Source organism: Enterobacter cloacae complex sp. S3 (assembly GCF_014930495.1).
In the GTDB taxonomy this organism is placed as follows: domain Bacteria; phylum Pseudomonadota; class Gammaproteobacteria; order Enterobacterales; family Enterobacteriaceae; genus Enterobacter; species Enterobacter asburiae_B.
Map to the genome: position 1 here is coordinate 1 of NZ_JADBRD010000010.1, position 57,671 is coordinate 57,671.

At 55.3% G+C, this 57,671-nt stretch carries 48 protein-coding genes, 5 tRNA genes and 3 pseudogenes (1 of these 56 running past the window's edge); 23 read left to right on the top strand and 33 right to left on the bottom strand.

Annotated elements, in window-relative coordinates; all coding sequences use genetic code 11:
* From IM317_RS05235 to IM317_RS05255, 5 genes are all read right to left on the bottom strand, one after another.
* A partial coding sequence (locus IM317_RS05235) for a GTP-binding protein (protein ID WP_171048787.1) occupies positions 1-351 on the bottom strand: 351 nt, incomplete at its 3' end.
* A gap of 118 nt (positions 352-469) precedes the next feature.
* A tRNA-Thr gene (locus tag IM317_RS05240) sits at positions 470-545 on the bottom strand.
* 6 nt (positions 546-551) lie between these two features.
* A tRNA-Gly gene (locus IM317_RS05245) sits at positions 552-626 on the bottom strand.
* 117 nt (positions 627-743) lie between these two features.
* Positions 744-828, bottom strand: a tRNA-Tyr gene (locus tag IM317_RS05250).
* An 8-nt stretch (positions 829-836) separates the two neighbouring features.
* Positions 837-912: transfer RNA gene (locus tag IM317_RS05255), tRNA-Thr, on the bottom strand.
* Between the two features lie 317 nt (positions 913-1,229).
* Here IM317_RS05255 and coaA point away from each other — a divergent pair.
* Entirely contained in the window at positions 1,230-2,180 is a 951-nt protein-coding gene (gene coaA / locus IM317_RS05260) for a type I pantothenate kinase (RefSeq protein WP_032668002.1), read from the top strand.
* 43 nt (positions 2,181-2,223) lie between these two features.
* Here the strand turns inward: coaA and dppF are convergent, their stop codons facing one another.
* The 9 genes from dppF to IM317_RS05305 form a co-directional block, all read right to left on the bottom strand.
* Positions 2,224-3,237: a dipeptide ABC transporter ATP-binding subunit DppF gene (gene dppF, locus IM317_RS05265; RefSeq protein ID WP_023309965.1), complete on the bottom strand. Its 1,014-nt coding sequence runs from the start codon at positions 3,235-3,237 to the stop codon at positions 2,224-2,226.
* Positions 3,234-4,217 carry a dipeptide ABC transporter ATP-binding protein gene (dppD, locus tag IM317_RS05270; RefSeq protein WP_008502772.1) on the bottom strand — a complete coding sequence of 328 codons (984 nt, stop codon included), beginning with the start codon at positions 4,215-4,217 and terminating at the stop codon, positions 3,234-3,236. Before dppD ends, dppF begins: the two co-directional genes overlap by 4 nt.
* A gap of 10 nt (positions 4,218-4,227) precedes the next feature.
* Complete coding sequence (dppC, locus tag IM317_RS05275; protein ID WP_029742039.1) at positions 4,228-5,130, bottom strand: dipeptide ABC transporter permease DppC; 903 nt, start codon at positions 5,128-5,130, stop codon at positions 4,228-4,230.
* A gap of 9 nt (positions 5,131-5,139) precedes the next feature.
* The gene (gene dppB, locus IM317_RS05280) at positions 5,140-6,159 is read right to left on the bottom strand and encodes a dipeptide ABC transporter permease DppB (RefSeq protein WP_023334097.1); all 1,020 of its coding nucleotides are present in this window, start codon (positions 6,157-6,159) and stop codon (positions 5,140-5,142) included.
* Between the two features lie 161 nt (positions 6,160-6,320).
* Positions 6,321-7,928, bottom strand: coding sequence for a dipeptide ABC transporter periplasmic-binding protein DppA (gene dppA, locus IM317_RS05285; protein WP_033146993.1), 1,608 nt, complete (start codon positions 7,926-7,928; stop codon positions 6,321-6,323).
* A gap of 620 nt (positions 7,929-8,548) precedes the next feature.
* A tRNA-Pro gene (locus IM317_RS05290) sits at positions 8,549-8,625 on the bottom strand.
* A 91-nt stretch (positions 8,626-8,716) separates the two neighbouring features.
* Entirely contained in the window at positions 8,717-10,411 is a 1,695-nt protein-coding gene (gene eptB / locus IM317_RS05295) for a kdo(2)-lipid A phosphoethanolamine 7''-transferase (RefSeq protein ID WP_033146994.1), read from the bottom strand.
* A 239-nt stretch (positions 10,412-10,650) separates the two neighbouring features.
* A complete protein-coding gene (locus IM317_RS05300) occupies positions 10,651-11,853 on the bottom strand; it encodes an MFS transporter (RefSeq protein WP_033146995.1) in 1,203 nt (400 codons plus the stop codon).
* A 238-nt stretch (positions 11,854-12,091) separates the two neighbouring features.
* On the bottom strand, positions 12,092-12,790 hold the full coding sequence (locus tag IM317_RS05305) for an autotransporter domain-containing protein (RefSeq protein ID WP_033146996.1): 699 nt from the start codon (positions 12,788-12,790) through the stop codon (positions 12,092-12,094).
* Positions 12,791-12,944: 154 nt separating this feature from the next.
* Here IM317_RS05305 and tag point away from each other — a divergent pair, with 154 nt between their 5' ends.
* Both tag and IM317_RS05315 read left to right on the top strand, forming a co-directional pair.
* Positions 12,945-13,526, top strand: coding sequence for a DNA-3-methyladenine glycosylase I (gene tag / locus IM317_RS05310; protein WP_024909083.1), 582 nt, complete (start codon positions 12,945-12,947; stop codon positions 13,524-13,526).
* Positions 13,504-13,950 (top strand): N-acetyltransferase, encoded by a 447-nt coding sequence (locus IM317_RS05315; protein WP_032661790.1) that lies wholly within the window; start codon positions 13,504-13,506, stop codon positions 13,948-13,950. The genes tag and IM317_RS05315 overlap by 23 nt, the downstream gene beginning before the upstream one ends.
* Here the strand turns inward: IM317_RS05315 and IM317_RS05320 are convergent.
* Positions 13,913-16,240: a molybdopterin guanine dinucleotide-containing S/N-oxide reductase gene (locus IM317_RS05320; RefSeq protein ID WP_033146997.1), complete on the bottom strand. Its 2,328-nt coding sequence runs from the start codon at positions 16,238-16,240 to the stop codon at positions 13,913-13,915. The two genes, IM317_RS05315 and IM317_RS05320, sit on opposite strands and share 38 nt — an antisense overlap.
* Before the next feature lie 163 nt (positions 16,241-16,403).
* Between IM317_RS05320 and IM317_RS05325 the strand changes: the two genes are divergently transcribed.
* From IM317_RS05325 to ghrB, 6 genes are all read left to right on the top strand, one after another.
* Positions 16,404-17,066, top strand: a complete 663-nt coding sequence (locus tag IM317_RS05325; protein ID WP_024909080.1) for an OmpA family lipoprotein — start codon at positions 16,404-16,406, stop codon at positions 17,064-17,066.
* A 180-nt stretch (positions 17,067-17,246) separates the two neighbouring features.
* The gene (locus tag IM317_RS05330) at positions 17,247-18,263 is read left to right on the top strand and encodes a LacI family DNA-binding transcriptional regulator (RefSeq protein WP_023309954.1); all 1,017 of its coding nucleotides are present in this window, start codon (positions 17,247-17,249) and stop codon (positions 18,261-18,263) included.
* Positions 18,264-18,366: 103 nt separating this feature from the next.
* Positions 18,367-19,116 (top strand): sugar phosphate isomerase/epimerase, encoded by a 750-nt coding sequence (locus IM317_RS05335; RefSeq protein WP_033146998.1) that lies wholly within the window; start codon positions 18,367-18,369, stop codon positions 19,114-19,116.
* A gap of 3 nt (positions 19,117-19,119) precedes the next feature.
* Positions 19,120-20,058, top strand: coding sequence for a sugar kinase (locus IM317_RS05340; protein ID WP_033146999.1), 939 nt, complete (start codon positions 19,120-19,122; stop codon positions 20,056-20,058).
* Between the two features lie 162 nt (positions 20,059-20,220).
* Positions 20,221-21,501, top strand: a complete 1,281-nt coding sequence (locus IM317_RS05345) for an MFS transporter (protein ID WP_023309951.1) — start codon at positions 20,221-20,223, stop codon at positions 21,499-21,501.
* 26 nt (positions 21,502-21,527) lie between these two features.
* A complete protein-coding gene (gene ghrB / locus IM317_RS05350) occupies positions 21,528-22,502 on the top strand; it encodes a glyoxylate/hydroxypyruvate reductase GhrB (RefSeq protein WP_033147000.1) in 975 nt (324 codons plus the stop codon).
* Positions 22,503-22,560: 58 nt separating this feature from the next.
* On the opposite strand, the gene cspA is transcribed toward ghrB, so the two are convergent.
* Complete coding sequence (gene cspA, locus IM317_RS05355) at positions 22,561-22,773, bottom strand: RNA chaperone/antiterminator CspA (RefSeq protein WP_003860775.1); 213 nt, start codon at positions 22,771-22,773, stop codon at positions 22,561-22,563.
* Between the two features lie 248 nt (positions 22,774-23,021).
* Complete coding sequence (locus IM317_RS05360; protein ID WP_023309949.1) at positions 23,022-23,732, bottom strand: DUF3053 domain-containing protein; 711 nt, start codon at positions 23,730-23,732, stop codon at positions 23,022-23,024.
* 331 nt (positions 23,733-24,063) lie between these two features.
* Here IM317_RS05360 and IM317_RS05365 point away from each other — a divergent pair, with 331 nt between their 5' ends.
* A complete protein-coding gene (locus tag IM317_RS05365) occupies positions 24,064-24,351 on the top strand; it encodes an HTH-type transcriptional regulator (protein WP_029740975.1) in 288 nt (95 codons plus the stop codon).
* Positions 24,352-24,390: 39 nt separating this feature from the next.
* Here the strand turns inward: IM317_RS05365 and IM317_RS05370 are convergent, their stop codons facing one another.
* Entirely contained in the window at positions 24,391-26,010 is a 1,620-nt protein-coding gene (locus tag IM317_RS05370; RefSeq protein ID WP_033147002.1) for an ABC-F family ATP-binding cassette domain-containing protein, read from the bottom strand.
* A 718-nt stretch (positions 26,011-26,728) separates the two neighbouring features.
* Here IM317_RS05370 and IM317_RS05375 point away from each other — a divergent pair.
* The gene (locus IM317_RS05375; protein ID WP_033147003.1) at positions 26,729-27,166 is read left to right on the top strand and encodes a hypothetical protein; all 438 of its coding nucleotides are present in this window, start codon (positions 26,729-26,731) and stop codon (positions 27,164-27,166) included.
* Positions 27,167-27,258: 92 nt separating this feature from the next.
* On the opposite strand, the gene glyS is transcribed toward IM317_RS05375, so the two are convergent.
* From glyS to IM317_RS05390, 3 genes are all read right to left on the bottom strand, one after another.
* Positions 27,259-29,328, bottom strand: a complete 2,070-nt coding sequence (glyS, locus tag IM317_RS05380) for a glycine--tRNA ligase subunit beta (RefSeq protein ID WP_033147004.1) — start codon at positions 29,326-29,328, stop codon at positions 27,259-27,261.
* A 9-nt stretch (positions 29,329-29,337) separates the two neighbouring features.
* The gene (gene glyQ / locus IM317_RS05385) at positions 29,338-30,249 is read right to left on the bottom strand and encodes a glycine--tRNA ligase subunit alpha (RefSeq protein WP_003860141.1); all 912 of its coding nucleotides are present in this window, start codon (positions 30,247-30,249) and stop codon (positions 29,338-29,340) included.
* Positions 30,250-30,410: 161 nt separating this feature from the next.
* A complete protein-coding gene (locus IM317_RS05390) occupies positions 30,411-30,716 on the bottom strand; it encodes a YsaB family lipoprotein (protein ID WP_033147005.1) in 306 nt (101 codons plus the stop codon).
* A 183-nt stretch (positions 30,717-30,899) separates the two neighbouring features.
* Between IM317_RS05390 and IM317_RS05395 the strand changes: the two genes are divergently transcribed.
* Entirely contained in the window at positions 30,900-31,895 is a 996-nt protein-coding gene (locus IM317_RS05395; protein WP_033147006.1) for an acyltransferase, read from the top strand.
* Here IM317_RS05395 and IM317_RS05400 read toward each other — a convergent pair.
* The 4 genes from IM317_RS05400 to xylA all read right to left on the bottom strand — a co-directional run bounded on the left by IM317_RS05400 (position 31,888) and on the right by xylA (position 36,300).
* Complete coding sequence (locus IM317_RS05400) at positions 31,888-32,808, bottom strand: GlxA family transcriptional regulator (RefSeq protein ID WP_033147007.1); 921 nt, start codon at positions 32,806-32,808, stop codon at positions 31,888-31,890. The genes IM317_RS05395 and IM317_RS05400 overlap by 8 nt on opposite strands.
* On the bottom strand, positions 32,808-33,347 hold the full coding sequence (locus IM317_RS05405) for an isochorismatase family protein (protein WP_033147008.1): 540 nt from the start codon (positions 33,345-33,347) through the stop codon (positions 32,808-32,810). Before IM317_RS05405 ends, IM317_RS05400 begins: the two co-directional genes overlap by 1 nt.
* A 103-nt stretch (positions 33,348-33,450) precedes the next feature.
* The gene (gene xylB, locus IM317_RS05410) at positions 33,451-34,905 is read right to left on the bottom strand and encodes a xylulokinase (RefSeq protein WP_033147009.1); all 1,455 of its coding nucleotides are present in this window, start codon (positions 34,903-34,905) and stop codon (positions 33,451-33,453) included.
* 72 nt (positions 34,906-34,977) lie between these two features.
* Positions 34,978-36,300 carry a xylose isomerase gene (xylA, locus tag IM317_RS05415; protein WP_120785289.1) on the bottom strand — a complete coding sequence of 441 codons (1,323 nt, stop codon included), beginning with the start codon at positions 36,298-36,300 and terminating at the stop codon, positions 34,978-34,980.
* Positions 36,301-36,671: 371 nt separating this feature from the next.
* Between xylA and xylF the strand changes: the two genes are divergently transcribed.
* From xylF to xylR, 4 genes are all read left to right on the top strand, one after another.
* Positions 36,672-37,664, top strand: a complete 993-nt coding sequence (gene xylF, locus IM317_RS05420) for a D-xylose ABC transporter substrate-binding protein (protein WP_032650791.1) — start codon at positions 36,672-36,674, stop codon at positions 37,662-37,664.
* A gap of 72 nt (positions 37,665-37,736) precedes the next feature.
* A complete protein-coding gene (locus tag IM317_RS05425) occupies positions 37,737-39,278 on the top strand; it encodes a xylose ABC transporter ATP-binding protein (RefSeq protein WP_033147010.1) in 1,542 nt (513 codons plus the stop codon).
* Positions 39,256-40,437 carry a xylose ABC transporter permease XylH gene (xylH, locus tag IM317_RS05430; protein WP_033147011.1) on the top strand — a complete coding sequence of 394 codons (1,182 nt, stop codon included), beginning with the start codon at positions 39,256-39,258 and terminating at the stop codon, positions 40,435-40,437. The genes IM317_RS05425 and xylH overlap by 23 nt, the downstream gene beginning before the upstream one ends.
* 33 nt (positions 40,438-40,470) lie before the next feature.
* Positions 40,471-41,649: a D-xylose utilization transcriptional activator XylR gene (gene xylR, locus IM317_RS05435; RefSeq protein ID WP_033147012.1), complete on the top strand. Its 1,179-nt coding sequence runs from the start codon at positions 40,471-40,473 to the stop codon at positions 41,647-41,649.
* A gap of 39 nt (positions 41,650-41,688) precedes the next feature.
* Here the strand turns inward: xylR and IM317_RS05440 are convergent, their stop codons facing one another.
* Positions 41,689-42,513 carry a protein bax gene (locus IM317_RS05440; RefSeq protein ID WP_032661838.1) on the bottom strand — a complete coding sequence of 275 codons (825 nt, stop codon included), beginning with the start codon at positions 42,511-42,513 and terminating at the stop codon, positions 41,689-41,691.
* Positions 42,514-42,827: 314 nt separating this feature from the next.
* Here IM317_RS05440 and IM317_RS05445 point away from each other — a divergent pair, with 314 nt between their 5' ends.
* The 4 genes from IM317_RS05445 to IM317_RS05460 all read left to right on the top strand — a co-directional run bounded on the left by IM317_RS05445 (position 42,828) and on the right by IM317_RS05460 (position 49,623).
* Positions 42,828-44,858, top strand: coding sequence for an alpha-amylase (locus IM317_RS05445; protein ID WP_033147013.1), 2,031 nt, complete (start codon positions 42,828-42,830; stop codon positions 44,856-44,858).
* Positions 44,859-45,097: 239 nt separating this feature from the next.
* Positions 45,098-46,354 carry a valine--pyruvate transaminase gene (gene avtA, locus IM317_RS05450; protein ID WP_033147014.1) on the top strand — a complete coding sequence of 419 codons (1,257 nt, stop codon included), beginning with the start codon at positions 45,098-45,100 and terminating at the stop codon, positions 46,352-46,354.
* Between the two features lie 642 nt (positions 46,355-46,996).
* Positions 46,997-47,785: a collagen-like triple helix repeat-containing protein gene (locus tag IM317_RS05455; RefSeq protein ID WP_224979705.1), complete on the top strand. Its 789-nt coding sequence runs from the start codon at positions 46,997-46,999 to the stop codon at positions 47,783-47,785.
* A 119-nt stretch (positions 47,786-47,904) separates the two neighbouring features.
* A complete protein-coding gene (locus tag IM317_RS05460) occupies positions 47,905-49,623 on the top strand; it encodes a ShlB/FhaC/HecB family hemolysin secretion/activation protein (RefSeq protein ID WP_033147015.1) in 1,719 nt (572 codons plus the stop codon).
* Here IM317_RS05460 and IM317_RS05465 read toward each other — a convergent pair.
* The gene (locus IM317_RS05465; protein WP_033147016.1) at positions 49,607-50,062 is read right to left on the bottom strand and encodes a 4Fe-4S dicluster domain-containing protein; all 456 of its coding nucleotides are present in this window, start codon (positions 50,060-50,062) and stop codon (positions 49,607-49,609) included. The two genes, IM317_RS05460 and IM317_RS05465, sit on opposite strands and share 17 nt — an antisense overlap.
* 93 nt (positions 50,063-50,155) lie before the next feature.
* Positions 50,156-50,509 (bottom strand): annotated as a pseudogene (locus IM317_RS05470) (helix-turn-helix domain-containing protein); the annotation flags it as partial.
* 48 nt (positions 50,510-50,557) lie between these two features.
* Here IM317_RS05470 and IM317_RS23895 point away from each other — a divergent pair.
* Positions 50,558-50,659: pseudogene (locus IM317_RS23895) on the top strand (hypothetical protein); the annotation flags it as partial.
* 195 nt (positions 50,660-50,854) lie between these two features.
* The gene (locus IM317_RS05475; RefSeq protein ID WP_033147017.1) at positions 50,855-51,931 is read left to right on the top strand and encodes a type I restriction endonuclease; all 1,077 of its coding nucleotides are present in this window, start codon (positions 50,855-50,857) and stop codon (positions 51,929-51,931) included.
* A 35-nt stretch (positions 51,932-51,966) separates the two neighbouring features.
* Here IM317_RS05475 and IM317_RS23900 read toward each other — a convergent pair.
* Together IM317_RS23900 and IM317_RS05480 are read right to left on the bottom strand one after the other, a co-directional pair.
* A pseudogene (locus IM317_RS23900) lies at positions 51,967-52,038 on the bottom strand (type II toxin-antitoxin system HicB family antitoxin); the annotation flags it as partial.
* Positions 52,039-52,327: 289 nt separating this feature from the next.
* Complete coding sequence (locus IM317_RS05480; protein WP_033147018.1) at positions 52,328-53,068, bottom strand: MipA/OmpV family protein; 741 nt, start codon at positions 53,066-53,068, stop codon at positions 52,328-52,330.
* Between the two features lie 117 nt (positions 53,069-53,185).
* Between IM317_RS05480 and IM317_RS05485 the strand changes: the two genes are divergently transcribed.
* Entirely contained in the window at positions 53,186-54,151 is a 966-nt protein-coding gene (locus IM317_RS05485) for a LysR family transcriptional regulator (RefSeq protein WP_060568714.1), read from the top strand.
* Here IM317_RS05485 and aldB read toward each other — a convergent pair.
* The 3 genes from aldB to selA all read right to left on the bottom strand — a co-directional run.
* Entirely contained in the window at positions 54,148-55,686 is a 1,539-nt protein-coding gene (gene aldB, locus IM317_RS05490; protein WP_029740992.1) for an aldehyde dehydrogenase AldB, read from the bottom strand. The two genes, IM317_RS05485 and aldB, sit on opposite strands and share 4 nt — an antisense overlap.
* A gap of 85 nt (positions 55,687-55,771) precedes the next feature.
* The gene (gene selB / locus IM317_RS05495) at positions 55,772-57,619 is read right to left on the bottom strand and encodes a selenocysteine-specific translation elongation factor (protein WP_033147020.1); all 1,848 of its coding nucleotides are present in this window, start codon (positions 57,617-57,619) and stop codon (positions 55,772-55,774) included.
* Positions 57,616-57,671 carry the final stretch of an L-seryl-tRNA(Sec) selenium transferase gene (selA, locus tag IM317_RS05500; RefSeq protein ID WP_033147021.1) on the bottom strand. Its footprint extends 1,330 nt past the window's final position, so 56 of the gene's 1,386 nt are visible here — the last part of the coding sequence; the start codon falls outside the window, past its right edge — the gene reads right to left on this strand; the stop codon is at positions 57,616-57,618. The genes selB and selA overlap by 4 nt, the downstream gene beginning before the upstream one ends.

A 57,671-nucleotide genomic window follows, 5' to 3' on the forward strand; every position in this document is an offset into this window, starting at 1 on the left:
ACGAGTCTGAGGCATTGGGCCATCAGTCGCAGCAACAACCAGGATCGCGCCGTCCATCTGCGCAGCACCGGTGATCATGTTTTTAACATAGTCGGCGTGGCCTGGGCAGTCTACGTGTGCGTAGTGGCGAGTCGGGGTGTCGTACTCAACGTGAGAGGTGTTGATGGTGATACCACGAGCTTTTTCTTCTGGTGCGTTATCGATCTGGTCGAATGCACGAGCAGAACCACCGTAGGTTTTTGCCAGAACGGTAGTGATTGCAGCGGTCAGCGTTGTTTTACCATGGTCAACGTGGCCGATAGTACCGACGTTAACGTGCGGTTTTGTACGTTCAAACTTTTCTTTAGACATCGATTGTCCCTCTAAGACACGGATAAATCGGTGATATCACCACATCAACCAGGCGAAATGCCTGAATTGTTGAATACAGTAAAATTGAAACAGAGAGAAACGGGAAGGAGAAGTGAAGTGGTGCTGATACCCAGAGTCGAACTGGGGACCTCACCCTTACCAAGGGTGCGCTCTACCAACTGAGCCATATCAGCACGTATTGGAGCGGGCAGCGGGAATCGAACCCGCATCATCAGCTTGGAAGGCTGAGGTAATAGCCATTATACGATGCCCGCATCCTGAAACTCGGCTACCCAGTTCTTTCTGTAACAAAAAAAGAGATTTCTCTCTTTTTCAGTTTGAGCTGGCTAATTTTTCCAACCAGCTCCGGCGGCATTTACGCTGCCAGAAAGTGGTGGTGGGGGAAGGATTCGAACCTTCGAAGTCGATGACGGCAGATTTACAGTCTGCTCCCTTTGGCCGCTCGGGAACCCCACCGGACTTGATGGTGCCGACTACCGGAATCGAACTGGTGACCTACTGATTACAAGTCAGTTGCTCTACCTACTGAGCTAAGTCGGCATCAAGTAGCGCGCATTCTATGGATACCTGCGCGGTCATGCAACTAAAAATTTGCATAAAACGTTCTTTCGCTCACATTTTATGCGAACAGCGTATCGGACGCTGTAAAAGTAGTCATTTGAGGTCAAATATTCAACATATCATCGTGATTTGCACCGTATTCACCGTAGCGTGACGGCTTCCGCGTAACGCAGCGCTTTCCATCTTTTTTCTTATTATTCCCGTCATCTGGTGTTAACCTCCTGCCCATTGTCCAAAATTAACTGTGTGATGAGCCACGATCCGGCAGTGTGATGCTGGCTCACTGAAGCATGCTTATGAGCAAAAAAGAGCAAACGTTAATGACGCCTTATCTTCACTTTAACCGCAGCCAGTGGGCTGCCCTGCGTGATTCCGTCCCTATGACGCTGACGGAAGGTGAAATCGCACGGTTAAAAGGGATAAACGAAGATCTGTCCCTGGAAGAGGTGGCAGAAATTTATCTCCCCCTCTCTCGCTTGCTTAACTTCTATATCAGCTCGAACCTGCGTCGTCAGGCCGTGCTGGAGCAGTTTCTCGGGACGAACGGTCAACGCATTCCTTATATCATTAGTATCGCAGGCAGCGTGGCCGTGGGTAAAAGTACCACCGCGCGCGTCCTGCAGGCGCTGTTGAGCCGCTGGCCGGAACACCGCAGCGTGGAGCTGATCACCACCGACGGCTTCCTGCACCCGAACGAGGTGTTAAAAGAACGTGGGCTGATGAAGAAGAAAGGTTTCCCGCTTTCTTATGATATGCACCGTCTGGTGAAATTTGTCTCTGACCTGAAATCCGGCGTGCCGCACGTGACTGCGCCAGTCTATTCGCACCTGATCTACGATCGCATCCCGGGTGGGGATAAAACCGTGGTCCAGCCGGACATCCTGATTCTGGAAGGTCTGAACGTGCTGCAAAGCGGGATGGACTATCCTCACGACCCGCATCACGTATTCGTCTCGGATTTCGTCGATTTCTCTATTTATGTCGATGCGCCGGAAGACCTGCTGCAAAACTGGTACATCAACCGCTTCCTGAAGTTCCGCGAGGGGGCGTTCACTGACCCGGATTCCTATTTCCACCACTATGCTCAGCTTTCTGAAGAGGAAGCGATCGGCGTGGCGACGGGGCTGTGGAATGAGATCAACTACGTGAACCTCAAAGAGAACATCCTGCCGACGCGCGAGCGTGCAAGCCTGATCCTCACCAAGAGCGAGAAGCACGCCGTCGACCAGATTCGCCTGCGGAAATAATCAAGCAGACATAAAAAAACCGGCTTAGCGCCGGTTTTTTTCGTTATGCCTGTGGCTTCTCGCCATTTTCATCCTGATCGACCGCGAAGCAGGCAACCAGCTGGCCGCCATAATCCTTCAGCTGCGGCTGGAGCTGGGTACATGGGCCAAAGCGGCGACTGCAGCGGGCGTTGAATGCACATCCCGGAGGCGGATTCAGCGGGCTTGGCAGTTCCCCCGTCAGCTTAATACGCTCACGACGATCGTCCGGGTTCAGACGCGGCGTCGCAGACAGCAGCGCCTGGGTATACGGGTGACGAGGGTTATTAAAGATCTGGTCTTTAGTCCCCTTCTCCACGCAGCGCCCCAGGTACATCACCATCACTTCATCGGCAATATGCTCCACCACCGACAGGTCGTGGGAGATGAACACGTAAGAGAGCCCCAGCTCCTGCTGGAGATCCATCATCAGGTTCAGCACCTGCGCACGCACGGATACGTCGAGCGCGGAGACCGGCTCATCGGCAATCACCACGTCCGGGTCGAGCATCAGCCCGCGGGCGATAGCGATACGCTGACGCTGGCCGCCGGAGAACATGTGCGGATAGCGATCGTAATGCTCGGTTTTGAGGCCGACCTTCGCCATCATCGCCAGCGCTTTTTCACGGCGCTGCTCTTTGCTCAGATTACTGTTGATCAGCAGCGGCTCTTCCAGAATCTGCCCCACTTTTTTACGCGGGTTCAAAGAACCGTACGGGTTCTGGAACACAATCTGGATTTTCTGGCGGCGCAGCTTCTGCGCCTGCGGATCGTGCTTGAGCAGATCCTGCCCCTGATAATAGAGCTCCCCGCCGGTCGGCACTTCAATCATCGTCAGCAGACGGCCCAGCGTGGATTTGCCGCAGCCTGACTCCCCCACCACCGCCAGCGTTTTACCGCGTTCGAGGTTAAAGGAGACGCCGTCCAGCGCTTTCACCAGGCGTTCAGGGGCAAACAGCCCCTTCTTCACCGGGTAGTATTTTTTTAGATCGATGGCCTGCAACAACGGTTGTTGCGTGGTGGCCTGTTGCGTACTCATAGTGTTGGCCTCCCGGCATCATCGAGTGGGTAGTGGCATTTCGACTGACGGCCGTCAGCAAGCTGGTTCAGCTCTGGCTCTTCTGCCCGGCATTTGTCCGTTGCATACGGGCAGCGCGGATTGAGCAGACAGCCCTGCGGACGGTCATATTTACCCGGTACCACACCCGGCAGCGATGCCAGACGCGCTTTGTCCTGAGCAAACTCCGGCAGCGCGCGTAAAAGCGCCTGGGTATACGGATGACGCGGCGCGCGGAAAATATCGTGTGAATTCCCGGTCTCGACCACCTGGCCGGCATACATCACGATGATTTTGTGCGCGGCTTCGGCCACCAACGCCAGATCGTGCGTAATCAGCACCAGCGCCATATTCTCTTTCTGCTGCAGCTCCAGCAGCAGTTCGATGATTTGCGCCTGAATGGTCACATCCAGCGCCGTCGTCGGTTCATCCGCAATCAGCAGTTTTGGTCGACAGGCAATCGCCATCGCGATCATCACGCGCTGGCTCATCCCACCGGAGAGCTGGTGCGGGTAAACGTCCAGACGTGATGCCGGGTCAGGAATCCCCACCTGGTTCAGCAGGTCGATCGCGCGCTGACGACGGGTTTTCTTATTCCCGCCCTGATGCACCTTAATCGCTTCCATAATCTGGAAACCAACGGTGTAGCAAGGGTTCAGGCTGGTCATGGGATCCTGGAAAATCATCGCCACTTCGGCGCCCACCAGTTGGCGGCGCTGTTTTTCAGAAATGCGCTTCAGATCCTGACCGTTGAACTGCAGGTTTTCCGCCATCACGCGGCCCGGGTAATCAATCAGCCCCATGATCGCCAGTGAGCTCACTGACTTACCGGAACCGGACTCCCCGACAATGCCAACCACTTCGCCCTGATTTACGCTGTAGCTGATGCGGTCCACGGCGCGAAACGGGGTGCCTTCGTCGCCGAAGTGCACCGATAATTTATCTACATTTAATAACGCCATCTCGTGCCTCTTACTGCTTCAGTTTGGGATCAAGCGCATCACGCAGGCCATCACCCATCAGGTTAAATGCCAGCACCGTCAGCAGGATTGCCAGACCCGGGAAGGTGACAACCCACCAGGCGCTTTGTGCGAACTGCAACACGTCGGAGAGCATGGTGCCCCACTCCGGTGTTGGCGGCTGCGCACCCATGCCCAGGAAGCCAAGAGCGGCCATATCAAGAATGGCGTTAGAGAAACCGAGCGACGCCTGAACAATCAGCGGCGCCAGGCAGTTAGGGAAGATATTCACGAACATCTGGCGCATCGCACCGGCACCCGCCACGCGAGAGGCGGTGACGTAATCGCGGTTCACTTCCACCAGCACCGCCGCACGGGTTAAACGCACGTAGTGAGGGAGCGCCACGAAGGTCAATGCCAGCGCGGCATTGCCTATCGACGGGCCGAAGATTGCCACCAGCACCAGCGCCAGCAGCAGGCTTGGCAGCGCCAGCATGATGTCGACGATACGCATGATGATGTTATCAACGATGCCGCCGAAGTAACCGGCAACCAGGCCGAGTACAACGCCCATGATCAGCGACAGCACAACAACGAGACAGCCGACCAGCAGCGACAGGCGCGCGCCGTACATCAGACGCGACAGCACGTCGCGGCCCACGTCATCGGTACCCAGCAGGTGCGTCAGGCTACCGCCATCCTGCCACGCAGGAGGCGCGAGCAGCGCATCGCGGAACTGGTCCGCCGGATTATACGGTGCGAGGAAGTTCGCAAACACCGCAATCAGGATCATGATTACGACATACACCAGCCCTACCACCGCGCCTTTATTGCGCTTGAAGTAGTGCCAGAATTCCTGCAGCGGCGTCATAGGAACCGGTGCAGCGACCACTTTATTTTGAGTGACTTGTGACATGATGGTCCCTTACTTCTTATGACGAATACGCGGGTTCACCACGCCGTACAGCAAATCGACCAGCAGGTTGACGAGGATAATCATCGTCGCGACCAGCAGTACACCGCCCTGCACAACCGGATAGTCACGGCGTTGCAGCGCGTCAATCAGCCAGCGTCCAAGGCCCGGCCAGGAGAAGATGGTTTCGGTCAGGATCGCCCCCGCCAGCAACGTCCCCACCTGAAGGCCGATAACGGTCACCACCGGCAGCATGGCATTACGCAGCGCATGGACGATGATGACGCGCATACGCGTCAGGCCCTTGGCGCGCGCGGTGCGGATATAATCCTCACCCAGCACTTCCAGCATCGATGAACGGGTCATTCGCACGATCACCGCCAGAGGAATGGTGCCCAGCACCATGGCAGGCAGGATCATGTGCGCCACGGCATCAATGAAGTTGCCCTCTTCGCCCCAGATAGCCGTATCGATCAGCATAAATCCGGTGAGCGGGTTGGAGTCATCAAGGAAGACCATATCACTGACGCGCCCGGAGACCGGTGTCAGGTTAAGCTGCACCGATACCAGCATGATCAGCATCATGCCCCACCAGAAGATAGGCATGGAGTAGCCGGTCAGCGCCAGGCCCACGGCGGTGTGGTCAAAAATAGAGCCACGCTTGACGGCAGCCAGTACCCCAACAGGAATACCCACCGCAGTGGCGAAAATCATGGCGCAGACGCCAAGCTCCAGCGTCGCTTTAAAACGCGGCACGAACTCGTCCCACACCGGAAGACGGCTTTTCAGCGAAATCCCTAAATCACCGTGCAATACGCCCCAGATATAGTGGAGGTACTGCTGCCACATCGGCTTATCGAGACCGAGTTCCGCCAGCAGCTGTGCATGGCGCTCAGGGGAAATACCACGCTCGCCCGCCATAATCATTACCGGGTCGCCGGGGATCATATGGACGAAGGCAAAAGTGAGAAGGGTGATACCGATAAACGTGGGGATAACAAGTCCCAGACGTCGGAGGATGAACTGCAACATAACCCGGATTCTCTCTGATGACGCACGACCAGTGGCGTGACGTCTGTATTGCTCACAAATGTAAATTCCCTCTCCTGGCGGGAGAGGGTTAGGGTGAAGGGCGTGCATGCATCCCCTCACCCCTGCCCTCTCCCAGAGGGAGAGGGAGAACACCCTACTTATTATTCAACAGATACGTTTTCGAAGTGGTGTTTGCCCAGTGGATCAACCACGTAGCCCTTCACTTCTTTACGCACTGGCTCGTACACGGTGGAGTGAGCAACAATCAGCGCCGGAGCCTGATCGTGCATAACAACCTGAGCCTGCTTGTACAGTTCAATACGTTTGTTGTGATCGTCGGTCGCACGCGCCGGCTGGATCAGGTCTTCAAACGGCTTGTAGCACCAGCGAGAGTAGTTAGAACCGTCTTTCGCCGCCGCGCAGCTGAACAGGGTGGCGAAGAAGTTGTCCGGATCCCCGTTATCACCGGTCCAGCCCATCATTACCGCCTGGTGCTCACCCGCTTTGGCGCGCTTCAGGTACTCGCCCCACTCGTAGGTCACAATCTTGGCCTGAACGCCAACTTTAGCCCAGTCAGCCTGAACCATTTCCGCCATACGGCGTGCGTTCGGGTTGTACGGACGCTGTACCGGCATCGCCCACAGCTCAACGGTAAAGCCTTTATCCTGGCCCGCTTCTTTCAGCAGCGCTTTCGCTTTCTCAGGATCGTAGGTGTAGTCTTTAACGTCGTCGTTATAACCCCACATGGTTGGTGGGATCAGGTTTTTGGCAGCAACGCCAGCGCCCTGGTAAACCGCCTTGATGATCGCTTCTTTGTTCACCGCGTAGGTCAGCGCCTGACGCACTTTCACGTCATCAAACGGTTTCTTCTCGGTGTTGAAGGAGAGATAGCCCACGTTCAGGCCAGCCTGCTCCAGCAGGTTGATGTTCTTGTCCTGCTTCATGCGGGCGATGTCAGCCGGGTTCGGGTACGGCATTACCTGGCATTCGTTTTTCTGCAGTTTTGCATAACGCACTGACGCATCAGGCGTGATGGAGAAGACCAGACGGTCGATCTGCGGCTTGGTGCCCCAATAGCCTTCGAACGCTTTATACAGAATGCGGGAGTCTTTCTGGTACTGCAGCAGCTGGAATGGACCGGTACCGATTGGGTTCAGGTCGACTTTTTCCGGCGTACCGGCTTTCAGCATGTTGTCCGCGTACTCTTTGGACAGAATTGAAGCGAAGTCCATGGCCAGGTCAGCCAGGAATGGCGCTTCCGGACGCGTCAACACGAACTGAACCGTTTTATCATCCACTTTTTTCACTTCAGCGATCAGGTCTGGCAGACCCATCCCTTCGAAGTATTCATAGCTGCCGCCAGACACTTTGTGGTACGGGTTCTGAGCGTTTTTCTGACGGTCGAAGGAGAACACAACGTCGTCGGCGTTAAAGTCGCGCGTTGGTTTGAATTCTTTGCTGTCCTGCCACTTCACGCCCTGGCGCAGGTGGAAGGTATAGGTTTTGCCGTCTTCGCTGACGTCCCACTTCTCGGCCAGACCCGGAATCACTTCCGTGGTACCGGTTTTGAATTCAACCAGACGGTTATAGATCGGTACAGAGCTTGCGTCGTAAGTCGTACCAGAGGTAAAGAGCTGTGGGTTAAAGCCTTCCGGCGAGCCTTCAGAACAGTAAACCAGGGTTTTTGCCTGTACGCTTGCTGCCACGGTCATAGCCACCAGGCTCAGACCAAGCTTCAGCATCCCTGACTTCTTCAAGGAAATACTCATTATTCTGCTCCAATGTGATGTTTTGCTTTGTTGTGTTACGCCGCCAGACCTTTATTTATTTTTTACCCGGTCCGGTCGGTGATGCCCGAAGGCTTTAAAGGGATGGAGAATCCTTTCAGAAGAGCGTTTGAGTTGCAGCGCAGATCGTCCCTGAAATGCCCCTCATGCCCTACAATCTGTCAACAGAATGTGAAAACGTCAATACAGGTGACGGGGATTTACGCTGAGTGTGAGAAACCGCAAACAAAGATTAAAAAAACTATGCATGCCAGTTTTCAGCAGGGAAATTTATGCTACTCGCTATCTTGCAGCACAAGTCTCTTCATATTTCGCAACAATCAGTGATTAACTTTTATTCAGAATGGGTAAATTTTCTTGCAGAATGGTGATTATCTGAGCACTAAATACCGCGAACGTTAAAACGCACAGCGAAAAATGCTGAGGTTATCCATAAGCAACGCGAAAAAAGATCAATCTATATATAAAAAAATACAATGGATTATGTCACAAAATCGTTAACAGGCAGGGAGAAGCAGGCCTAAGGGGCGTTTTGGATACTCTGACGGGATAAGATCATAATGCAAAAAGGGCTAACCTTGCGGTTAGCCCTTTTCAGAATGTGGTCGGCGAGAGAGGATTCGAACCTCCGACCCACTGGTCCCAAACCAGTTGCGCTACCAAGCTGCGCTACTCGCCGAATGCGGAGCGCATCTTACTGCTGAGGTGCGCCCCCGTCAATCCCTTATTTTCAAAAAGCCATTCAACTGGCGATATTCTCGCCAGGGCAGCTACTGCGCGGCTTTTACGCTGTTATCAGGGAGTTTACACCAGTTGTTGTTTTCGTTAATCCCACCATTCGGTGAGGTATAGCCGAGACAACCCATAATGGTGTCGTACAGCTCAACGTGACGGCGCGGCACCTTCATCTCCGCCTCTTTTTTCAGCTGAGCAAACATCTTCGCCTTCTCCGGATTTTCAAGATACTTATCCGACATCCACATGATCATCGGCACGCGGAACTGCTCCGGCGGTGCCAGCTTGCGCGGCGTACCGTGCAGGTGCTCTTTCTCGTTGATGGATTCACCGTGGTCTGCCGCGTAAATCACAATCGCTTTTTTATCGCGCAGCTGGTCGATCACCCGGCTCAGGAAGGTATCCACGTACAGCACCGAGTTGTCGTAGGCGTTGATCAGCTCCTGCTTGCTGCAGTCTTTATTAATGCCCACGCACTCAGGCTGCCACTTCGCAAAATCACGCGTGTAGCGCTGGTAATAGCTGTAATGCGACCCTTTGGTATGCAGAATAACCAGATGCTTGCCCTGCGGATGGTTCTTGAGGGACTGCGACATCTCTTCCAGCAGCAGCATGTCGTCGACGTTTTTACCGCGGTTACGCGGTTCGGCGCCAATCTGCTCGCGGTACGCAATGTTATCTGCCAGCGTGTTGGTGTAGAACCACATCTCACTTTGCATGGCGAACAGGTCAGAGCTAAACCCAAGCTGCTTCAGCACGGCAAACACGTTCTGCTCTTTCAGCGTGCGTTGCGGGTTATCGCTTGCACCGCCTTCACGCACAAACATACAGCGCAGCGAGAGCTTGGTTGCAGTATCGCAGGAGTAGCCACGGTAAGCCACCAGGTTTTTCTCCTGCGCCAGCTTTGGCGTGGTATCCCGGTTATAGCCGAGAATACCCATATGATCCCAGCGCGTCGTTTCACCGATGACGAAGACGACGTACGTATCATCAATCCCGTCGGCTGGCGGCTGGTAGGTGAATTTTTTCAGTGGATTAATCAGCGATTTCACATCACTGGATTCGTCCGCCTGCGCCCAGGCATACAGACCTAACGCTGACAGCCAGTTAGAGGGCAAATAGGAGTTTGCCACCACGCCGCCATAGCTTGGCATATCCACGCCCGTCGCTTTTTCGACGCGTTTTTGCTGCGTTTCCATCAGGCGGATTGGCGCCCATACCAGCAGTCCGGCCAGCAGGACAACGACGATATTGCGGATCCGCTGTCCACGGGTGCGCAGCTGGCGTAGCAGCGTATAGCGGCACGTATTGTTCCAGATAAAGAACAGCGGTATCAGACAGGTTAAAACTGTCCAGACGATAAAGCCTTTCCCTACCACCTCTTTCGAGAGATCGATATCCGTGGTCATCACCGAGGCAACGATACCGTACCCAATGACCACGTTCATAAAGGTCATGTAATAGCTTGCGGCGGCGGAAATAATCACCACCAGCGAGGCCAAAATTTGCCAGGTACGTCGGCCAAAAAGGGACAGCAGGCGTAAGAGGAAGAAGGTAGCGAGGACGGAGCCGAACACTTCAATGGCGGCAAAAATACCATTACTCACGGTAAGGTGTTCAAAATAACCTTCCACTCTTCTGAACAGTACCGCGCCATTCAGAAATAATCCGATATAGACAGCCAGCATCAGACACAATCTTTGCTGGGTAAGAGACCTAATGTATTTCATGCAAACAACCCTGGGGGAAGGGGTATAAAAACCCGACGAATCTCAAAGAGAAAGCGGACAGAGTACGTAAATGCGTAAGGAAGCGTTATTAGAAACGTCTACAAGCGCGATAAGTAGACCACAGCGGGAGAGAAAAGTGGCAGCAGAGAGTGTGATCGGTATAAATTTTTACAAAATATCGAGACGGGAAGCGTCTCGCATAAAGAAAAAAGAGGCCACAGAGGCCTCTTTCATACAGCTTACGCGTGCGCTTCTTTGAATACTTCACGCTGCGGCTGGCGAATCGTGGTCGAGAGCGCCAGCGAGATAATCAGCAAGGCAAATATGACGCAGAAGGTCACGTAGAACCCGCCGAACAGAGAGGCAATCAGCGAGCCGCAGATACTGCCGATCCCGAAGCCAAGATAGATAACGCCGTAGTTTTTCGCCAGATTGTTCAGGCCAAAGAACTCGCTTACCAGTGACGGGAAGACGGTAATCGTGCCGCCGAAGTTAAAGGCCACGCAGGCAATCGCCGCAAAGAAGGTGGCTTCATTCAGCGGAGCGAACAGCAGCGCCGCCATGCCGACCAGCGAAACCACCTGCCCAATCGTAATCACACGGATACGGGCAATTTTGTCAGACAGAATACCGAGCACCAGACGACCGGAGAGGTTGGCAATGGAGATGACCGTCACCGCATTCGCCGCCGTGGCCGCATCCAGCTTCACCATCCCCTGTGCGATATCCTTCGCCACGCCGATGACATACAGTCCGCTCATGCAGGCCGTCAGGAACATCACCGCCAGCATCCAGTACTGCGGTTTACGCATGGACTGCGCGAGGGTGAAGTCGTTCTCCACCACGCCGTTAACGGATTTGACCTCCTGCTGCGGTGCATCGGTCATCAGCGTGGCACCGAACAGAATCATCACCAGCACGATTGCGCCCCAGATCATAAAGGTGTTTTCGAGGCCAACGGACGCCAGCAGATGGGAGTCGATAAATTTGAACCCGAGGCTGCCCAGGCCATAAGAGCCGATGGCGAACGCGGATATTAAGCCTTTACGCTCCGGGAACCACTTCACGCAGTTCGACAGGGTCAGCAGGTAACCTGCGCCATCGGCCAGACCCACCAGCACGCCGGCGCTCAGCCACAGCATCATCAGGTTGCTGGAATGCGCCGTCAGGAAAAAGCCCAAACCCAGCAGAATGCCGGACGCCATGGTCACACGCTTCACCCCAAAACGCTCCTGCAGCTTGCCCGCGACGGAAGACGAAATCGCCAGCCCCAGGCTCAGCAGACCAAAGGAGAACGCAACCTGGCTGACCGGTGCGCCGAGTTTGTCGGAAAGCGCGCTGTTAAACAGGCTCCAGGTATAGACCGATCCCAGCGCAAACTGGGTGACGATGGTGCCAAAGAGCGTGAGCCAGCGCGTGCGGTTATAAGTTGATGTGTTCATGGCAGTTGTCCTGCAGGAGAAATTAAGGAAGTTCGCTGAGGACAACGATAAACAAAACCTTAATACGCCTGGGGTAAAACGGCATGAAATGCAGGCGGAACGGAATGAAATGCCTGGAAACGGGAATGAATGGCCTGGCCCGGGCATAAAGCGACAGCGTGTTAGTATCCGCTATCGCTGTAAAGCCCGTGGTTGTTGTATTCGAGATGTTATCGTAACGTTTAAAAAAGTAACAACTCTAGAAATTTGCGCTAACGCCGAGGGTGTATAAAAACTCCTCACCGGTGGTGGTGTGCTCCCCCTGAGCCAGCGACGCATAGGCCGCGACGTGCGTATTAAAAGGAATATCCGTTCCCACGGTGACGTCCATCCAGCTACCGTTTTGGGCAGGGGCTGGCGTTTGCGGCATGCCAAACTGCGATTTCCACTGGTTTTCACCAAACTGCTGGTTATAGCTAATCTGCGCCCACGGACGGAGATCGCCGTACTGGGTATTCACGCGCCACCCCAGCGTGCTGACGCTGGCATGCCAGAGCGGGTCGGTGATTGCCTGCGTCGACGCGCTATCACCAAACTCGTTGATCATCATGGGAGCCGTGCCGTCGTATCGCCACGCCACCACCGGACCGGTGGTGATACGCGCTGAAACCGGAAAATTCCAGCCCACGCTCATCGCCCCCTCCGGCGTGCTGCCAGACGGTATATTCAGGGCAAGACCCGGCGCGTTTTGCGAAGACTGAATACGCTCAGCCAGAATATCCTCATAACGCGGTTGGTGATCCGCGTCCCATGTATAGCGTTCCGCCGTATTATTTTGGGCGTCTGAAACGATATATTCCTGTTGCCAGGCAGACGCTGTATTACAAAAAAACAGGCAGGCTGAAATCCCCACCAGGCCAGAAGCAGCATGGCGACCACTGATTTTTTTTATCATCATCAACACGACCCCAGAGAGAGCCGAATTCGGCGATATTTGTCGTTATTCAGGAAGAGCTTATAACCCTTGTATTAACTATTGTCTTTATAGTAAACACGTCAAGCCAGTCAGAATGAAAATTTTGCGAAATCAGTATCAATAAGGGAGATGACGGATGGAACGTTGCGGTTGGGTGAGCCAGGATCAGCTTTATATCGACTATCACGATCGGGAATGGGGCGTGCCGGAAACGGATGGCAAAAAACTCTTTGAGATGATCTGTCTGGAGGGCCAGCAGGCGGGGTTGTCCTGGATTACGGTACTGAAGAAACGCGAAAACTACCGCAACGCCTTCCACCAGTTCGATCCTGTCGCCGTCGCTGCGATGACCGATGAAGACGTGGAACGCCTGGTGCAGGACGCCGGCATCATCCGTCATCGCGGTAAGATCCAGGCCATCATCGGTAACGCACGCGCTTACCTGGCGATGGAACAAAACGGCGAATCGTTCTCAGATTTTGTCTGGACGTTTGTGAACAACGATCCGCAGGTCACCCAAGCCGCCACGCTCGCGGAAATCCCGGCCTCTACCCCGGCCTCGGATGCGCTCTCGAAGGCCCTGAAAAAACGCGGCTTTAAGTTTGTCGGTTCCACCATCTGCTACGCCTTTATGCAGGCCTGTGGCCTGGTCAACGACCACGTTACCGGCTGCTTCTGTCATCCGGGAGGCCATCATGATCCGCAAATGGCAAAGTGAGAATACCGCGCCGCTTTTGAGCCTGTGGCTTGAAAGCACCACGGAAGCGCATCCGTTTATCGAGCCGGGTTACTGGAAAGAGAACGAGGCCATGGTGCGGGACGTTTACCTGCCGTCGGCGGAAACCTGGGTCTGGGAACAGGATGGCGAGCCATACGGATTTATCAGCGTGATGCAGTCTCAGTTTGTCGGCGCGCTGTTTGTCGCACCGTCATGCATCGGGAAAGGCATCGGGCGCGCGCTGCTGAACCATGTTCAACAGCGCTTCCCGCATTTAACCCTGGAGGTGTACCAGAAAAATGTGCGGGCGGTGAATTTCTACCATGCTCAGGGCTTTCGCATTGAAGACAGCGCCTGGCAGGATGATACTCAGCACCCGACGTGGATCATGAGCTGGCAGGCGGATCAAACGCCGTTAAGGTAAGCTCGGGTCCCTGATATTTTTCTACCCAGGCCAGCGCCGTGTTCCCTGCGCAGCCATTCCCCAGCTTCGAGCTGGGGAGATCTTTGGTCAGCACGTTAACCGCCCCGTTTTTACAGATCCCTCCCTCGGCGGGCTCAAGGTCGGGCCATGCGCCTTGATGAATGCAGATCACGCCCGGTTTAATCCCGTCGCTCACCACCGCCCCTGCCAGCACCTGCCCGCGCGAGTTCCAGACGCGCACCACGTCGCCGTCCGTAATCCCCCGGGCTTTCGCATCGAGGGTATTCAGCGTGACCGGCTCTCGCCCGGCGACCGCATACTGCTCGCGCAGAGAAGTATAGTTAAGCTGGCTGTGCAGGCGGTGCGCGGGATGCGCTGACAACACCTGCAGCTGTTCCGGCTGGGCGTTGCCGTGCCACTCGTCCGGCTCGAGCCACATAGGGTGTGGCGGGCAATCGGCATAGCCAAAGCTGGCGATGCGCTCACTATAAATCACGATCTTTCCGCTCTCGGTTTTCAGCGGGTGGCTCTCCGGGTCGCGGCGGAAATCGGCAAAACGGACAAACTTCGCGTTCTGTTCGCTCTCCGGCATCTCGACGATCTGGTTCGCTTCCCAGAATTCGGCAAATGGCGGAAGCGTCACGCCCTGCGCCGCGCCACGCTGGCCGGCAATCTGGTAGAAGGTTTCCAGCCATTGCAGATCGCTTTTCCCTTCGGTAAAACGCTCGCGACCGCCCGCTTCCCACAGCTCGCTCAGTTCAGCAAACACGTCAAAATCATCACGCGCTTCGTCTCGCGGGGCCACTACGCGCTTCATCGGGACCATATGCTGGTTGCTGTAGTCGCCGGTCATAGTGAGATCGTTACGCTCAAACGAGGTGGTCGCTGGCAGGACAATATCTGCATGCTTAGCCGAGCCGGTCCAGAAGCACTCGGAAATCACCACCAGCTCCGGCTTCTGCCAGGCGCGGATCAGGCGGTTGGTATCCTGATGGTGCGTGAAGTTCGACCCGCCCGCCCACCAGACAAATTTAATGTCCGGGAAGTGGCGGTCCAGACCGTTGTGCTGATAGAAACCGCCCGGGTTTTCCAGGGCTTCAACAATACGCGCCACCGGTATTTTATCCACGGCATCGACGCCGCCCTGCACCGAGCCTTGCAGAGACGCCAGCACCGCCGCTTTACGCGTCGGGTTACCGCCGTTTGCAAAGTGATAGGAGAGACCAAAACCCCCGCCCGGCGTGCCGATCTGCCCAAGCATTGCGGCAAGCGTTACCAGCATCCAGTGTTTTTGCTCGCCAAACTGTTGACGCTGCATTCCCCAGCCGGACATTAACATCGTGGCATTTTTATGGAACAACGCCGCCAGTTCGCGGATTTTCTCCGCAGGAACGCCGCAAATCTCTGCCGCCCACTCTGCCGTTTTCGCCACCCCATCGGATTGACCCGTCAGGTAGTCGGCAAATTTATCGAAACCGGTGGTACAGCGCGTCAGGAATTCAACATCGTGCCAGCCGTTTTCGACCAGCGTATGGGCGATCCCCAGCATCATCGCCACGTCGGTGCCCATATGGGGAGCAATCCACTCGGCGCTGTCGCCGAAGAAATCCATGGTTTCAGAGCGCATTGGGTCAATGCAGATGATGCGCTTGCCGCTTTTGCGCAGCGCGTCGAAATACCCAATCCCCTGCTCGTCGCTGGCATTCCAGGCAATTTTCAGCGTATTGAGCGGGTTGGCGCTCCAGAGCACCACCACGTCGGTATGCGCCAGCACCAGCGGCCAGCTGGTCTGCTGCTGGTACACTTCGTTCCCCCCTACGACGTACGGCATGATCGCCTGCGCCGCGCCGGTGGAGTAATCCCCCAGATGGCCGGTATAGCCTCCCGCCAGGCTCATGTAGCGCTGCAGCAGCGTCGAGGCCTTGTGCAGCACGCCGTTAGAACGCCAGCCGTAGGAGCCGGCAAAAATGGACGACGGTCCGTAAGTGTCGCGAATGCGCTTATGCTGGGCGTGGATCAGCGCCAGCGCGTCATCCCAGCTCACGCGAACAAACTCATCCTGACCGCGGATCCCCTGCGGTTTATCCGGCGAGGCCAGAAAACCTTTACGCACCATCGGCCAGCGCACGCGCGTGTTGCTGTGCACCTGATCGCGAACGACGGTCTGTAACGAGTTGGGATGTTGGGTTGGTAGTGCCCCGCGGGACGACAGAACATTTTCGCCATCGGTTTCGACCAGTATCGGCCCCCAGTGGGCGGCGGTCAGAATGGTTTTCGTTGAGGTGCTCAAGCGTGCGCTCCTGGTTGCGTGCAGGTTTACGGCCTTCTTTCTGAGGCAGTTTATGGTTTGTCACAAATTTCAGAGTTATACCCGGAATTTTCTCCGTATCCGGACGTCATAATCAACTGCCACGCTCGCCGTGGCAAAGAATAAAAAGGATTAAGGAAAGAAGATGAAAAAACGCGTACTCGTTATTGCCGCTCTGGTGAGCGGTGCACTGGCTGTTTCTGGCTGCACAACTAACCCTTACACCGGTGAGCGTGAAGCGGGTAAATCCGGCATTGGCGCGGGTATCGGCTCGCTGGTCGGCGCAGGCGTGGGGGCGCTCTCCTCCTCCAAGAAAGACCGCGGTAAAGGCGCGCTGATTGGCGCAGCGGCGGGCGCGGCACTGGGTGGCGGCGTCGGCTATTACATGGACGTGCAGGAAGCGAAGCTGCGCGACAAAATGAAGGGAACCGGCGTGAGCGTGACGCGCAGCGGCGATAACATCATCCTGAATATGCCGAACAACGTGACCTTCGACAGCAGCAGCGCAACGCTGAAACCCGCGGGCGCGAACACGCTGACCGGCGTGGCGATGGTGCTGAAAGAGTACAACAAGACCGCCGTGAACGTGATGGGCTACACCGACAGCACCGGCAGCCAGGATCTGAACATGCGTCTGTCCCAGCAGCGCGCCGATGCCGTAGCCAGCTCGCTGATCACCCAGGGCGTTGAAGCCAACCGCATCCGCACCAGCGGCATGGGCCCTGCCAACCCTATCGCCAGCAACAGCACGGCGGAAGGCAAAGCGCAGAACCGCCGCGTTGAGATTACGTTAAGCCCAATTCAGTAGGTAAAAGCAAAACGGCAACGCTCGTTGCCGTTTTTAGTGGTGGCACCCTCTCCCGTGGGAGAGGGTTGGGGTGAGGGCACCAGACCGCACCCTCCGGTAAGCGCAGCGCCACCGGGCAAATTACTTGATTCGTCTGATTTTCCCGTTAAGGTATTCTCACTAAATTCAGGGAAATCAGCGATGAGCAAACCAGCCCGGGCCACCATTAGCGACGTTGCGAAAGCCGCCAAAACCGGTAAAACCAGTATTTCACGCTACCTTAACGGCGAGAAACACCTGCTGTCCGACGCATTGCTGGCGCGTATTGAACAGGCCATTGCCGATCTCGACTACCGTCCCAGCCTCATGGCGCGCGGGCTCAAACGCGGCCGCACCCGCCTTATCGGGCTTATTATCGCCGATATCACCAACCCCTATTCCGTTAACGTGCTCAGCGGTATTGAAGCCGCCTGTCGCGAGAAGGGCTTCACGCCGCTGGTCTGTAATACCAACAACGAAGTCGATCAGGAGCTGCATTACCTCGATCTGCTGCGCAGCTACCAGGTCGAAGGGATTGTGGTGAACGCGGTGGGCATGCGGGAAGAGGGTTTAAACCGCCTGCAGCAATCCTCCCTGCCCATGGTCCTCATCGACCGTAAAATCCCGGAATTTGCCTGCGATGTGGTCGGGCTGGATAACACCCAGGCCGCCACGACCGCCACCGAACATCTGATCGAACAGGGCTTCGAGGCCATTCTGTTTCTGAGTGAACCGTTAGGGATGGTCAATACCCGTCGCGAGCGCCTGAGCGCATTTCGCACCACGCTGGAGCGATATCCCGGCGTGATCGCCGAAAATGCCGAAACGCCGCTTCACGAAGCCGACCAACTTGATAACACCCTGCGCCAGTTCCACACGCGCCATCGCGGGATGCGCAAAGCCGTTATCTCCGCAAACGGGGCGCTGACGCTTCAGGTCGCCCGCTCGCTCAAGCGCATTGGCCTGCACTGGGGCAGCGATATCGGTCTGCTGGGGTTTGATGAACTGGAGTGGGCGGAGCTGGCGGGCGTCGGCATTACGACCCTCAAACAGCCCACCTGGCAGATTGGCTATGCTGCTGTTGAACAAGTGGTTCGTCGTATTGAAGGCACCAGCGATGCCGTTCGCGAGCAGGTCTTCTCCGGCGAGCTGATCGTTCGCGGCTCCACGGCGCGTTAATTTTCCCTTGTGATACCGATCATAAATTCGACATCCTGACCTTTTCTTTGGAACCGGTTCCATCTAGCGTAATAGTATTGTTATGTTGCGATGGAGTCCGAAGATGGGCAGGAAAATTATGGTGGTCACCGCCGCGTACGGTGCGGAACAGGTGCGACAGGCAGGCGGTCAGCGGGCGATGCTTCCCGTGATTGCAGGCGCAGGGGCAGACGGCGTGGAGATCCGCCGGGAACTGTTCAGCAGCGAAGAGCTGCTGACGCTGCCTGCGCTGGGAGAATCCATTGAGCTGCTCGGCCTGCTGGCGTGCTACTCCGCCCCCGCCGCCCTGTTTATGCCCGACGGCACCCTCAACCCGGATCTGACCCGCTATCTCTCTGAGGCCAGCACCCTGAACGCCCTGTGGCTGAAGGTTTCCCTGGGCCATTTCCGCGACGCGCAGCCTCTCGACGCCCTGCGTAGCCTGCTGAACGCAAGCGGCATGGCGCTGGTCGTGGAGAACGATCAGACCGACTGTGGACAGCTCGCGCCGATGCAGCGCTTCCAGGCCGCCTGTCGGGAAATGGCATTGCCCGTCACGCTGACCTTCGACATGGGCAACTGGCTGTGGGTCGGTGATTCCCCCGAAGAGGCCGCGCGTAATCTGGCCCCTGCGGTGAGCTATATCCACGTGAAAGCCGCCGTGCCGCATAAAGATAACTTCCGCGCCGTGGCGCCGGACCACGCTGATGCGCGCTGGCTGGATCTGCTTGGCCAGCTGCCTGCCGATGCCCCGCGCGGTATCGAGTTCCCGCTGGAAGGGACGGATTTAACCGCCGTTACCCGCCATTACGTCAACCTGCTGCGCGAGGAGTAAGCCATGCACAAGACGCTGGATGTCATCACGATCGGCGAGGCCATGGCGATGTTTGTCGCCACCGAAACGGGCGAGCTGAGCGCGGTAGAGCACTTTATCAAACGCGTGGCGGGCGCAGAGCTGAACGTCGCGACCGGCCTGGCGCGTCTCGGCCTGAACGTGGGCTGGGTCAGCCGCGTGGGGGACGACAGCTTTGGCCATTTCGTTCTCGACTCGCTGAAAAAAGAGGGTATTGATGCCGCAGGCGTCACCCTCGACGGACGCTTCCCTACCGGCTTTCAGCTTAAATCAATGGTCGAAAATGGAACCGATCCCATCGTGGAGTATTTCCGTAAGGGATCGGCCGCAAGCCACCTCTCAGTGGCGGATTACCACGCCGACTATTTCGCCTCCGCGCGCCATCTGCACCTCAGCGGCGTGGCGGCAGCGCTGTCTGCCAGCTCGTATGAACTGCTGGATCACGCGGCAGCCACTCTGAAAGCCCAGGGAAAAACGATCTCTTTCGATCCGAACCTGCGCCCGGTGCTGTGGAAAAGCGAAGCGGAAATGGTCGAGAAGCTCAACCGTCTGGCGTTCAGAGCGGACTGGGTTCTGCCGGGCCTGAAAGAAGGGATGATCCTGACCGGCGAAAGCACACCGGAAGGCATTGCCGATTTCTACCTGAATAAAGGAGTAAAAGCGGTGGTGCTGAAGACCGGCGCCGATGGCGCATGGTTTAAGACGGCCGACGGCGAACAGGGCGCGGTCGCGGCGGTCAAGGTTGAGAACGTGGTCGACACCGTCGGCGCGGGCGACGGTTTTGCCGTGGGCGTGATTAGCGCCCTACTGGAAGGCAAAACGCTGCTGCAGGCCGTGGCGCGAGGCAACAAGATTGGCTCGTTGGCCATCCAGGTGCAGGGCGACAGCGAAGGATTACCAACGCGAGCAGAGCTTAACGAATAAACATCCCCCTCACCCTAACCCTCTCCCCAGAGGGGCGAGGGAATGACTTGCTCCCTCTGGGAAGAGGGCCGGGGTGAGGGGCATAAATCGCACTCAGCAAAACAAGCCACCGTGTACCCTACAGACAACGGCGGTAACAACCTCAACAACAGAGGCAAGCCTATGAACAGTTCGACCAATGCAGTAAAACGCTGGTGGTACATCATGCCAATCGTGTTTATCACGTACAGCCTGGCATACCTTGACCGTGCCAACTTCAGCTTCGCGTCCGCGGCGGGGATTACAGAGGACCTTGGCATCACCAAAGGTATTTCCTCCCTGCTGGGTGCCCTTTTCTTCCTGGGCTACTTCTTCTTCCAGATCCCCGGCGCGATTTACGCGGAACGCCGCAGCGTGCGTAAGCTGATCTTCGTCTGTCTGATCCTGTGGGGCGCCTGCGCGTCACTGACCGGCGTGGTGAACAATATTCCTGCCCTGGCCGCCATTCGCTTTATCCTCGGCGTCGTTGAGGCGGCGGTCATGCCGGCGATGCTGATCTACATCAGCAACTGGTTTACCAAATCTGAACGCTCGCGCGCGAATACCTTCCTGATCCTCGGTAACCCGGTGACGGTGCTGTGGATGTCGGTGGTGTCTGGCTACCTGATCCAGTCCTTCGGCTGGCGCGAGATGTTTATCATCGAAGGGGTTCCGGCAGTGATCTGGGCATTCTGCTGGTGGGTGCTGGTAAAAGATAAACCTGCCCAGGCGAAATGGCTTTCCGAAGATGAAAAAGCGGCGCTGCAGGCGCAGCTGGATAAAGAACAGCAAGGTCTGAAGGCGGTACGCAACTACGGTGAAGCCTTCCGCTCGCGTAACGTGATCCTGCTCTGCGCGCAGTACTTTACCTGGAGCATTGGCGTGTACGGCTTTGTGCTGTGGCTGCCGTCGATTATCCGCAGCGGCGGCGAAAACCTCGGCATGGTAGAAGTGGGCTGGCTCTCTTCCGTACCGTATCTGGCCGCGACCATCGCCATGATCGTCGTCTCCTGGGCGTCGGACAAGCTGCAGAACCGAAAATTGTTTGTCTGGCCGCTGCTGCTGATCGCTGCTTTTGCCTTTATCGGCTCGTGGGCCGTGGGTGCAAATCACTTCTGGGCCTCTTATACCCTGCTGGTGGTCGCCGGTGCCGCCATGTATGCCCCGTATGGTCCGTTCTTTGCCATCATCCCGGAAATGCTGCCGCGTAACGTCGCGGGTGGCGCGATGGCGCTGATTAACAGTATGGGTGCGCTGGGGTCGTTCTGCGGCTCCTGGTTCGTCGGCTACCTGAACGGTGCCACCGGCAGCCCGTCCGCATCGTACATCTTTATGGGGGTGGCGCTTTTCGCCTCCGTGTGGCTTACTCTGATTGTTAAGCCTGCTAATAATCAACAACACCCTGTCGGCGCACGCCACGCCTGAATCCTTAAAAATCAATGGAGATTAGCATGAAGCCGTCCGTCATTTTGTACAAAGCACTGCCGGAAGATCTGCAGAAACGCCTTGAAGAACACTTCACCGTCACGCTGGTGAAGAACCTGAGCCCGGAAACCGTGGCGCAGCACGCCGAAGCGTTCGCCAGCGCCGAAGGCCTGCTGGGTTCAAGCGAGAAAGTGGATGTCGCCCTGCTGGAGAAAATGCCGAAGCTTCGTGCTACCTCTACCGTTTCCGTGGGTTACGACAATTTCGATGTGGATGCCCTTAACGCCCGCAAGATCCTGCTGATGCACACCCCCCATGCCCTGACGGAAACCGTGGCCGATACGCTGATGGCGCTGGTACTCACCACGGCCCGTCGCGTGGTGGAAGTGGCCGAGCGCGTGAAAGCGGGCGAATGGACAAAAAGCATTGGACCGGACTGGTTCGGCGTGGACGTTAACGGCAAAACGCTGGGCATTGTTGGCATGGGGCGCATTGGGCTGGCACTGGCGCAGCGCGCGCATTTTGGTTTTAACATGCCGATTCTGTATAACGCGCGCCGTCATCACAGTGAAGCCGAAGAACGCTTCAACGCCCGCTACTGCGAGCTGGATACTCTGCTGCAGGAAGCCGATTTTGTTTGTCTGGTTCTGCCGCTGACGGACGAAACGCGTCATCTGATTGGCAAATCCGCATTTGAAAAAATGAAGAAATCCGCCATTTTCATCAACGCGGGTCGTGGCCCGGTGGTAGATGAGAAGGCGCTGATTGAAGCCCTGCAGAACGGTGAGATCCATGCCGCAGGTCTGGACGTGTTTGAACAGGAGCCGCTGCCGGTGGACTCCCCGCTGCTGACAATGCCAAACGTCGTCGCCCTGCCCCACATCGGCTCAGCCACCCATGAGACGCGCTACAACATGGCGGCCACTGCGGTCGATAACCTTATCGCCGCCCTAAGCGGAAAGGTGGAGATAAACTGCGTGAACCCGCAGGTGCAACAATAGAAATGAAAAAACCCGCCAGAAGGCGGGTTTTTGAATTTTGTGCTACTGGGTTGGAAGCTTACAGGCTTACAACGTTACCAGCTGCTGGGCCTTTAGCGCCGCTTTCGATGGTGAAGGACACTTTCTGACCTTCGTCCAGAGATTTGTAGCCATCGTTCTGGATAGCAGAGAAGTGTACGAACACGTCTTTAGAGCCATCGTCAGGAGTGATGAAGCCGAAACCTTTATCAGCGTTGAACCATTTTACCAGACCAGTCATTTTAGCAGACATAGAAATTACCTTATTAACAAATATATTGAGCCTTCCGGCTTGATGGATTGCGTTACAGATTTTTAAGCGATGAAGGAAGGGTCACAACGAAGGGTATCTATGGATAACAATCTGGACTGCTTTACTAAACTGCTTTAGGTCTGTGTAACAAACCGACGGGGATAGTTATACCGATGTGGTAGAAGAATGACAAGCGTTATTTTCGATAAGCATAAAAAAAACCCCGCCAGGCGCGGGGTTTTTTCGGTTTATTCTGTGGCCGTGACAGCGGCACTCCAGGCTTGGCTAAAGGCCTGATGCTGGGAGGCCAGCGGCCCAATCAGCGTATTGTACTGGCTTGCCTGCTGCGAGGTCGGGAACTGAATGCCGTTGGCAACAAAGCTCACCTGAGTATCCTGCTGGGCAATAAAGTCGCCCACCTGAACCAGCTGCTGCGTGAAGATTTGCGCGGCCGGAATCAGCGGTTGCAGCGCTTCAGACGGTTTCGTCACCACTTTCTCATATACTTTGTCGAAGACAGGTTTGAGATCGTCACCCTGCTTCAGCGCAGAACGTGAAGCGTCAGCCTGCATTTTCGCATTCTGCAACTGCTGGCTCAGCACGCCAAGCGCACCGTTGGACTGGCGAAGCGGTTCACGCTGCGTCATATAATCCTGCGGAACGCGAATGGCGTTCACGCTATCCACTACCGGACGGATACCGGAATCCATCGCCTGGCTCACCTGCTGTGAATAACCATAAAGAATGGCGTAATCGGACACGAAGGGGCCAAACTGTTTTTTCTGATCCGCAGTCAGCGTCGGCAACCGCTCGCCGCTGCGCATCACTGTATTCTGCAGAAAATCGATAAACGCTTTGCGCTGATCGCCTTCTTTATCAAAACACCCACTCAGGCTAACAACCATCAACAACGCCGCAATAGGCGCAAACCAGCGAGAGCAGGACTTTCCTGTCGCCATTTTATTACTCCTTTCACCCAAAAAAGCGCACACCGGCACACGCGTGCCCGACGCTGACAAGGATAGTCCAGGTCAGCCTTGCAAGATACTCTTTTCATGCAAAACGGCTATTGCCGATTTATTTCTTACCATTTACAAAAAAATACCTGCCGAAGCCGACATATGACTAATCAGGTAATTAGCATAACTATCCATATCGCTGAATCGGGTAAAGCGATCGTTATCGCACGATTAATCACACCCGTGACGATCCTGGGTTCGTATTAGGGACTATTCTTAACTGGCTCTCTGATGTTCTTGATCACGATGTGAGATTTAAGAGGAGTCCTCAATGGAATATAAAGATCCTGAGTTTGAACTGCTGAGCAGTCTGGAACAGATCATTTTTAAAGACGTACCGCAGGCGATTACCCTGCAACAAAAATCCAATCCCTTTACAGAATATGAGCAATTGCGCAAAGGGACAGGACTGAAAACGGAAGAATTCGCCAGAGCGATGGGTGTCAGCGTGGCTATGGTGCAGGAGTGGGAGTCAAAACGTGAGAAACCCACCCCAACCGAGTTAAGGCTGATGCGCCTGATTCAGGCCAACCCTGCACTCAGCAAACAGATAGCGTAGTGAAGATTGAATGCCCCCGCCTTTGCGGGGGCTTGTGTTTTAAAGGCTCTCGCAACGCCAGCCCGCCTCTTCCCATACCCATTCATGCGTTAACGCTAAGCCTCTTAGAAAAGCCTCATCGTGCGATACCACCAGCAGAGCCCCGGGGAAACTGGACAGCGCCGCTTCAATGGCCTGGACCGAGGCTAAATCCAGATGGTTGGTCGGTTCATCCAGCAGCAGAAGCTGCGTGGCCTCCGCACGCCACAGCACGCATGCCAGGGCGGCCTTAAGACGCTCGCCGCCGCTGAGCTCCGCCAGCGGGAGCGTAACTTTGTCGGCCCCTAGTTGAAGCTGCGCCAGACGGGTTCGCAATACCCCCTCTTCCAGAGGCGTATGACTCAGGTTGAAATGCGTCATGACCGACTGTGAAAGATCGAGCCGGGAAAGATGTTGATCAAGATAAGCGCAGCTGACTGAAACCTTACAGGTACCCGAACGGGGGGCTATCTCGCCGAGGAGGATTTTTAACAGCGTCGATTTTCCGCAGCCGTTCGGTCCCTTTAACGCCACGCGCATCGGTCCGTCCATCCGCCAGTTGAGCGGAGGAACAGGCGCATGCGGCAGCACCAGATCCTCCAGCACCAGCACCTGCTTCCCCTCCGGGATCTGGCTCCCCGGCAGGGTGAACATTACCGGGCTATCTTCCTCAACGCGTTCACGCGCCTTATTTACCGCGGCGTTGAGGGCATCATTTTGCTCGCTGTGCTGTTTTTTCCAGGCGCCGATCCGCTCCTTTGCCGCGCCTTTATATTTGACCCGCTCGAACGACGCGATATTCAGGGTATCGACGGTGCGCAATGTCTTTGCCGAACGCCGCTGACTGTCATCATGCTCTTTTTGCATGCGTGCCCGAGTGCGTTTGCGCTCGGTTGCAGCATGTTCCAGCGACGCGCGGGCCGCCTGCTGTTCGGCATCGCGCTGGGTTTGATAATCCGCATAATTCCCGCCGTAGCTGCGCAGACCCGAGGCGCTCAGTTCAAGGATACGCGGCACCTGCTCCAGAAGTTCGCGGTCATGGGAAGCCACCAGCACGCCGCCCTGAAAACGGCTGAGCTGGTCGTAGAACCACGTCCGGCCCTGTCGGTCCAGATGGTTAGTGGGCTCGTCCAGCAGCATGAAATCGGCTTCAGCCGTAAACACCCCGCACAGCAGGGCGCGAATGCGCTCGCCGCCGCTGAGCTCACCGGCGGGTTTATCCGGGTCAAACGGCGGGAGATTCGCATTGATAAAGGCTTCGCTCAGACGCTCGGCGACATCCCAGCGGCCGTCGAGCGTGTCCAGATCGTCAGGCTGATAATCGCCGCTGTCGATGCGCTTACGCGCCGCAAAAATAGCGTCATACCCGAGCAGTTCAGCAAGCGTCGTCTGCGGAGAAATGACGTGCTGCTGCGCCACATAGACATGCGAGCTAAAGCGTTCAATATGACCGGTAGCCGGTTCGTCCAACCCCGCCAGCAGACGCAACAGACGCGTTTTCCCGCTGCCGTTACGGCCAACCAGCGCGCACAGGGAGGGTTCCAGCGTGAGATTCAGCGGACCAAAAAGGGTATCGCCCGTCGGAAACTGACAGGTGACCTGATGCAAAATAAAAGAAGGGGACTGCGCAAAATGAGCCATAAGCACTCCTGAATGAAATCAAAACATCCCCTGCCGACGCGGTGGCGTTTAGCAAGGATCGAAATTCATCAGTCGTGTTTGTTCATTTTTGGGGGGCGCTCCAGCGCGAGAAAGTTAACGCGTTAAGGATAGCGGTAATGTGTTGAAGGTTTCAAGGTTAAATTTTGGACGACTTATACTCCCTCTCCCTTTGGGCTGAGGGATCCCCACCAAATATTGCCTGCACAGACGGCCCCCTCTCCCTTGAGGGAGAGGGCTGGGGTGAGGGGGAACATACGGCTGTGGGGGTTGTTCCTTGCTACTCTGTAACGACATGGCCTGTGAACGTGCCAGGGCGGCTCAATCGCCACCGCCATGGCGTCGCTGTAAAACCTCTACCCGCAGTATGCTTCTCATTACGGTAATTTTGCGAGCCTCTTTCCAGAAATGGTAATATCCTCAGCAACATAGCTCAAAACTGTTGCCGCCTGTTTTGATGAGCAGTAAGTTCTCTTCGCATCTGCAAAATCAGGTGCCGGGATTGGAACCCTGAATCACTTCACTGGCGACACAGGCTCTGTGTCGTACGGCCTGTTGCATCTCAATGGCGGGCCGGACAGGGGCGCTGCAAAGCGCGCTGGTGTCAGTGAGGCCAGTCGTTCCAACCTTGTTCGGTTCCGCCACCAGCGAGCCTGGAACCTCCCGTGGCGGAAGATATACCACTCACTGAGGTTATTTTATGTCATTGATTAACTCTTTAATCACCCTGCCCTTCAACCATGCCACCGACTTCACCGAACTGGCGGATAACTGCGAACGTTTTACCGACGCACTGGTCGATTGCGAAGAACCCGCCCCAAAAATGGCCCTTTACGGCAGACTTTATGCCTGTCTGAATCTTCTGCAACCCACGCTTCTGGATCCTGTTCCGGACGCTTTAAAAGCCAGCCTGACCGTGAAGGAACTCCCGTCATGCGTTCCGGCTTTCGAACCCGAATGCGATCAGCTGGGGCGCTACTGTCAGGAGCTTACGCAGATGCTGATGAACGGCTCACTGCCGCGACAATCTGAAATCGTGATGGAAGATTTGCTGTGCGAGCTGGTCAGCTACTTTGCCGATACGCTGAAGGCACCGCGCTGGCTGCAGACAGACGAAGGCACAATCGCGATCGGCTAAACCTGCCGGATGGCGCTGCGCTTATCCGGCCTACAAAAGACCCATAAAAAAACCCGCCGAAGCGGGTTTTTAGCATGTGTAACAGCGGCACATCACTGCAGCAGCGAAATATCCGCTACGCGCAGGAACAGCTCGCGAAGTTTCTCGAGCATGGAGAGACGGTTAATACGCAGTTCTTTATCTTCTACGTTCACCATCACTTTCTCGAAGAAGGCGTCGATAACGTCACGCAGCTCGGCCAGCTCCACCAGCGCTTCCTGGTAGCGACCTTCCGCGAAGTACGGCTCGAGCTTGTCGCGCAGCACCACAACCTGCATCGCCAGAGCGATCTCTTCCGGCTCTTTCAGGGTTGCGGCGTTCACACGCTCGTTCAGCGTCTCGTCGGATTTCGCCAGAATGTTGGATACGCGCTTGTTGGCCGCGGCCAGGGCAGATGCCGCTTCCAGCGTACGGAAGTGGGAAACCGCCTTCATACGCGCATCGAAATCAGCCGGACGGGTTGGACGACGCGCCAGCACCGCCTGAATGGTGTCAACGGTGTAACCTTCGTCCTGATACCATGCGCGGAAACGACCGAGCATAAAGTCGATCACGTCATCCACAACCTTCGCGTTGGTCAGCTTGTCACCGTACAGACGCACCGCTTCTTCGGTCAGGGTCTGCAGATCGAGGTTCAGGTTCTTCTCAACGATGATACGCAGCACGCCCAGCGCGGCACGACGCAGCGCAAACGGATCTTTGTCGCCTTTCGGATGCTGACCGATACCAAAGATACCCGCCAGGGTGTCCATCTTATCGGCAATTGCGACGGCACATGCAACCGGGTTGGACGGCAGTTCGTCACCCGCAAAGCGCGGCTGATACTGCTCGTTCAGGGCGACGGCCACGTCTTCCGCTTCGCCATCGTGACGCGCGTAGTGCATGCCCATCACGCCCTGGGTGTCGGTAAATTCGAACACCATGTTAGTCATCAGGTCGCACTTGGACAGCAGGCCTGCACGCGTCGCGTGGTTGACGTCTGCACCGATTTCACGGGCAATCCAGCCGGACAGTTCCGCAATACGGTCGGTCTTGTCGCGCAGCGTACCCAGCTGCTGCTGGAACAGCACGGTCTGCAGGCGCGGGAGATGATCTTCCAGACGCTTTTTACGGTCGGTATTGAAGAAGAACTCCGCATCTGCCAGACGTGGACGCACCACCTTCTCGTTACCGGAGATAATCTGGATCGGATCTTTCGATTCGATGTTCGCCACGAAGATGAAGTTTGGCAGCAGCTTGCCGTCGTTGGCATAGACCGGGAAGTACTTCTGGTCACCCTTCATGGTGTATACCAGCGCTTCAGCCGGAACGGCCAGGAATTTCTCTTCGAACTTCGCCGTCAGCACAACTGGCCATTCAACCAGAGAGGTGACTTCTTCCAGCAGGCTGTCGCTCAGGTCTGCGTTACCGCCAATCTTGCGCGCCGCGTCTTCCGCGTCCGCTTTGATTTTGGCTTTACGCTGCTCGTAGTCGGCAATGACCTTACCGCGCTCCAGCAGGATCTGCGGATACTGGTCGGCATTGTCGATGGTGAACTCTGGCTCGCCCATAAAGCGATGGCCGCGGATCACGCGATCGGACGCCACGCCCAGAATGGTCGCCGGGATAACGGTATCGCCCAGCAGCAGGGTCACGGTGTGCACCGGACGCACGAAGTGCACGTCAGACGCGCCCCAGCGCATCAGCTTAGGAATCGGCAGCTTCGCCAGAGACGTGGCAATCATGTCCGGCAGCAGCGCTTCAGCACTTTCGCCTTTCACGTGCGCACGATACAGCAGCCACTCGCCTTTATCCGTGGTCAGACGCTCGGCCTGATCAACGGTGATGCCGCAACCGCGCGCCCAGCCTTCAGCCGCTTTGCTCGGCTTGCCTTCCGCGTCAAACGCCTGGGCAATCGCCGGGCCACGTTTTTCGACTTCGCGATCCGGCTGAGACGCCGCCAGATTTGCCACTTTCAGCGCCAGACGGCGCGGTGCAGCAAACCACTCAATTTTACCGTGTGCCAGGCCAGCGTTATCCAGCTCGGCGGTCACGTTCGCAGCGAAAGATTCAGCCAGGCTGCGCAGGGCTTTTGGTGGCAGCTCTTCGGTGCCGATTTCCACCAGGAAAGTTTTCTCAGACATGGCCGCCTCTTATTTGTTTCGGTTGCACATCGGGAAGCCAAGGGCTTCACGGGACGCATAGTAAGCTTCTGCAACGGCTTTGGTCAGGGTACGAATACGCAGAATGTAGCGCTGACGTTCAGTCACGGAGATGGCTTTGCGGGCGTCCAGCAGGTTGAAGCTGTGGGCGGCCTTCAGAATACGCTCGTAGGCAGGCAGCGGCAGCGGTGTTTCCAGCGCCAGCAGCTGCTGCGCTTCTTTCTCATACTGCTCGAAGCAGGTGAACAGGAAGTCCACGTCCGCGTATTCGAAGTTATAGGTGGATTGCTCCACTTCGTTCTGATGGAACACGTCGCCGTAGGTGGTTTTACCCAGCGGCCCGTCGCTCCAGACCAGGTCGTAAACGCTGTCTACGCCCTGAATGTACATCGCCAGACGTTCCAGACCGTAGGTGATTTCACCGGTGATCGGCTTACATTCCAGACCGCCAACCTGCTGGAAGTAAGTGAACTGGGTCACTTCCATGCCGTTCAGCCACACTTCCCAACCCAGACCCCAGGCACCCAGCGTTGGGTTTTCCCAGTTATCTTCCACGAAACGAATGTCGTGAATGGTTGGATCCATACCCAGCTCTTTCAGCGACCCGAGGTACAGTTCCTGAATGTTGTCTGGTGATGGCTTAATCACCACCTGGAACTGATAGTAATGCTGCAGACGGTTCGGGTTCTCACCGTAACGACCATCGGTCGGACGACGGGAAGGCTGCACATACGCGGTCGCCATTGGCTCTGGCCCCAACGCGCGCAGGCTGGTCATCGGGTGTGAAGTGCCGGCGCCGACTTCCATGTCCAAAGGTTGAACAATGGTACAGCCCTGACGAGCCCAGTAATCCTGTAAGGTCAGGATCAGGCCCTGGAAGGTCTTGGTATCAAACTTTTGCATAGTATTTCGTGCTGGATACGTGTGGTTTTAAATGGAAGGGACCAGTATACCCGCTGGCTGCAAGATATACAGTACGAAACGGGGTTGTTTAGGGAAAATTGGGGAAATAAGCCTTCCGGCCAGAACGCTGACGGCGTCTGGCTGTTGATTATACGAGCAGGCTAGCGCATGGAGAGGTGTAAAAACTGACCGTCCGCATCAAACGAGCAGACAAAGCCCTCTTTGCGCGACGTATGTCCCCGCAGCTCATAGCTTCCCTGAAAACGCTCAAACCCGGTGACATCAATTTTCTGTACGTCCGAGTTATAGCGGCGAGCGGCCCGATCTTTACAGAGCGCTTCCATATTCAGTGAACGTTCCGGGCTCATTTTACCCTGCTGCGCTTTCTGCACAGGTGCTTCTTGCGGCGCGCTGCATCCCGCCAGGCTCAACAGCAGAAAGAGTGACGCCACACGCTTCATCATCATTTTTATTACCGCCCTGGTCAGTGGCTGTTATTTTTAGTATCAAAGCTTTTATAGATTACGGTCCGGCATTCTGCGAATCTCGCGGCCTCCCTACAAGCCTGCTGAATAAAACTCAGACTTTTCCAAGCGAAGACTTTTGGACAATGGCAGTCACACTCAATTTACAGGGAATACGAGGAACTGATGCAGTCAAAAATTAACTGGATTGATAACCTGCGAGGAATAGCGTGTCTGATGGTGGTCATGATCCACACGACGACCTGGTACGTCACGAATGCCCACAGCATCAGCCCCGTTAACTGGGATATCGCCAATATTCTCAACTCTGCGTCACGCGTCAGCGTGCCGCTGTTCTTTATGATTTCCGGCTTTCTCTTTTTTGGCGAGCGTAGCGCGCAGCCGCGGCACTTCATCCGCATCGCGGCCTGCCTGGGGTTCTACAGCGCCGTTGCCCTGCTCTATATCACGCTGTTCACCTCCATTAACGCCGGGCTATCGCTGAAATACGTGCTGCAAAAACCGGTGTTCTATCACCTGTGGTTCTTCTTCGCCATTATCGTTATCTATCTGGTCTCCCCGCTCATCCAGGTAAAAAACGTCAGCGGTAAAATGCTGCTGGCCCTGATGGTGGTTATCGGCATTGTCGCCAACCCGAATACGCTCTCACAGAAAATCGACGGATTTGAGTGGCTGCCGGTCAATCTCTATATCAACGGCGATACTTTTTACTACGTGCTTTACGGCATGCTGGGGCGCGCCATCGGGATGATGGACACGCAAAAACGCGGGCTGAACTGGCTCTGCGGGGCGCTGTTTATCGCTGGCGTGGCAGTGATTTCACGCGGGACGCTGCACGAATTGCAGTGGCGCGGCAATTTTGCCGATACCTGGTATCTCTATTGCGGGCCGATGGTCTTTATCTGTGCCGTTTCGCTGCTCACGCTTGCCAAAAATACCCTGAACACGCGCGCCCTTCCCGTGCTGAGTATTATCTCGCGGCACTCTCTCGGGATTTACGGTTTTCACGCGCTGGTGATCCACGCGCTGCGCACGAGAGGCGTTGAGCTAAAAAGCTGGCCGGTGCTGGATATGGTCTGGATTTTTGCCGCCACGCTGGCGATCAGCCTGCTGCTGTCGATGCTGCTGCAAAAAATAGACGTTCGCCGCTTCGTCAGCTAATGCTTCGCTGCCGGGCGCGATGGTACTGGCGCGGGGAGGAAAACCCTGCCGCCAGTGAAGCCTGCTCAACGCCGCGCCCCTGTATCAGCCACTGCTCCGCCACCGCCAGACGCAGCTGTTCCAGATAATCGCGAACGCTAATCCCTAAATGTGACTGAAAAAGCCGGGTGAGATGACGCGGGCTGACGTGCGCCAGTGCGGCAATGTCAGGCAAGCTCCACGTTTTTTGCGGGTCGGCGGTGAGCGCATCCTGCGCCCGATGAATCGCCGGGTGAAGATGATTGCGATAGCGTAGCCACGGAGAGAGCTGGGGATCGTCACCGGAACGGCGGAACCAGACCACCATTTCACGCGCTACGGTCAGCGCCTTTTCGGGGCCGCACAGGCGGTTAATCATGTGCAGCGCCAGATCGATGCCTGACGTGATCCCCGCGCTGGTCCAGATATTCTCATCCTGCACAAAGATGCGGTTTTCTTTAATCGTCGCCGTGGGGGCCGCGGTGCGTAAACGGCTAATAACGTCATGATGGGTCGTGCACTGTCGGTTGTTCAACAGGCCCGATTTCGCCGCCAGTAAGGCCCCTGAACAGACGCACATCACGGTGATTTCCTGGCGTTGGATCTGCGGCTGCAGGCGCATCAGCCAGTGCTGGATCTGCTGCGCCTGTGGCGTTGAGAACTGACTGCGGGAGTCGCTCACACCCGGCAGCACCAGCAGGCTGCCTTCCGGCAGACGCTCCGGCAGCGGCTGAATGCCGCTCATCGTCAGGCCAATGGACGTCGGAACCTCCGGCTGCGGGCCAATGTAATGCAGGCGAAACGCGTCGCCTGCCAGCACAAAGGTTTCTGCCGGGCCGGTCATGTCTAATGACAGCACCCCGGGCAACATCACGAACCAGACGTCGATGCGCATTACAGTGACTCCAGCGTCTCCGCTACCGTTTTAATCTCGGCAAAACGCCCGGACAGTACCGTCTCGGTACGATGGCGAATTTCCGCTGCGCTAAGGGTTATCCCCTTGTACGTCATGGGAAACGTCAGCGTTGCCTCACTAACAAAGGTCACAGCATAACCCAGATCGGATGCCACCCGGGCGGTGGTTTCACAGCATTGTTCAGTGCGAATGCCGCAGATAATCAGCTGGTTGATATCACGCTCGCGCAGCCAGCGGTCAAGCCCGGTATCCGTGAAGGCATTATGGACGTGTTTCTGGAAAACCACATCCGGCTGATGACGTAAAAAGGCCATCGGTTTGACATAGCCGCTTTCGAGGGTGAAAGGACCTTCTTCATCCACGTGAAAAATATCAACGACCGGAATATTGTGCGCCTGGCAGCCTTCGATCAGCCCCAGCATCGCCTGCTGAAAGGCAGGGATCTCGCTTTCATGCCAGTAATTGCGGTGATGGAATGACTGCTGAGTATCGATGTTGATTAATGCAATGCGTGACATGATGGTTCTCCTCGCCAGTGGGTGTAACACCATACTGGCAAGGAAATGAAGGCACGCACAGACCAAAAAAGGACATCCTCGTGCCTCTCCCGGACAAGCGGTTTTAAGACATCAGCGGCAGCAGCTGCTGGTAGATTTTGCGGAACACGTCGCGCCTCTCCGCGTACCGCGCATGGCGCGCCGCGTCAGGCAAATGCGCCTGTTCAAGCGTAAGCTGCGGCAACAGTTGCGAAAGCGGTTGTTCCGGATGAATGGCTATCTGCGCCAGACGCGCGGCACCGAGCGCGGGCCCGACATCCCCTCCGGTGCGGAAATCCAGCTGCAACCCGCTGATATCAGACAGCATCTGTCGCCAGTAAGGGCTTCGCGCACCGCCGCCAATCAGGGTGACGCTCGTCGGTTTCAGGCCGCAGTCGTGCACCACGTCCATCCCGTCGGCCAGCGCATAGCCCACGCCTTCCAGAACCGCACGCGCCAGTTCTGCCGGGCCATGTTGATGGGTTAAGCCAAAGAACACCCCTTTCGCTTCCGGGTTGTTGTGCGGGGTACGCTCGCCGGAAAGATACGGTAAAAACCAGACGGTACCCGCAGCGTCATCCGCCTGCTGGGCTGTGGAAATGAGCGCCGGAACGTCGGCCATGCCGGTGAGTTTTGCCGCCCAGTCCAGGCAGGATGCCGCGCTGAGCATCACCGACATCAAATGCCATTTCCCGGGAAGGGCATGACAGAAACTGTGCACAGCGCTTTCAGGATTACTGCGATACCCGTCGCTGACGGCAAAATAGACGCCGGACGTTCCCAGCGACAGCATCGCCTGCCCCGCCTCAACCATGCCGACACCGACAGCGCCCGCCGCGTTATCGCCGCCCCCGGCCACCACCGGTACGGCAGGCATATTCCAGCGTTCAGCAACGGCTGGCAGCAGCGCGCCTGTCACCTCACAGCCTTCGTACAGCGCTGGCATATGTTCCCGGGTCAGATGGCAGGCATCCAGCATCGCCTCGCTCCAGTCGCGCTTCGCCACGTCGAGCCACATGGTGCCCGCGGCATCGGACATGTCGCTGGCGAAATCGCCCGTTATGCGAAAACGCAGATAGTCTTTCGGCAGCAGGACTTTCGCCACCTGACGGAAAATCTCCGGTTCGTGGCGCTGCACCCACAGCAATTTGGGCGCAGTAAAGCCGGGCATCATCAGGTTGCCGGTAATCTCCCGGGAATTGGGCACGCGTTCCTCAAGAAGCGCGCACTCTTCCGCACAGCGGCCATCGTTCCAGAGGATCGCTGGACGCAGCACGCGATGCTGGCTGTCGAGCAGCGTAGCGCCGTGCATTTGTCCGGCAATTCCCAGCGCTTTCACGTCACGAAGGCTGTGCTGCTCACCTAAGGCTTTCATTGCGCGATCCGTCGCCTGCCACCACTGCTCCGGATCCTGTTCTGACCACAGCGGATGCGGACGTGAAACCTGCAGCGTTTCCGTCTGCGTTGCTAACACGTCGCCCTGCTCGCTCAACAGGATGGCTTTCACACCCGATGTGCCAAGATCGATCCCGATATACATTACGGTGACTCCTTTAACAGAAATGCCCGGTGGCGCTAACGCTTACCGGGCCTACGTGCATCTTCAGCTCAATCACTTATCAAACAGATAGTGGTTTACGAGATTTTCCAGCAGTTCCTGGTGCCCGCTCTGGTGCTGCGGCGCCAGCTGCTGTTGTTCAGCGTACTTCGCAATTTCCGCCAGCGATAACTGACCTTTCAAGATTTGCTGGCCCAGCTCACTGTTCCAGCCGCTGTAACGCTTCGCTACGCGTTTATCCAGCTCGCCGTCTTCAATCATACGAGCCGCCACTTTCAGCGCCAGCGCCATGGTGTCCATCGCGCCAATGTGGCCGTAGAACAGATCGTATTTGTCGGTGCTCTGACGACGCACCTTGGCATCAAAGTTCAGGCCGCCGGTGGTGAAACCGCCCGCTTTGACGATCTCGTACATCACCAGCGCATTCTCTTCCACGCTGTTCGGGAACTGATCGGTGTCCCAGCCCAGCTGTGCATCGCCACGGTTCGCATCGACAGAGCCGAAAATGCCCAGCGCAATCGCAGACGCGATCTCGTGATGGAAAGAGTGGCCCGCCAGCGTGGCGTGGTTGGCTTCAATGTTCACTTTGATCTCTTTTTCCAGACCGAACTGCTTCAGGAAGCCATACACCGTCGCCACGTCGTAGTCATACTGATGCTTGGTCGGTTCCTGCGGTTTCGGCTCAATCAGCAGCGTGCCGCGGAAGCCGATTTTGTGCTTATGGTCGACAACCATCTGCATAAAGCAGCCAATCTGCTCGCGCTCCTGACGCAGGTCGGTGTTCAGCAGCGTTTCATAACCTTCACGGCCACCCCACAGGACATAGTTCTCGCCACCCAGCTGATGCGTAGCGTTCATTGCCGTCACCACCTGCGTGGCTGCCCAGCTAAACACTTCCGGATCCGGATTGGTTGCCGCGCCCGCGCCGTAGCGTGGGTTGGTGAAGCAGTTTGCAGTACCCCAGAGCAGCTTCACGCCGCTTTGCTGCTGTTTCGCCGCCAGTACATCCACCATCTGCGCAAAATTGTTCAGATACTCTTTCAGCGACGCGCCTTCCGGCGACACGTCCACGTCATGGAAGCAGTAGTACGGTACGTTCAGCTTGTGGAAGAACTCAAATGCGACATCGGCTTTGCGCTTTGCCAGCTCAATGGCCTCACCCGGCTGCTGCCACGGGCGGTCAAAGGAACCCACGCCGAACATATCGGCGCCGTTCCAGCAGAAGGTATGCCAGTAACAGGCGGCAAAGCGCAGATGATCTTCCATGCGCTTACCCAGCACCAGCTCATCCGGGTTGTAGTGACGAAATGCTAAAGGATTGGTCGTTTTTGGGCCTTCGTAACGAACACGATCGAGTTGGTCGAAATAAGCTTGCATATTGAGCTCCATAATCAGGGTATGCGGCGAGTCGTTGATACAGGAGTAATAGTGAATAGACATTTTGGGTTGCTCAATTACGTTATTTCACACTGCTATTGAGAGAATGCACAACTGTGCGCTGGCTCGCAAAATAATGCGCAGACAAACTATTTTTCGGCGCGTATTCCAGAATCAAATGTAATTAAGACGTTACGTATTTTAAAATCCGATCGCGGTCATAAATTCAGAAATAAACCAAATATCATAATGAGAAGATAAAAATCTGTAATTGCCAGCCCGCCTTTCCGCGTTAAAAATTTGCTGCGTCTCAGTAGTGAATGTTTCTTTTATCTCAGCAACACATACCCCTACAAAAAGGCCTAATAATTATGAAGATAAAGAACCTGACTCTAACGCTCTGCACTACGCTTCTCCTTGCAAGCTTTGCAGGACATGCCAAAGAGGTCAAAATTGGCATGGCGATTGACGACCTGCGCCTGGAACGCTGGCAAAAAGATCGCGATATTTTTGTGAAGAAAGCAGAATCTCTCGGCGCAAGCGTGTTTGTTCAGTCGGCTAACGGCAACGAAGAAACACAAATGTCGCAGATTGAGAATATGATCAACCGTGGCGTCGATGTTCTGGTCATTATCCCCTATAACGGCCAGGTATTAAGTAACGTGGTGAAAGAAGCCAAACAGGAAGGCATAAAAGTCCTGGCCTATGACCGCATGATTAATAATGCGGATATTGATTATTATATTTCTTTCGACAATGAAAAAGTCGGGGAATTACAGGCGCAAAGCCTGATCGACAAAGTGCCTCAGGGCAATTATTTCCTGATGGGCGGCTCTCCGGTAGATAACAACGCCAAACTGTTCCGCGAAGGGCAAATGAAAGTCCTTAAACCGTACATCGACAACGGTAAAATTAAAGTGGTTGGCGATCAGTGGGCCGACGGCTGGCTGCCAGAAAACGCGCTGAAAATTATGGAAAACGCGCTGACGGCCAACAACAACAAAATTGATGCGGTTGTGGCCTCCAACGATGCCACTGCAGGCGGTGCTATCCAGGCCCTGAGCGCACAGGGGCTGGCCGGAAAAGTCGCCATTTCAGGACAGGATGCCGATCTCGCTGGCGTAAAACGCATTATCGCAGGCACCCAAACCATGACGGTCTACAAACCGATTACCCAGCTGGCCAATACGGCGGCGGAAATCGCCGTGGAGCTGGGTAATGGCAAACAACCTAAAGCAGACGCAACGCTGAATAACGGCCTGAAAGACGTTCCGGCTCGCCTGCTCACGCCGATTGAAGTCAATAAAGAGAACATTGACGCCACCGTGGTTAAAGACGGTTTCCACAAGAAGAGCGAACTGTAATCCGGCGCGGCCCCTGCTCTGCGGGGGCGCATCACGTTGTACTGTTCTTCCCTCGGGTTATGTGGAGCGGTTATGCCCTATTTACTTGAAATGAAAAGCATCACCAAGCGCTTCGGCACGGTGAAAGCCGTCGACAACGTTAGCCTCCGGTTGAACCCCGGCGAAGTGGTTTCACTGTGCGGCGAGAACGGCTCGGGCAAGTCGACGCTGATGAAAGTGCTGTGCGGGATCTACCCACACGGCAGCTACGAAGGCGAAATCGTCTTTGCCGGTGAAGTGATTCAGGCGACACACATCCGCGATACCGAACGCAAAGGCATCGCCATCATCCACCAGGAGCTGGCGCTGGTGAAGCATCTCACCGTGCTGGAGAACATCTTTCTCGGTGCCGAAATTTCCCACCGCGGCGTGCTGGATTACGACACCATGACGCTCCGCTGCGAAAAGCTGCTGGCGCAGGTGAGCCTCAACATTTCACCGGATACCCGCGTGGGGGATCTGGGCCTGGGTCAACAGCAGCTGGTCGAAATAGCGAAGGCGCTAAATAAACAGGTCAGGCTGCTGATCCTTGATGAGCCAACGGCCTCGCTCACCGAACAGGAAACCGCGGTTCTGCTCAACATCATCCACGATCTGCAAAACCACGGCATCGCCTGTATCTATATTTCGCACAAGCTGAACGAGGTCAAAGCCATTTCGGACACCATCTGCGTGATCCGCGACGGGCAGCACATCGGCACGCGTGAAGCCGCCGGCATGAGTGAAGATGACATCATCACCATGATGGTGGGCCGCGAGCTGACGGCGCTCTACCCGAATGAGCCTCACGCTAAGGGCGATGAAGTGCTGCGCGTGGAAAACCTCACCGCGTGGCACCCCGTTAACCGCCACATCAAGCGCGTCAATAACGTCTCGTTTTCCCTTCACAGTGGTGAAATTCTTGGGATTGCCGGCCTCGTCGGTGCCGGACGCACCGAAGCCGTACAGTGCCTGTTTGGCGTGTGGCCGGGGCGCTGGGAGGGCACGGTTTATATCGACGGCCAGCCGGTGAAAATCGACAACTGCCAGCAGGCGATTGCCCACGGTATTGCCATGGTGCCGGAAGATCGTAAGAAAGACGGCATCGTACCGGTGATGGGGGTGGGTAAAAACATTACGCTTGCGGCACTCGATCGCTTCTCCGGCGCGCTGAGCAGCCTGGACGACGCCGCCGAGCAGCAGTGCATCCTCCAGTCGCTTGCCCGGCTGAAGGTCAAAACCTCCTCGCCGGAACTGGCGATTGGCCGTCTGAGCGGGGGAAACCAGCAGAAGGCAATTCTGGCGCGCTGCCTGCTTCTCAATCCACGCATATTAATCCTTGATGAGCCAACGCGCGGGATTGATATCGGTGCCAAATATGAAATCTACAAACTGATTAATCAGCTTGTACAGCAAGGGATTGCCGTCATTGTCATTTCGTCTGAGTTACCCGAAGTGCTCGGCCTGAGCGACCGTGTGCTGGTCATGCACGAGGGAAAACTGAAAGCCAACCTGATTAACCAGAACCTGACGCAGGAGCAGGTGATGGAAGCCGCTTTAAGGAGCGAACGTCATGTCGAAAAGCAATCCGTCTGATATCAAAGTCGCTGTTCCGACGCCCGGTGCGTTCGCGGGCTTAAAAGCGCTTAACCTGCAGGTTTTCGTGATGATCGCGGCCATTATCGTCATCATGCTCTTCTTTACCTGGATGACCGATGGCTCGTACTTAAGCGCACGTAACGTCTCTAACCTGCTCCGCCAGACCGCCATCACCGGCATTCTGGCGGTGGGCATGGTGTTCGTGATTATCTCCGCGGAGATCGACCTGTCGGTCGGGTCGATGATGGGTCTCCTCGGCGGCGTGGCGGCGATTTTTGACGTCTGGCTCGGCTGGCCGCTGCCGCTGACCGTGGCGGTCACGCTGGTGCTGGGTCTGGTACTGGGAGCCTGGAACGGCTGGTGGGTTGCCTACCGTAAGGTGCCATCGTTCATTGTCACCCTGGCGGGGATGCTGGCCTTTCGCGGGATCTTAATCGGCATCACTAACGGCACCACCGTCTCCCCGACCAGTGCAGCCATGTCGCAGATTGGCCAGAGTTACCTCTCGGATACCGTGGGCTTTACCCTCGGTGTGGTGGGGTTGCTGGGGTTTGTCGCGTGGCAGTGGCGTGGACGCATGCGCCGTCAGGCGCTGGGGCTGGCTTCTCCAGCGTCAACGTCGGTAGTGGGGCGTCAGGCGCTCACGGCGGTTATTGTGCTGGGCGCCATCTGGCTTTTAAACGACTATCGCGGCGTTCCGACCCCCGTCCTGCTGCTGGCGCTTTTACTTCTGGCCGGTATGTTTATGGCGACGCGCACCGCGTTTGGCCGCCGTATTTATGCCATAGGCGGCAACCTTGAAGCTGCCCGCCTCTCAGGTATCAATGTCGAACGTACCAAGCTGGCAGTTTTCGCCATTAACGGCCTGATGGTCGCTATCGCCGGGTTGATCCTCAGCTCGCGTCTGGGCGCCGGCTCGCCCTCCGCCGGTAACATCGCCGAGCTGGATGCTATCGCCGCCTGCGTCATTGGCGGTACCAGCCTCGCAGGGGGTATCGGGAGCGTGGCGGGCGCGGTCATGGGGGCATTTATCATGGCGTCGTTGGATAACGGGATGAGTATGATGGACGTCCCGACGTTTTGGCAGTATATCGTCAAGGGGGCCATTCTTTTACTGGCAGTCTGGATGGACTCGGCCACCAAGCGACGGGCCTGATAACCGTATTGTGACTTAATTGGGAAGTGAGCCATGTTTGAAAAGCGTCACCGCATTACGTTGTTATTCAATGCCAATAAGGCCTACGACCGTCAGGTGGTGGAAGGTGTTGGTGAATATTTGCAGGCGTCGCAATCTGAATGGGATATTTTTATTGAAGAAGATTTTCGCACCCGTCTGGAGAACATTAAAGACTGGCTGGGCGATGGCGTCATCGCCGACTATGACGATCCCATCATTGAGCAGCTGCTGACCGACGTCGACGTCCCGATTGTGGGCGTCGGCGGCTCCTACCATTCGCCCGAACACTATCCGCCGGTCCACTATATTGCCACCGATAACCATGCCCTGGTCGAGGCCGCCTTTCTTCATTTAAAAGAGAAAGGCGTCCATCGCTTCGCGTTTTATGGGTTACCGGCCACCAGCGGCAAGCGCTGGGCCGTTGAGCGAGAACACGCGTTTTGCCAGCTGGTCGCGCAGGAGAAGTATCGCGGCGTGGTGTACCAGGGGCTGGAGACCGCGCCGGAAAACTGGCAGCACGCGCAAAACCGCCTGGCGGACTGGCTGCAAACGCTGCCGCCGCAAACCGGTATTATCGCCGTGACGGACGCTCGCGCGCGGCACGTGCTGCAGGTCTGCGAACATTTACACATTCCGGTGCCCGAAAAGCTGTGCGTGATTGGCATTGATAACGAAGAACTGACCCGCTATCTGTCTCGCGTGGCGCTCTCCTCCGTTGCACAGGGCACGCGTCAGATGGGCTATCAGGCGGCGAAGCTGCTGCATCGTCTGCTCGATAAAGAACCTCTGCCGCTTCAGCGTTTGCTTGTGCCTCCTGTCCGTGTCGTGGAACGTCGCTCAACCGATTATCGCTCCTTAAGCGACCCGGCCGTCATTCAGGCCATGCACTACATTCGCAACCACGCCTGCAAAGGGATAAAGGTCGATCAGGTGCTGGATTCGGTGGGCATTTCGCGTTCGAATCTGGAGAAGCGTTTTAAAGAAGAGGTGGGCGAAACCATTCATGCCGTCATCCATGCTGAAAAGCTGGAGAAAGCACGCAGCCTGCTCATTTCCACGTCGCTGTCGATCAACGAAATCTCGCAGATGTGCGGTTACCCGTCTCTGCAATATTTCTATTCCGTGTTTCGCAAGGAGTATGACACCACGCCGAAGGAGTATCGGGATCGCCACAGCGAGGTGTTGATATAGAAAAGAAAACGCCTTCCAGTGGAAGGCGTTTTTTCGAGATTACATATGGGCGGCAATTAAGCGCTGGTTATCCTGGTACATGGCGAACAGATAGTTGTTATAGCTCTGTCCCTTTGTCGAATAACCTTTCAGCTTGTGGATCATCGTACTGGCCGTCACTTCCTGGTCCGCTTTACGCAGCTGAGCGCGTGATTTACGGAACGATGAGTAGGCCGGATGCGTGTTCAGATTCACCACATAGGCGCTGACGGAATCTTTCACAGATTCAAATTGCGAATAGCCTTTCACCTTGCCAGGTGCATTATTACAACGACCTTTCACACATTTCATGCCGAAAAGGTTGTTGTTGCTACGCGCAAGCTTAGAAGTACCCCAGCCGCTTTCGGCAGCAGCCATGGTCGCAACCATGCTGCCCGGGATGATATCCACACGCTCAAGGAGAGCATTCCACGGCACACGACGGGTGTTACCGTTCCAGCTCAGCTTGTAGCGCTTCGTGATATCTTTCAGACGCGCGCGCTCTGACGGCGACCAGCGGCTATCGTACTGTTTGGAAATCAGCCAGTTACGATCCGCAGTAATCGCGGCATTTTGACTCGTGATGTAAGGCATTACCGTCCGGAGAAACGCTTTTTTCCTTGGTGTTCCGGAAGGGTATTTTCGCAAATCAGGAAGTGAACTACTCTTTGCACTATTGCGAGAATACTCTTGTTTACTGCTAACCTTACTACTTGTCGTCTTTATTACGTGGGCTTTCTTACTCGTTGTATCCGTGTGCGTCTTCGCAAGCACCTCACCCGAAAATGCCGTGGTGAGTAACATGAGTATCGCAGCCCCATATCGTCGAATGGGAGTCGATATCATTAGGTCTCCTGGTCGGATGTAATCATCCCAACACCTTATTTTTTTCACAAATTTGAGAGCGGAATCTCAAATCATATCAAAAATAGACTTCAAGAGCACGTATAGAAATAGTCCAATTCCGAAACTATGTCACCTGAAACTTGCTCATAAAAACATCATTCCACAAAAACTGTGTGCGCTATCGCAGATAACTGCCTAATTTTGCGCGAGATCACTCATCCTCACGCTTCCTCCCGGCAGAAAGCGACAGGGGATGAGTTTTTGCCCCTCGCCTGATGGCACACTGGTCAAAAATGCCGCGACAGGAAAAAGGAATGAAACGTACCGCATTAGCCTTTCTGATGTTACCCGCACTGGCGCATGCCGACTGGTCATCGCCGGGGTTTAGCGCATTTAGCGCCGAAGGCACCGGGGTCTTCACCAGCCAGGCAAAGCTTGCGAAGGGTACGCGTCCTCTGACGCTGAGTTTTGACAAGACGTGCTGGCAGCCTGCGGACGCGATAAAACTCAATGAGATGCTGTCGCTCAAGCCCTGTGACGGCACGCCGCCGCAGTGGCGCCTTTTTCGCGACGGTGACTACCAGATGCGGATTGATACCCGCTCCGGCACGCCCACCCTGCTGCTGACGATTCAGAGTGCCGCAGAACAGCCGGTTGCAAACGTCATCCGCCAGTGTCCGAAGTGGGACGGTAAACCGCTGACGCTGGACGTCAGCAGTACCTTCCCGGAAGGCTCCGTCGTGCGCGACTACTACAGTAAACAGACGGCGACGGTGCAGAATGGAAAAATCACCCTGCAGCCAGCCGCCCACAGTAACGGCCTGCTGCTGCTTGAGCGCGCCGAAACCGACAAGCCTGCGCCGTTTAGCTGGCAAAACGCCACCGTCTATTTTGTGCTGACCGACCGTTATGTGAATGGTGACCCGGGCAACGACAACAGCTACGGTCGTCATAAAGACGGTATGCAGGAGATTGGCACCTTCCACGGCGGGGATCTCAAAGGACTTGCCGGCAAGCTCGATTATTTACAGCAGCTGGGGGTGAACGCGCTCTGGATAAGCTCTCCGCTTGAGCAGATCCACGGCTGGGTAGGCGGTGGCACAAAAGGGGATTTCCCGCATTACGCCTATCACGGCTACTACACCCAGGACTGGACGAAGCTCGACGCCAACATGGGAACCGAAGATGATTTACGCCATCTTGTCGACGAAGCGCACAAGCGCGGGATCCGCGTTCTGTTCGATATCGTCATGAACCACGTTGGCTATGCCACGCTGGCAGACATGCAGGAGTATCAGTTTGGTGCCCTGTACCTTCAGGGTGATGAGCTGAAAAAGACGCTGGGAGAACGCTGGACGGGCTGGAAGCCGGGCGCGGGCCAAAGCTGGCACAGCTTTAACGACTACATCAACTTCAGCGACAAAGCCGCATGGGAAAAATGGTGGGGCAAGAAATGGATCCGCACGGACATCGGCGATTACGACAACCCCGGCTTCGACGATTTGACCATGTCGCTGGCATTTCTGCCGGATTTGAAAACGGAATCCATGACGCCTTCCGGATTGCCTAACTTTTTCCAACACAAGCCCGACACCCACGCGAAGGCCATCCCGGGATATACCCCGCGCGATTATCTGACCCACTGGCTCAGCCAGTGGGTACGTGACTACGGCATCGACGGTTTCCGGGTGGATACGGCGAAACACGTTGAGCTTGCGGCCTGGCAACAGCTGAAAGACCAGGCAAGCCAGGCGCTGGCCGCCTGGAAAGGGGCGAACCCGGACAAAAAGCTCGACAACGCACCGTTCTGGATGACCGGGGAATCCTGGGGCCACGGGGTGATGCAAAGCGATTATTACCGCTACGGTTTTGATGCGATGATCAACTTTGACTATCAGGAGCAGGCGGCAAAAGCGGTGGATTGTCTGGCCGATATGGATCTCACCTGGCAGCAGATGGCGGAAAAGCTGCAAAGCTTCAACGTGCTGAGCTATCTCTCATCACACGATACGCGTCTGTTCCGCGAAGGGGGCCAGCGCGCGGCGGAGCTGCTTCTGCTGGCACCCGGCAGCGTACAAATCTATTACGGTGATGAATCCGAGCGTCCGTTCGGTCCGACGGGTTCTGATCCATTACAGGGCACCCGGTCAGATATGAACTGGCAGGACGTCACGGGCAAGCAGGCCCTAACCGTCGCCCACTGGCAAACGCTGGGTCAGTTCCGCGCCCGCCATCCGGCGATTGGTGAAGGCAAACAAACCACGCTGTCGCTGAACGAGGGATATGGCTTCGTGCGCGAGCATAATGGCGATAAGGTGATGGTGGTATGGGCAGGTAATCAATAATTCACCCCCTCACCCTAACCCTCTCCCCGCAGGGGAGAGGGAACCGCACGGCGCCGTCTTTTCCCCCTCTCCCTTTTGGGAGAGGGTCGGGGTGAGGGAAACCCACCAGAACTATTCGCTACACAAATACACTTCCGCCCTATAAAACAACAAATCCGACCACATCACCCGATTTGCACCAGCACGGTGCTAGCGTTATGGTTACCCACTTTCAAAATAAGCTCGACAGATCACCTGCTATGACGTTTTCACTTTTCGGCGACAAATTTACCCGCCATTCAGGCATTACTCGCCTGATGGAGGATCTCAACGACGGGCTGCGCACACCGGGCGCAATCATGCTCGGCGGCGGAAACCCGGCTCAAATCCCGGAGATGAATACCTATTTCCAGACGCTGCTCGCTCAGATGCTGGAAAGCGGCAAAGCAACCGATGCGCTTTGCAATTACGACGGCCCGCAGGGTAAAACCGAACTGCTGGCACTCCTCGCCGAAATGCTGCGTGACGAGCTGGGTTGGGATATCGAACCACAGAATATTGCACTGACAAACGGCAGTCAGAGCGCGTTTTTCTACTTGTTTAACCTGTTCGCAGGGCGTCGCGCCGACGGCACCACCAAAAAAGTGCTGTTCCCGCTGGCACCAGAGTATATCGGCTACGCCGATTCCGGCCTGGAAGAGGATCTGTTCGTCTCCGCGCGCCCGAACATCGAGCTGCTGCCTGAAGGCCAGTTCAAATATCACGTCGATTTTGAACACCTGCATATTGGTGAAGAGACGGGCATGATCTGCGTATCGCGCCCGACTAACCCAACGGGCAACGTGATCACCGACGACGAACTGATGAAGCTGGATGCGCTGGCGAATCAGCACGGCATTCCGCTGGTGATCGATAACGCCTACGGCGTGCCGTTCCCGGGCATTATCTTCAGCGAAGCACGTCCGCTGTGGAACCCGAACATTGTCCTGTGCATGAGCCTCTCTAAGCTGGGTCTGCCGGGCAGCCGCTGCGGCATCATCATCGCCAACGAGAAAATCATCACCGCCATTACCAATATGAACGGCATTATCAGCCTTTCACCGGGCGGCATTGGCCCGGCGATGATGTGCGAAATGATTAAGCGCAACGACCTGCTGCGTCTGTCGAATGACGTGATCAAGCCATTCTATTACCAGCGCGTTCAGGAGACGATTGCGATACTTCGCCGCTACCTGCCGGAAGAACGCTGCCTGATCCACAAACCTGAAGGAGCAATTTTCCTGTGGCTGTGGTTTAAGGATTTGCCTGTCACCACCGAACTGCTCTACCAGCGCCTGAAAAAGCGCGGCGTTCTGATGGTACCGGGCGATTATTTCTTCCCGGGACTGGATAAGCCGTGGCCGCATACGCACCAGTGCATGCGCATGAACTACGTACCCGATCCGGAAAAAATCGAAGCGGGTGTTAAAATTCTCGCCGAAGAAATTGAAAAAGCCTGGCGCGAAGGCAATTGTTAAATATTAAGGCTCTTCGGATGAAGAGCCTTAATTTATCGTGATCTATATATTTTATAAAGGATATATCCTTCAGCTTTATTGCCCTATTATTTAAAGGGATTATTTAGGATAATTCCTGTTGTTTTAATGGCACTATAGTAATTCAAAAATAATTAAGCAGACATTAAATAATAATTTAATTAACTCATTGTTATATAAGATTTAAAACAAACAACGCTGGTAAAAAAAATATCCTCGAAGCGAGTCTGTGTGCATTTTTAAAATACTGCATATACTCACTAATACGCCGCTCGGCGTTCTATTGCGTGGAGTATTTTTATGCTACCTAATAATGCTAGTCGCATCAGAGTAATTGCTGCTGCGGTACTGCTCGCGTTCTCTCTTTCTGCCTGCAGTGGAAGCGGTGGCGGATCTCACTCAACAGCCAAAAATAACCCTGCAACCGGAAGTAATACCGGCTCGGGTGATGGAAGTGGCACAACGGCTAATAATGGTGGTTCAGGCAGTAACGGATCTGGCTCAGGTTCAGGGACAGGCTCGGGCTCGGGCTCAGGCTCAGGCTCAGGAACGGGAACCGGAGGTAACGGCAGCGGAGGGACCGGAACGGGCAGTGGCGGCACAACCACTGCAGGCGTGAATACTGTGCTGGGTGATGCCGGTAAAACGGTGACCAGCGTCGGCTCTACGGTGGACAGTCTGGGAAGCCAGATCCCGACAAATAATCCTGTCACATCAACCGTTTCAACCACCGTCAGCGGTGTTGGCAGCGCCGTCTCTACCGTGGGAACAGGCGTCACCTCCGGCATTGGCGATCCGGGCAACGCGAACGGTGTCGGTACGACGGTTCAGGGCGTGACCACGTCGGTCACCTCCTTGGGCAATACCGTCTCTACGGTAGGCACGGGCCTGGCAAGTTCGACATCGGGAACACCGGTTAGCGGCGTAACAGGCCTGACGGGCAGCGTGGTAAACAGTACCGGGCAGTTAGTCAGTAACACCGGCACAGGTTTAACCAACACGGTCAGTAGCCCTGCGGTAGCTCAGGTAACAACCGATACGACGACTGTGGTGAACAAGACGCTGGGCGGAGTACAAGGCGTGACGCAAAGCGTGGGCACCACAACAGGTCTGGGTACTCCGGTCAACGGCCTGCTGACGCAAGTAGGAAACACCGTGAGCGGCGTAGGCACCAACGTTAGCAGCAGTAATAGCGGGCTTAGCGGCGTAGGTCAGGTCGTTCAAAACGTCGGCCAGACGGTGACGGATACCGGTACGCTAGTGAAACCCGCCACCTCGACGACCGGAGGAGGATCAGGCTCTCTCACAGCTAATGCAAATGTGGCGGCCACGAACAACAGCCTGGGTGCGACGGTCAATACAACCCTCAATACCCTGACGTCGGGCGTTACCGCCAGCACAACAACACGTTAACCACCGGTCTACTGACGCCAAAACAGTAAAACGGTTATTGCCTTTCTGCGCCCCTGCTTCAGGGGCGCTTCGTACAGCGACACTCCCCCTAACCGGGAATGATGAACAGGGATAGCGCGATGAAAAACCATTTCCTTTTTTCGCTGACGGGGCTGGTTGTGTTGAGCATGGCCCGCGCCGATACACTGCCCTCTATTATTAACCCTGATAACCCGGCGCAAGTTTCTCGTAACGTTGCCCCAGAACAGACTGAGACCGTCCCACAGCCGAAAGTCAAAATAGAAAAACCGCAGTCAACGCTGACGCCTGAAACGCCCATTACCATTCATCACATTCAGTTTATTGGCGGCACGCGTTATCCCTTGCAGGAATTACTTAACCCCTTCAGGCCTTACGCCGGAAAAACCGTGCCGCTAAAAACGCTTACGGGGCTGGTAAATGATATTACGGCGCGCTACAAGGCCGACGGTTTTCCGCTCTCCTATGCCTGGCTGCCCGATAATAATTTCCAGCAGGGAAATATTAAAATTGTCCTGGTCGAAGGGTACGTGGCGCACAGCGACATAACCAGTAACAACCCCAATATCGCCGCGCGCCTTAAACGCTTGTCAGAAAAAATCATGGCGGAAAAACCGCTGTCTCAGGATACGTTCGATCGCTATAGCCAGCTGATGACCCGCACCCCGAACGTTCCGGTCACGGCCAACGCGCAGCTGCCAACCAATATCTATGGCGCGGCGGCGATGCAGATAACCGGTAATGAGGAGCGGAGCTGGAATATCGCCTCCACGATCGACACCCGTAAAGGGCAAGATGTAATGATGCTGAACGGAACGCTCAGCAACCTGACAAGCTATGGCGATCAGCTTGGCGTGGCTACGCTTATACCGTTAGATAGCAACACGCGAAAAAACTATGTGGGTCTGAACTGGCAGCAGTTTTTAAACGATGAAGGGCTGACGATGCAGATCAAAGGCAGCTATTACCGTGAAAATCCGCGGGATTTCTCCCCCCTGCTAAATTTGCCCAATAATATTCAGGTCGATTCGAAGCAAAAAACCACGCAATACAACGGCGGCGTGACGTTTGGCTATCCATTGCTGCTGACGCAAAAATCACAAATTAATCTGACCAGCGGTTTTGATTATACCGACCGCCAGGATGACTATGCCCTGCAGGCCAGACTGCAGGGCAAAACCTACAGTCTGGACTCCGTCAACCAACACGCGCGTTATCCGGCGCTGGAAGTGGGTATCAATGGTGCACATCAATTCACAACCGCCAGCATCAGCGGCAGACTCAACGTACGACAGGGTATTGATGCGATGGGTGCCGATATCGTCTCAGCGCCTAAACCCGATATTAATTTTACGCTCACAAAAAGCTATCTGGACGCTGCCTGGCTGTTTGCCGACAAATGGCGGCTATCAACATCCTGGGAGGGAGACTGGTCAAATAACACGTTGCCAGAGCCCGAACGCGTTAGCTTCGGTGCCCAGCGCTTTGGCCGTGGATATCAGGACAGTGAAGCAAGCGGTGATTACGGCTACGGCGGGCAGGTAGAACTGCGCTATATCAAGATGCGAAAAGAGAGCACCTGGCTTGCCACCATCCAACCCTATATCCTGGCCGATACCGCGCAAACCTGGTTTAACACGTCTGGTTTGCCTCATCAGCGGCTCGGGTCAGTGGCTGCCGGGGTGATGATAGGCGATACGCGCCACTATAGCGTCACGGTTGAGGCGGCACGACCCGTCGGGGATGTTCCGACAGACAGTCGCAACAGAGACTGGCGCTACAGTCTGACGTTTACGTGGAATTTCAATAAAATGCAGTAAGCTTTTCAGCCCGAATCCTGGCAGGGTCAACGCAGCGCAACGCGTGGGTTGGACAGGCCTCCACGCAGGCCGGTCCGCCTTCGCGATGCAGGCATAAATCACATTTCAGCGCCTGCGCCTTATTTCCCTCCAGGCGCACCTGCATCGCCCCAAACGGACATGCCACCACACAGCTTTTGCACCCAATGCAGCGCGTCTGCTCAACGAGCCAGGCTCCCGCCGTACGGCTGATGGCATGGGTTGGACAGACGTTAGCACACGGCGCGTCCTCGCACTGATGGCAACCCACTGCCGTAGTGTATGAACTTCCCTTAACCACCCGAAGGCGGGGCGAAAAGGCATTAGCGGAGACGCCGTCCTGATGCGACACCGCGCAGGCCACTTCGCAGGTGCGGCACCCAATGCATTTTTCCGCATCCGCCATGATAAATCGGTTCATGTGTTACGCCTCGCGCACGTTAAAAGCCGGTACTGCACACATCTTACATAATGCCCGATTCAGCGAAGGTGTGATGGGTCAAACAGGAGGCGCTCAGCCGGAATTATTATGCGCTTTACAATACCGCCGTTTCCAGACGGCAGGTGTTAAGCCCGTATGCTTTGAAAATATTTGCCGAAAATAGCCCACGTCATTAAAACCAAAGCGGTTTGCTACTTAGGTAAGCGACGCAGAGCCATCCAGCAACAGCTTTTCCACTGCCCTGACGCGCTGGCGATGTATCGCCTCCGTCAGGGTTAAATGGAAAGTCCGGCGAAATACGCGCCCCAGGTAATCGGCATTGCAGTGCAACGCTTTTGCCAGCTGCGACGTCGAAAGCGGTAAATGAAACTGCGTGCGAATAAGCTGCTTCGCCTTCCACGCCATCGCCGCACCGGCTTGATCCACGCTGTCTCCATTCCCTGAAGAGAGCGACACCTGCTATAAAATCATCTCCAGCACCAGCACTGCACGCTAACCTTTATACCCCGGTTCAGTTGGGCAAATAGGGGAGTAGCAGAGATGCGGATTTGGGTGGATAAACATAAACAAGAATAATGTCACCTTTATGGATATATAATATTTTTATCAAGCTCAGTGATGCCGAGTTCACGGATTATCATCGACTGAAAGACAATGTGATCTAACCCTCGGTATTGTTTTTTTGCAGCAGTTCAGCTCAGGTATACCATTGTCTGACATGCATTTTAGTGTTATTCCATAAAGACACACAGCTAAAAATAAGGACATCCCATGGAATTCACAGAAAGATTAAATGCCTTATCAAATAAAATAAAACAACAACTTGATGTAATTAATACTGAAGAAGCAACAAAAACTGCATTTGTAATGCCATTCATTCATAACGTTCTGGGTTATGATGTTTTTGATCCTTCAGAGGTAACACCTGAGTTTGTCTGTGATGTTGGTACAAAAAAGGGCGAAAAAATCGATTATGCTATAATGAAAAATAATGATGTTCAGATACTTATTGAATGTAAGAAAATTGGCGAACCATTAAATATAAATCATGCTTCGCAGTTATTCAGGTATTTTCATGTAACAAACGCCAGAATTTCAATCCTCACCAATGGACAAAATTATAAATTTTTTACAGATCTGGATGCTCCCAATAAAATGGATGAAAAACCATTTTTGGAAGTAGATCTTCTTGATATTGACGAAAATATAATACCTGAGCTAAAAAAATTAACTAAGTCTTCGTTTGATTTAGAATCAATTATCAATGCTGCTGGTGAATTAAAATATGTCAGCCAAATCAAAAAAATCCTGCATTCTCAGCTAAATAATCCTGAAGATGACTTTGTGAAATTTTTTGCATCCCGAGTTTATGATGGGATTCTGACTCAAAAAGTCAGAGAGTCTTTTTTTAACTTGACCAAAAAAGCTGCAAGCCAGTACATAAATGATCAGGTTAATGAGCGACTTAAGTCAGCTATTACGGGCATAACCCCAGCGATCATCGATACTCCAAATGAGTCATCACAGATTGAGGAAGACGAACATAAAGATGAAAGTGATGTGGTTACAACGCTAGAGGAGCTCGAGGGGTATCATATTGTTAAAGCAATCACCAGAGCAGTACTGGAGGCACCCCGTATAACTCACAGAGATACCAAAAGTTACTTTGGTATTCTTGTAGATGACAACAACCGCAAACCCCTTTGCCGATTGCATTTTAATCGTACGCAAAAATACATCGGACTTTTCGACATAGAAAAAAACGAAACGCGTCATCCTATAACGACAGTCGATGATATCTATTCATTTGCTGATATCCTGAAAGCGACAGCAGCTCTATATAATTAATTTTTTACCCAGGCAGCACGCGACGTGCTGCCTCAGCCTGGAACGTCAGGGAAAAAGGCGCTGGCGCTACCGTCGAAGTCAGAATGAATGTAAGCCGGATAAAACATAACAACTCCTGATATCCGTGCTTAATTCCCGCCTTTCGCCAAATACGGGCGAGAGTGCCCGGTTTGATTTTCTTTAAGCATGATACACATGATGCACACCTTTATTGATGGCGCAGATCGCATTAGCGTATCAGGAATATTAATGAGGAAGCCATGACTGGAAGGGAAAACGGGAGATTGGTACTCTCAAATATGCCCGGCGGCGCTTCGCTTGTGCGGGCCTACGTAAAACTGCGATGGCTGTCCATGTAGGCCGGGTAAGGCGAAGCCGCCACCCGGCTTTAGCGCATCAGAAACGCCAGGTCAGGCCGGTCATCAGCGCGAAGCTGTCGTCGCGGTCGATCATCGGGCTGTTCTTCACGTCGTCAGGCAATACGGTGTAGACCGCGCTGGCGTTAAGATACAGCTTCTGGGTTAACTGATATTTGGCCGCCAGGCCAACGTATGGCGTCCAGCTGTCACCGGCGGTGTATTCATCCAGACCTGAGCGGCGAGACTCGCTGCCGGATACGCCATAGTAGTAGTCGTTATAGCTTTCGTCGCTATAGAAAATACCGACAGAGGGCGTCAGGGTCAGGCGTTCCATCCTGATTGGACGGAAGTATGAAACCTCGCCGATCATACCGCCGCTTTCATCCGTGGCATCGCCCGAGACCGCCACTTTCAGCGAACCCCAGCTTTCGTGGCGGTAGTACGCGCCGCCGAGGAAGGCAGAAGCTTTACGCTCATCAAGCTTTTTCATCTGATGGTCGTCGTTGTCATCAGGATCGAAATGCAGCGGCATCCACGATGCGGTCAGGCTGAGTTCATTTTTTGCGTCTTTCCACAGGATCCATCCGCCCGTGGTCTGGCGAACATAAAAGCTATCGCCTTCGTAGCTAATTAACGGTACTGCGGTAGTATTTTCGTTATAGCCTTTGTAAGGAGACTCATTAAATACAGCCCCCGCTCCTAGTGAAAAGTCACCGGCCATTGCTGAGGATGTTGCAAATAACGTGGCAGCGATGAGTAAATTGTATTTAATAGTCATTACATGTAATCCATTAAAATGCCAAACAAGCGAGGCGCATAATAATGGTTACAAATTTGCCAATGCAACGCTGCGGTTTATATAATATTATATACAAAATCATATAGATGGGTGTGCATGATGAATAAATTACAGCTAAAGCCGCGCGAGTTAAAAATTATATCCGTCATCGCAGCCACCCACAGCATTGGTGATGCCGCCGCCCTGCTGGGCATGGCGCAGGCCAACGTCAGTAAATATCTGTCTGATTTTGAAACGCGGGTTGGGCTCAAGGTTTTTGAGCGCACCACGCGCCAGCTGGCCCTGACCCAGTTTGGGGAAGCGTTACTCCCGTACATTGATGCCACGCTGGATAAGAACCGCCAACTCGTTAATTTTATTGCTGATTATAAGCATGAAAAGCGCGGAAAGGTCACGATCTATGCCCCTACAGGTATCGTAACTTATCTCGCGCGCCACGTGATCCATCAGATAGAAGATATCGGTGACATCCGCATCTCCCTGAAAACCTATAACCTGGATCGGAATGAATTTTCAGAAGGCGTTTCTTTTCCGGATGACTGCGACATTTTAATTACCTATGCGCCGCCGAAAGACGAAAGTCTGGTTGCCAGCGTGTTAACAAAATATTCTGTTACGGCATTCGCTACCGTAGAATATTTAAATAAACACCCCTTAACGGGACCTGAAGGTTTAATTAATCACTCCTGTATTCTCATTGACTCCATGCTGATCGATGATGCAAACATCTGGCGTTTCCGCGTGCACGGCAGTGATAGCGTGCATGACTACCGGGTGACCGGTAATTATATTTGCGACAATACGCAGACGGCCCTGGAGCTGGCAAGAAATAATCTTGGGATTGTTTTTGCGCCAAAAGAGAGTCTGAAAAAAGAATTAACGAAAGGGATGCTGGTCCCCTGCTTCCCGCATCAGGAAGAGTGGTGGCTCGATCTGACGGCCATTTTCCGCAAACGCGAATACCAGCCCTGGCGCGTGCAATACGTTCTGGATGGCGTTCTGAACTGCCTGCGCCAGCAAATTGCTCAGGCCGCCCATGGACGGCCTGAGCTGGGCGATTAGAATAGCCCCAGCGGTTTATCGGAGTAGCTGACCAGCAAACATTTCGTCTGCTGATAATGTTCCAGCATCATCTTGTGGGTTTCACGCCCGATGCCCGATTGCTTATAACCGCCAAATGCCGCGTGCGCAGGATAGGCGTGGTAGCAGTTGGTCCAGACGCGCCCGGCCTGAATGCCTCTGCCCATTTTATAGGCCAGATTACCGTTGCGGCTCCAGACGCCGGCTCCCAGGCCATACGGCGTGTCGTTGGCAATCTCCAGCGCCTCCTCCATCGTTTTGAAGGTGGTTACGGCCAGCACCGGTCCGAAAATTTCCTCCTGGAAGACGCGCATGTTGTTCTGACCGAACAGGATCGTTGGCTCCAGATAATACCCTTCCTGCAGATCCCCACCGAGCACCTTACGGCGACCGCCGGTCAGAATATCCGCCCCCTCTTTCTTGCCGATATCGATGTAGTTGAGGATGGTTTCCAGCTGTCCGTGCGAGACCTGCGCCCCCATCTGCGTGACGTTATCGAGCGGGTTACCGCTGCGGATAGACTCGACGCGGCGAATGGCCCGCTCCATAAAGCGCTCATAGATGGACTCCTGCACCAGCGCGCGGCTTGGGCAGGTGCAGACTTCGCCCTGGTTAAACGCAAACAGCGCAAACCCTTCCAGGGCTTTGTCGAAGAAGGCATCCTCTTCCTCCATCACGTCCGCGAAGAAGATGTTCGGGGATTTCCCGCCCAGCTCCAGGGTCACCGGAATGATGTTCTGCGTGGCGTACTGCATAATCTGCTGGCCCACTTCCGTCGACCCGGTAAACGCCACTTTAGCGATCCGTTTCGAGGTAGCCAGATATTCCCCTATCTCACCGCCCGCACCGTTGACCACGTTAATCACGCCCGGCGGCAGAAGATCGCCAACGATTTCCATCAGCAGCAGCACCGAGAGCGGGGTCAGACGCGCCGGTTTAAGCACAATGCAGTTCCCGGCCGCCAGCGCGGGCGCCATTTTCCAGCTCGCCATCAGCAGCGGGAAGTTCCACGGAATGATTTGCCCGACGACGCCCAGCGGTTCGTGGAAGTGATACGCCACGGTGTCGCTGTCTACCTCGCTTATTCCGCCCTCCTGAGCGCGAATGCAGGAGGCAAAATAGCGGAAGTGGTCGATGGCCAGCGGCACGTCTGCCGCCATCGTTTCCCGGATAGGCTTGCCGTTATCCCAGGTTTCCGCCGTCGCCAGCAGCTCCAGATTCTGCTCCATCCGGTCGGCGATTTTGAACAAAATAGCCGCGCGGTCCTGAACGGAGGTGTGGCCCCATTTATCTTTCGCTTTGTGCGCCGCATCCAGCGCCAGATCGATATCGCGCCTGCCGGAGCTGGCTATTTCGCACAGCGGCTGGCCGGTTACGGGGGTCAGGTTGGAATAGTATTCGCCGTCGACGGGAGCTACCCAGTCGCCGCCAATAAAGTTGTCATAACGAGGCTTCAGCTTGAGGGGAAAACCATACTCGCCGGGCTGGATACGCGATGAGGGAGGATTGTTTGTCATGACCGTCTCCTTGCTGTTGGTGTACATCAAGGGTAGTTCCGGCTGGCGATTTTCTCGCCAACCGGTAACGGCTTTACGACGGGGGTCACGGAGTTTCAGGAAATAATAACGAATCGCGCAATAAATGATCGTTACCGCGACGGCGGGTGAAGCCGATGCGGTTGAAATACTCCAGGATCTGAATCGCCAGCTTGCGGCCTACGTTCAGCCGGTCGCGGAAATCGGCTGCGCAGGTAGAGCCCCGCTCCAGATCCAGCTCGCGGATCAGGTTCGCAAAGGCCACAATACGATCGTTACGGTAATAACGATCTTTCACGATCGCGACTATCAGCCCCTGCTGCTGCGCATGGCGCAATACCTGACGCATCACCTGCTCGTCGGTATTCGTTTCGCGGGCCAGATCGCGAACCCACCACGGCTCATCGCCAAACAGCGAGGCCACTTTTTGCCATACCGCTTCTTGCTCTGCGGTGAACCCGGCCTTGTGATCCGGCAGATGGAGCCAGCCGTGGTGGCTTTTGATCGCCCCGCTTTCGCGCATGTTTTCAATCAGCAGCAGCACCAGCGCATCGTCTTCCATCGGCAGCGCCATGCGCCGCAGACGCTCACGGCCCGGGCCAGGCTCATCCTGATGCTGTTCATGGTATGTTGCGAGCGTGTTCAGTATCTTACGCTGCCAGTTCGCAGCAACCGGGGCGTTTAGCAGACTGTTTCCAGCCTGAATAAAGCCCGGCTGTTGGGCCAGCAGGCGTAACCCTTCCTCGCTCAGCTGGCGTGCCCATGCAAAATCACGCAGGCTCACCGCACCGCGCTCAAGATGCACCCGCAGCGCGGCGTTATCATCGCTGGCCTGCACCAACGCTGCCAGCCACTGCAGATATTCAGGCTTACGCTTGCCGCGTCGCGGCGGATTCAGCGCGACCACCCGTGCCCCGGCCAGCGTTTCCCGCGCGGAAATATCACGCAGAACCAGACGATCGTTGTCTGCAAGCCAGAGCGGTGAATCGAATACCAGTTCGGCAAGATCGTTTTCCAGCAGCGACACGCGCCCGGTGATATGGCTGGCCGCGTGGTGAATATGCAGCGGCTGCCATTGGGTCAGGGGCACGTTTGTCTGCAGGGAGACAATGACGCGTTCAGACGGCTCAGGAGGGGCATCGGCCAGCAGCCAGTCCCCGCGGTTAAGCTGCTCTTTTTCCGCATCCCCGGTAATGTTCAGCGCGATCCGCTGCCCGGCATGAGCACGCTCCGCGGGCTGGTTTTGCGCATGTAAGCCACGCACGCGCATCGCCTTGTTAACGCCCGTCAGCCAGAGCGTATCACCTACGTTCACTTCACCGCTCAGCGCCGTCCCGGTCACCACCAGCCCCGCGCCTTTGACGGTAAACGCCCGGTCAATTGCCAGACGGAAGCGGTGATGGCTGGCGTGGTCACGCGACGAAAGCTGCTGTAAGTGGTGGCGAAGTTCATCGATACCGCACCCTTCTGTCGCCACGGTGACAAAAAGCGGGGCATCGGCAAAACCATACTCCTGCAAGGTCGCCTGTACCGCTTCGCGCACTTCGCTGACGCGAGCGTCATCCACGCGATCGGCTTTGGTCAGCGCCACGGTCAGCTGCGGGTTACCGGTCAGCTGCAGGATCGCCAGGTGCTCACGAGTTTGCGCCATGACGCCATCATCGCAGGCCACCACCAGCAGGGCATGATCGATACCCCCCACGCCCGCCAGCATGTTGGACAGAAACTTTTCATGCCCCGGAACATCAATAAAACCCAGCACGCGACCATCAGGCTGGGGCCAGTAGGCATAGCCCAGATCGATGGTCATGCCGCGCTTTTTCTCTTCCGGCAGGCGGTCGGCGTTTATGCCGGTAATCGCCTGCAGCAACGTGGTTTTTCCGTGGTCGACATGACCGGCGGTGGCAATAATCATTTCAACAACATCTCCAGAAATCGCTCTTCATCTTCAAGGCAGCGCAGATCCA

What these genes read in the sequence shown, in the direction of transcription:
- coaA (WP_032668002.1), top strand. Translation starts at nt 1,230, where the DNA reads ATGAGCAAAAAAGAGCAAACGTTAATGACGCCTTATCTTCACTTTAAC.
- dppF (WP_023309965.1), bottom strand. Translation starts at nt 3,237, where the DNA reads ATGAGTACGCAACAGGCCACCACGCAACAACCGTTGTTGCAGGCCATC.
- dppD (WP_008502772.1), bottom strand. Translation starts at nt 4,217, where the DNA reads ATGGCGTTATTAAATGTAGATAAATTATCGGTGCACTTCGGCGACGAA.
- dppC (WP_029742039.1), bottom strand. Translation starts at nt 5,130, where the DNA reads ATGTCACAAGTCACTCAAAATAAAGTGGTCGCTGCACCGGTTCCTATG.
- dppB (WP_023334097.1), bottom strand. Translation starts at nt 6,159, where the DNA reads ATGTTGCAGTTCATCCTCCGACGTCTGGGACTTGTTATCCCCACGTTT.
- dppA (WP_033146993.1), bottom strand. Translation starts at nt 7,928, where the DNA reads ATGAGTATTTCCTTGAAGAAGTCAGGGATGCTGAAGCTTGGTCTGAGC.
- eptB (WP_033146994.1), bottom strand. Translation starts at nt 10,411, where the DNA reads ATGAAATACATTAGGTCTCTTACCCAGCAAAGATTGTGTCTGATGCTG.
- IM317_RS05300 (WP_033146995.1), bottom strand. Translation starts at nt 11,853, where the DNA reads ATGAACACATCAACTTATAACCGCACGCGCTGGCTCACGCTCTTTGGC.
- IM317_RS05305 (WP_033146996.1), bottom strand. Translation starts at nt 12,790, where the DNA reads ATGATGATAAAAAAAATCAGTGGTCGCCATGCTGCTTCTGGCCTGGTG.
- tag (WP_024909083.1), top strand. Translation starts at nt 12,945, where the DNA reads ATGGAACGTTGCGGTTGGGTGAGCCAGGATCAGCTTTATATCGACTAT.
- IM317_RS05315 (WP_032661790.1), top strand. Translation starts at nt 13,504, where the DNA reads ATGATCCGCAAATGGCAAAGTGAGAATACCGCGCCGCTTTTGAGCCTG.
- IM317_RS05325 (WP_024909080.1), top strand. Translation starts at nt 16,404, where the DNA reads ATGAAAAAACGCGTACTCGTTATTGCCGCTCTGGTGAGCGGTGCACTG.
- IM317_RS05330 (WP_023309954.1), top strand. Translation starts at nt 17,247, where the DNA reads ATGAGCAAACCAGCCCGGGCCACCATTAGCGACGTTGCGAAAGCCGCC.
- IM317_RS05335 (WP_033146998.1), top strand. Translation starts at nt 18,367, where the DNA reads ATGGGCAGGAAAATTATGGTGGTCACCGCCGCGTACGGTGCGGAACAG.
- IM317_RS05340 (WP_033146999.1), top strand. Translation starts at nt 19,120, where the DNA reads ATGCACAAGACGCTGGATGTCATCACGATCGGCGAGGCCATGGCGATG.
- IM317_RS05345 (WP_023309951.1), top strand. Translation starts at nt 20,221, where the DNA reads ATGAACAGTTCGACCAATGCAGTAAAACGCTGGTGGTACATCATGCCA.
- ghrB (WP_033147000.1), top strand. Translation starts at nt 21,528, where the DNA reads ATGAAGCCGTCCGTCATTTTGTACAAAGCACTGCCGGAAGATCTGCAG.
- cspA (WP_003860775.1), bottom strand. Translation starts at nt 22,773, where the DNA reads ATGTCTGCTAAAATGACTGGTCTGGTAAAATGGTTCAACGCTGATAAA.
- IM317_RS05360 (WP_023309949.1), bottom strand. Translation starts at nt 23,732, where the DNA reads ATGGCGACAGGAAAGTCCTGCTCTCGCTGGTTTGCGCCTATTGCGGCG.
- IM317_RS05365 (WP_029740975.1), top strand. Translation starts at nt 24,064, where the DNA reads ATGGAATATAAAGATCCTGAGTTTGAACTGCTGAGCAGTCTGGAACAG.
- IM317_RS05370 (WP_033147002.1), bottom strand. Translation starts at nt 26,010, where the DNA reads ATGGCTCATTTTGCGCAGTCCCCTTCTTTTATTTTGCATCAGGTCACC.
- IM317_RS05375 (WP_033147003.1), top strand. Translation starts at nt 26,729, where the DNA reads ATGTCATTGATTAACTCTTTAATCACCCTGCCCTTCAACCATGCCACC.
- glyS (WP_033147004.1), bottom strand. Translation starts at nt 29,328, where the DNA reads ATGTCTGAGAAAACTTTCCTGGTGGAAATCGGCACCGAAGAGCTGCCA.
- glyQ (WP_003860141.1), bottom strand. Translation starts at nt 30,249, where the DNA reads ATGCAAAAGTTTGATACCAAGACCTTCCAGGGCCTGATCCTGACCTTA.
- IM317_RS05390 (WP_033147005.1), bottom strand. Translation starts at nt 30,716, where the DNA reads ATGATGATGAAGCGTGTGGCGTCACTCTTTCTGCTGTTGAGCCTGGCG.
- IM317_RS05395 (WP_033147006.1), top strand. Translation starts at nt 30,900, where the DNA reads ATGCAGTCAAAAATTAACTGGATTGATAACCTGCGAGGAATAGCGTGT.
- IM317_RS05400 (WP_033147007.1), bottom strand. Translation starts at nt 32,808, where the DNA reads ATGCGCATCGACGTCTGGTTCGTGATGTTGCCCGGGGTGCTGTCATTA.
- IM317_RS05405 (WP_033147008.1), bottom strand. Translation starts at nt 33,347, where the DNA reads ATGTCACGCATTGCATTAATCAACATCGATACTCAGCAGTCATTCCAT.
- xylB (WP_033147009.1), bottom strand. Translation starts at nt 34,905, where the DNA reads ATGTATATCGGGATCGATCTTGGCACATCGGGTGTGAAAGCCATCCTG.
- xylA (WP_120785289.1), bottom strand. Translation starts at nt 36,300, where the DNA reads ATGCAAGCTTATTTCGACCAACTCGATCGTGTTCGTTACGAAGGCCCA.
- xylF (WP_032650791.1), top strand. Translation starts at nt 36,672, where the DNA reads ATGAAGATAAAGAACCTGACTCTAACGCTCTGCACTACGCTTCTCCTT.
- IM317_RS05425 (WP_033147010.1), top strand. Translation starts at nt 37,737, where the DNA reads ATGCCCTATTTACTTGAAATGAAAAGCATCACCAAGCGCTTCGGCACG.
- xylH (WP_033147011.1), top strand. Translation starts at nt 39,256, where the DNA reads ATGTCGAAAAGCAATCCGTCTGATATCAAAGTCGCTGTTCCGACGCCC.
- xylR (WP_033147012.1), top strand. Translation starts at nt 40,471, where the DNA reads ATGTTTGAAAAGCGTCACCGCATTACGTTGTTATTCAATGCCAATAAG.
- IM317_RS05440 (WP_032661838.1), bottom strand. Translation starts at nt 42,513, where the DNA reads ATGATATCGACTCCCATTCGACGATATGGGGCTGCGATACTCATGTTA.
- IM317_RS05445 (WP_033147013.1), top strand. Translation starts at nt 42,828, where the DNA reads ATGAAACGTACCGCATTAGCCTTTCTGATGTTACCCGCACTGGCGCAT.
- avtA (WP_033147014.1), top strand. Translation starts at nt 45,098, where the DNA reads ATGACGTTTTCACTTTTCGGCGACAAATTTACCCGCCATTCAGGCATT.
- IM317_RS05460 (WP_033147015.1), top strand. Translation starts at nt 47,905, where the DNA reads ATGAAAAACCATTTCCTTTTTTCGCTGACGGGGCTGGTTGTGTTGAGC.
- IM317_RS05465 (WP_033147016.1), bottom strand. Translation starts at nt 50,062, where the DNA reads ATGAACCGATTTATCATGGCGGATGCGGAAAAATGCATTGGGTGCCGC.
- IM317_RS05475 (WP_033147017.1), top strand. Translation starts at nt 50,855, where the DNA reads ATGGAATTCACAGAAAGATTAAATGCCTTATCAAATAAAATAAAACAA.
- IM317_RS05480 (WP_033147018.1), bottom strand. Translation starts at nt 53,068, where the DNA reads ATGACTATTAAATACAATTTACTCATCGCTGCCACGTTATTTGCAACA.
- IM317_RS05485 (WP_060568714.1), top strand. Translation starts at nt 53,186, where the DNA reads ATGATGAATAAATTACAGCTAAAGCCGCGCGAGTTAAAAATTATATCC.
- aldB (WP_029740992.1), bottom strand. Translation starts at nt 55,686, where the DNA reads ATGACAAACAATCCTCCCTCATCGCGTATCCAGCCCGGCGAGTATGGT.
- selB (WP_033147020.1), bottom strand. Translation starts at nt 57,619, where the DNA reads ATGATTATTGCCACCGCCGGTCATGTCGACCACGGAAAAACCACGTTG.